This is a genomic window from Flavobacterium proteolyticum, assembly GCF_015223105.1.
GTDB classification, from domain to species: Bacteria; Bacteroidota; Bacteroidia; order Flavobacteriales; family Flavobacteriaceae; genus Flavobacterium; species Flavobacterium proteolyticum.
This window is the reverse complement of sequence record NZ_JADFTZ010000004.1, coordinates 115,343-173,013: the sequence shown is the minus strand read 5'-3', so window position 1 is coordinate 173,013 and position 57,671 is coordinate 115,343. Positions and strand designations below refer to the sequence as shown.

At 30.2% G+C, this 57,671-nt stretch carries 42 protein-coding genes and 1 tRNA gene (2 of these 43 running past the window's edge); 11 read left to right on the top strand and 32 right to left on the bottom strand.

Features of this window, described 5'->3' with window-relative positions; genetic code table 11:
• The 4 genes in view from IM755_RS09825 to ribB are tightly spaced (at most 10 nt apart) and all read left to right on the top strand, a layout consistent with a single transcriptional unit that may run on beyond the window.
• A protein-coding gene (locus IM755_RS09825) for a DNA translocase FtsK (protein ID WP_194096311.1) crosses the window boundary here: on the top strand, positions 1-350 show its 3' end. Its footprint begins 2,167 nt before the window's first position; the window shows 350 of its 2,517 coding nt (coding positions 2,168-2,517); its start codon lies beyond the left edge, outside the window; the stop codon is at positions 348-350.
• Positions 343-1,008 (top strand): LolA family protein, encoded by a 666-nt coding sequence (locus IM755_RS09820; RefSeq protein WP_228063929.1) that lies wholly within the window; start codon positions 343-345, stop codon positions 1,006-1,008. Before IM755_RS09825 ends, IM755_RS09820 begins: the two co-directional genes overlap by 8 nt.
• Positions 1,009-1,018: 10 nt before the next feature.
• Complete coding sequence (locus IM755_RS09815; protein ID WP_194096309.1) at positions 1,019-2,491, top strand: LptF/LptG family permease; 1,473 nt, start codon at positions 1,019-1,021, stop codon at positions 2,489-2,491.
• 4 nt (positions 2,492-2,495) lie between these two features.
• Positions 2,496-3,629, top strand: a complete 1,134-nt coding sequence (gene ribB / locus IM755_RS09810; protein WP_194096308.1) for a 3,4-dihydroxy-2-butanone-4-phosphate synthase — start codon at positions 2,496-2,498, stop codon at positions 3,627-3,629.
• Positions 3,630-4,010: 381 nt separating this feature from the next.
• Here ribB and IM755_RS09805 read toward each other — a convergent pair whose 3' ends face one another.
• The 15 genes from IM755_RS09805 to IM755_RS12810 form a co-directional block, all read right to left on the bottom strand.
• Positions 4,011-4,310 carry a GIY-YIG nuclease family protein gene (locus tag IM755_RS09805; RefSeq protein WP_194096306.1) on the bottom strand — a complete coding sequence of 100 codons (300 nt, stop codon included), beginning with the start codon at positions 4,308-4,310 and terminating at the stop codon, positions 4,011-4,013.
• Positions 4,311-4,757: 447 nt separating this feature from the next.
• Complete coding sequence (locus tag IM755_RS09800) at positions 4,758-5,489, bottom strand: hypothetical protein (RefSeq protein ID WP_194096304.1); 732 nt, start codon at positions 5,487-5,489, stop codon at positions 4,758-4,760.
• A 179-nt stretch (positions 5,490-5,668) separates the two neighbouring features.
• Positions 5,669-6,088 carry a hypothetical protein gene (locus IM755_RS09795; protein ID WP_194096302.1) on the bottom strand — a complete coding sequence of 140 codons (420 nt, stop codon included), beginning with the start codon at positions 6,086-6,088 and terminating at the stop codon, positions 5,669-5,671.
• Between the two features lie 300 nt (positions 6,089-6,388).
• Entirely contained in the window at positions 6,389-9,052 is a 2,664-nt protein-coding gene (locus IM755_RS09790; protein ID WP_194096300.1) for a UvrD-helicase domain-containing protein, read from the bottom strand.
• 84 nt (positions 9,053-9,136) lie between these two features.
• The gene (locus IM755_RS09785; protein WP_194096298.1) at positions 9,137-9,346 is read right to left on the bottom strand and encodes a YqaE/Pmp3 family membrane protein; all 210 of its coding nucleotides are present in this window, start codon (positions 9,344-9,346) and stop codon (positions 9,137-9,139) included.
• 9 nt (positions 9,347-9,355) lie between these two features.
• A complete protein-coding gene (locus IM755_RS09780; protein ID WP_194096296.1) occupies positions 9,356-9,649 on the bottom strand; it encodes a hypothetical protein in 294 nt (97 codons plus the stop codon).
• Between the two features lie 6 nt (positions 9,650-9,655).
• Complete coding sequence (locus tag IM755_RS09775; protein WP_194096294.1) at positions 9,656-10,132, bottom strand: hypothetical protein; 477 nt, start codon at positions 10,130-10,132, stop codon at positions 9,656-9,658.
• Positions 10,132-10,857: an SMODS domain-containing nucleotidyltransferase gene (locus IM755_RS09770; protein ID WP_194096292.1), complete on the bottom strand. Its 726-nt coding sequence runs from the start codon at positions 10,855-10,857 to the stop codon at positions 10,132-10,134. The genes IM755_RS09775 and IM755_RS09770 overlap by 1 nt, the downstream gene beginning before the upstream one ends.
• A gap of 6 nt (positions 10,858-10,863) precedes the next feature.
• Positions 10,864-12,660 carry a DUF262 domain-containing protein gene (locus IM755_RS09765; protein WP_194096290.1) on the bottom strand — a complete coding sequence of 599 codons (1,797 nt, stop codon included), beginning with the start codon at positions 12,658-12,660 and terminating at the stop codon, positions 10,864-10,866.
• Between the two features lie 8 nt (positions 12,661-12,668).
• On the bottom strand, positions 12,669-12,875 hold the full coding sequence (locus IM755_RS09760; RefSeq protein WP_194096288.1) for a hypothetical protein: 207 nt from the start codon (positions 12,873-12,875) through the stop codon (positions 12,669-12,671).
• A gap of 4 nt (positions 12,876-12,879) precedes the next feature.
• The gene (locus IM755_RS09755; RefSeq protein WP_194096286.1) at positions 12,880-14,451 is read right to left on the bottom strand and encodes a hypothetical protein; all 1,572 of its coding nucleotides are present in this window, start codon (positions 14,449-14,451) and stop codon (positions 12,880-12,882) included.
• A gap of 1 nt (position 14,452) precedes the next feature.
• Positions 14,453-15,121, bottom strand: a complete 669-nt coding sequence (locus IM755_RS09750) for a hypothetical protein (protein WP_194096284.1) — start codon at positions 15,119-15,121, stop codon at positions 14,453-14,455.
• A gap of 3 nt (positions 15,122-15,124) precedes the next feature.
• Positions 15,125-16,558, bottom strand: a complete 1,434-nt coding sequence (locus tag IM755_RS09745) for a restriction endonuclease subunit S (protein WP_194096282.1) — start codon at positions 16,556-16,558, stop codon at positions 15,125-15,127.
• A complete protein-coding gene (locus IM755_RS09740) occupies positions 16,545-18,869 on the bottom strand; it encodes a restriction endonuclease subunit M (protein ID WP_194096280.1) in 2,325 nt (774 codons plus the stop codon). Before IM755_RS09740 ends, IM755_RS09745 begins: the two co-directional genes overlap by 14 nt.
• Positions 18,870-19,423: 554 nt before the next feature.
• The gene (locus tag IM755_RS12810) at positions 19,424-19,909 is read right to left on the bottom strand and encodes a hypothetical protein (protein ID WP_228063928.1); all 486 of its coding nucleotides are present in this window, start codon (positions 19,907-19,909) and stop codon (positions 19,424-19,426) included.
• Positions 19,910-21,118: 1,209 nt separating this feature from the next.
• On the opposite strand from IM755_RS12810, the gene IM755_RS09730 reads away from it, so the two are divergent.
• Together IM755_RS09730 and IM755_RS09725 are read left to right on the top strand one after the other, a co-directional pair.
• Positions 21,119-21,313: a hypothetical protein gene (locus IM755_RS09730; protein WP_194096276.1), complete on the top strand. Its 195-nt coding sequence runs from the start codon at positions 21,119-21,121 to the stop codon at positions 21,311-21,313.
• A 341-nt stretch (positions 21,314-21,654) separates the two neighbouring features.
• Positions 21,655-22,911 carry a tyrosine-type recombinase/integrase gene (locus IM755_RS09725; RefSeq protein ID WP_194096274.1) on the top strand — a complete coding sequence of 419 codons (1,257 nt, stop codon included), beginning with the start codon at positions 21,655-21,657 and terminating at the stop codon, positions 22,909-22,911.
• Between the two features lie 20 nt (positions 22,912-22,931).
• Here the strand turns inward: IM755_RS09725 and IM755_RS09720 are convergent, their stop codons facing one another.
• Positions 22,932-26,675, bottom strand: a complete 3,744-nt coding sequence (locus tag IM755_RS09720) for a YobI family P-loop NTPase (RefSeq protein ID WP_194096272.1) — start codon at positions 26,673-26,675, stop codon at positions 22,932-22,934.
• A 237-nt stretch (positions 26,676-26,912) separates the two neighbouring features.
• Complete coding sequence (locus IM755_RS09715) at positions 26,913-27,377, bottom strand: hypothetical protein (RefSeq protein WP_194096270.1); 465 nt, start codon at positions 27,375-27,377, stop codon at positions 26,913-26,915.
• A 359-nt stretch (positions 27,378-27,736) separates the two neighbouring features.
• Between IM755_RS09715 and IM755_RS09710 the strand changes: the two genes are divergently transcribed.
• On the top strand, positions 27,737-28,333 hold the full coding sequence (locus IM755_RS09710; RefSeq protein WP_194096268.1) for a prealbumin-like fold domain-containing protein: 597 nt from the start codon (positions 27,737-27,739) through the stop codon (positions 28,331-28,333).
• A 319-nt stretch (positions 28,334-28,652) separates the two neighbouring features.
• Here IM755_RS09710 and IM755_RS09705 read toward each other — a convergent pair whose 3' ends face one another.
• The 12 genes from IM755_RS09705 to IM755_RS09650 all read right to left on the bottom strand — a co-directional run bounded on the left by IM755_RS09705 (position 28,653) and on the right by IM755_RS09650 (position 49,121).
• Positions 28,653-29,342 carry a hypothetical protein gene (locus tag IM755_RS09705; RefSeq protein ID WP_194096266.1) on the bottom strand — a complete coding sequence of 230 codons (690 nt, stop codon included), beginning with the start codon at positions 29,340-29,342 and terminating at the stop codon, positions 28,653-28,655.
• A gap of 1 nt (position 29,343) precedes the next feature.
• Positions 29,344-41,481 (bottom strand): SpvB/TcaC N-terminal domain-containing protein, encoded by a 12,138-nt coding sequence (locus tag IM755_RS09700; protein ID WP_194096264.1) that lies wholly within the window; start codon positions 41,479-41,481, stop codon positions 29,344-29,346.
• Between the two features lie 96 nt (positions 41,482-41,577).
• A complete protein-coding gene (locus IM755_RS09695) occupies positions 41,578-43,062 on the bottom strand; it encodes a T9SS type A sorting domain-containing protein (RefSeq protein WP_194096262.1) in 1,485 nt (494 codons plus the stop codon).
• 652 nt (positions 43,063-43,714) lie between these two features.
• Positions 43,715-44,263: a hypothetical protein gene (locus tag IM755_RS09690; RefSeq protein ID WP_194096260.1), complete on the bottom strand. Its 549-nt coding sequence runs from the start codon at positions 44,261-44,263 to the stop codon at positions 43,715-43,717.
• A 59-nt stretch (positions 44,264-44,322) separates the two neighbouring features.
• Entirely contained in the window at positions 44,323-44,691 is a 369-nt protein-coding gene (locus IM755_RS09685; protein WP_194096258.1) for a hypothetical protein, read from the bottom strand.
• 2 nt (positions 44,692-44,693) lie between these two features.
• On the bottom strand, positions 44,694-45,134 hold the full coding sequence (locus IM755_RS09680) for a hypothetical protein (RefSeq protein WP_194096255.1): 441 nt from the start codon (positions 45,132-45,134) through the stop codon (positions 44,694-44,696).
• Entirely contained in the window at positions 45,124-45,918 is a 795-nt protein-coding gene (locus tag IM755_RS09675; RefSeq protein WP_194096253.1) for a relaxase/mobilization nuclease domain-containing protein, read from the bottom strand. Before IM755_RS09675 ends, IM755_RS09680 begins: the two co-directional genes overlap by 11 nt.
• 4 nt (positions 45,919-45,922) lie before the next feature.
• Positions 45,923-46,219, bottom strand: a complete 297-nt coding sequence (locus IM755_RS09670) for a plasmid mobilization protein (protein ID WP_194096250.1) — start codon at positions 46,217-46,219, stop codon at positions 45,923-45,925.
• 247 nt (positions 46,220-46,466) lie between these two features.
• Entirely contained in the window at positions 46,467-47,684 is a 1,218-nt protein-coding gene (locus tag IM755_RS09665) for a primase-helicase family protein (protein ID WP_194096248.1), read from the bottom strand.
• A gap of 82 nt (positions 47,685-47,766) precedes the next feature.
• A complete protein-coding gene (locus IM755_RS09660) occupies positions 47,767-48,051 on the bottom strand; it encodes a helix-turn-helix domain-containing protein (RefSeq protein ID WP_194096246.1) in 285 nt (94 codons plus the stop codon).
• Between the two features lie 92 nt (positions 48,052-48,143).
• On the bottom strand, positions 48,144-48,869 hold the full coding sequence (locus IM755_RS09655) for a hypothetical protein (RefSeq protein WP_194096244.1): 726 nt from the start codon (positions 48,867-48,869) through the stop codon (positions 48,144-48,146).
• 167 nt (positions 48,870-49,036) lie between these two features.
• A tRNA-Ser gene (locus IM755_RS09650) sits at positions 49,037-49,121 on the bottom strand.
• 498 nt (positions 49,122-49,619) lie between these two features.
• Between IM755_RS09650 and IM755_RS09645 the strand changes: the two genes are divergently transcribed.
• The gene (locus IM755_RS09645) at positions 49,620-50,186 is read left to right on the top strand and encodes a DUF6642 family protein (protein ID WP_194096242.1); all 567 of its coding nucleotides are present in this window, start codon (positions 49,620-49,622) and stop codon (positions 50,184-50,186) included.
• Here IM755_RS09645 and ytxJ read toward each other — a convergent pair whose 3' ends face one another.
• Together ytxJ and IM755_RS09635 are read right to left on the bottom strand one after the other, a co-directional pair.
• Positions 50,187-50,522 (bottom strand): bacillithiol system redox-active protein YtxJ, encoded by a 336-nt coding sequence (gene ytxJ / locus IM755_RS09640; protein WP_194096240.1) that lies wholly within the window; start codon positions 50,520-50,522, stop codon positions 50,187-50,189.
• Between the two features lie 169 nt (positions 50,523-50,691).
• The gene (locus IM755_RS09635) at positions 50,692-52,254 is read right to left on the bottom strand and encodes a protein adenylyltransferase SelO (protein WP_194096389.1); all 1,563 of its coding nucleotides are present in this window, start codon (positions 52,252-52,254) and stop codon (positions 50,692-50,694) included.
• A 160-nt stretch (positions 52,255-52,414) separates the two neighbouring features.
• Here IM755_RS09635 and IM755_RS09630 point away from each other — a divergent pair, with 160 nt between their 5' ends.
• A complete protein-coding gene (locus IM755_RS09630) occupies positions 52,415-53,434 on the top strand; it encodes a M28 family metallopeptidase (RefSeq protein WP_194096238.1) in 1,020 nt (339 codons plus the stop codon).
• Positions 53,435-53,518: 84 nt separating this feature from the next.
• Here the strand turns inward: IM755_RS09630 and glyA are convergent, their stop codons facing one another.
• On the bottom strand, positions 53,519-54,793 hold the full coding sequence (gene glyA / locus IM755_RS09625; RefSeq protein ID WP_194096236.1) for a serine hydroxymethyltransferase: 1,275 nt from the start codon (positions 54,791-54,793) through the stop codon (positions 53,519-53,521).
• 112 nt (positions 54,794-54,905) lie between these two features.
• On the opposite strand from glyA, the gene fahA reads away from it, so the two are divergent.
• Both fahA and clpB read left to right on the top strand, forming a co-directional pair.
• Positions 54,906-56,192 (top strand): fumarylacetoacetase, encoded by a 1,287-nt coding sequence (gene fahA, locus IM755_RS09620; protein ID WP_194096234.1) that lies wholly within the window; start codon positions 54,906-54,908, stop codon positions 56,190-56,192.
• 281 nt (positions 56,193-56,473) lie between these two features.
• Positions 56,474-57,671, top strand: the 5' end (the start) of a protein-coding gene (gene clpB / locus IM755_RS09615) for an ATP-dependent chaperone ClpB (RefSeq protein WP_194096232.1). The gene runs 1,406 nt beyond the window's last position; 1,198 of the gene's 2,604 nt are visible here — the first part of the coding sequence; the start codon lies at positions 56,474-56,476; its stop codon lies off the right edge, out of view.

Sequence of the window (57,671 nt, the reverse complement as noted above, 5' to 3'; positions counted from 1 at the left end):
TTGATACTCCAGAGGTAGATAAGATTTGTGATTTCATTGGAGCACAAAAAGCATATCCTGAAGCCTATTTACTGCCAGAGTATGTAGGAGAAGAAAGTGGCATAAAACTTGATATAGACATATCCGAAAGAGATTCGCTATTCCGTGAAGCAGCAGAAGTAATCGTAACTGCACAACAAGGAAGCGCTTCTTTAATTCAAAGAAAATTAAAATTAGGTTACAATAGAGCCGGTCGTTTAATCGACCAATTAGAAGCTGCTGGTATTGTAGGACCTTTTGAAGGAAGTAAAGCCCGTTCCGTTTTAATTCCCGATTTAGTTGCTCTGGAACACTTTTTAAATAATGAATAAAATTAACATTAAAATGACACGTTTTTTACAAGTTGCAATCGCACTACTTATAGGTTTTTCATTACAAGCTCAAGATGCTAAAAAAGCAAAAGAGCTTTTAGATGATGTATCGGCGAAAATAAAATCGTACGATAATATTGTGATTGACTTTAAATATACTTTAAACAATCCAAAAGAAAACATCAACCAAGAAAGCAAAGGAAATGTGGCACTTCAAGGAAATTTATACAACTTAAATTTCATGGGAGTAACCAAAATTTTCGACGGAAAAAAAGTATATACTATTGTTCCTGAAGATGAAGAAATTACTATCGCTAACTTTGATGCTAACGACGATAACGCTATTACACCAAACAAAATGTTAACCTTTTTTAATTCAGGTTACAAATACGGATGGGATATTCTTCAAAACGTAAAAGGAAGAAAAATTCAGTACGTAAAATTAACTCCAAATAGCAGCAAAGACCAACGCAAAGAAATCTTGGTAGGGATTGATGTACAAACAAAACACATCTACACCGTAATTGAAGTAGGCAAAAATGGAACAAAAACTACTTTAACTGTTAATTCTTTTAAAACAAATCAGCCATTATCAAAAAATCATTTTACCTTTACAAAATCAAAATATCCTAATTATTACATCAATAAATTAGACTAATTTCGTTCGGGTGAAAATATTAGATAAATACATTATTAAATCTTTCATGATTACATTTACTTCGGTATTTGTAATCTTGTTTTTTATATTCGTTTTACAAGGAATTTGGCTTTTCATTGCCGAACTAGCAGGAAAGGATTTGGACTTTTTTACCATTATCAAATTCTTATCGTTCTACGCTCCTACTATTGTTCCGTTAGTATTACCACTTTCAGTATTGTTAGCATCCATTATGACATTTGGTAGTTTTGCCGAAAATTATGAATTTGCCGCTATGAAATCCTCTGGTATTTCATTACAACGCGCTATGAAAATGCTAACAATTACAATTGGTATTTTAGCGTTAGTATCGTTCTTTTTTGCTAATAATGTAATTCCAGATGCCCAGTATAAATTCATCAATCTTAGAAAAACAATTGTACAGCAAAAACCAGCCATGGCCATTGCTGAAGGACAATTTAATAGCATTGGAACTTCTAATATTAAAGTAGGTAAAAAATCGGGCGATAATGGTGAATTCTTAGAAGACGTCACCATGCATGTTAAGAATAACAACATGGGATTAGGCGCTAATACCATTATCAAAGCCAAAAGAGGAATTTTAACCAGTGAAGACGATTCTAATTACTTACAACTAGAATTATACGATGGTTATTATTACGAAGATATTCATCCTAAAAAATTCGAAGAACGTAAACGATTGCCTTTTGCAAAGAGTAGTTTTAAGAAATACGTCATCAATATCGATTTAACCAAACTTAATCAGGCAGAAATTGACGACGGTAACGTTACCTCTGAAAAAATGCTTACCGTACCTGAGTTAACTTACACTCTAGATTCTTTACAAAAAAGTTACAACAAAGATGTCATGTCTTATGCCGACAATGTTGTAATGCGTAGTGATAATATTTTTAGAAAGAAAATTCAGAATGCTGTAATCAATGTTACCCCTAAGGTTCCTGTTTCAAACGCATCACCAAAAAAAGACTTATTAAGTATTTTTACTCCTTTAGAACGTGATCAAATACTAGATATGGCAAAAAGCAATGCGGCTAGTACCGAGTTCAGCATACAAAGTAATAAATCCGATTTAGAAGAAAAAACCAAAAACATCAACAACCACTGGTTAGCCATTCATGAAAAATTTGTAATTGCATACTCATGTTTGTTAATGTTCTTTATTGGAGCACCCCTAGGAGCCATTATCCGAAAAGGAGGATTAGGGTTACCTATTGTATTTGCTATTTTAATCTTTATTACTTTCCATTTCATAAATACATTTGGTCGTAAATTAGCACAACAAGATACCATTCCCCCTTTCTTAGGTGCTTGGATGGCATCAATACTTATGACACCTTTTGCCATAATTTTAACCTATCGTGCTACTAACGATATTGGGATCATGATCAATTTTGATTGGATAACAGATCCATTTAAAAAACTTTTCAATAAAATAACTCAAAATAACGACGACAACAACTAATACCATGTCAAAGAACATACAACTCAACACAATTGAAGAAGCTATTGAAGACATCCGTCAAGGAAAAGTAATCATAGTAGTAGATGATGAAGACAGAGAAAACGAAGGGGACTTCCTAGCCGCGGCCGAAAAAGTTACGCCAGAAATGATCAATTTCATGGCAACCCACGGTAGAGGACTAATTTGTGCGCCTTTAACCGAATCACGTTGTAAAGAACTAGACCTTCATGCCATGGTGCGTAACAACACCGACCACATGGAAACCGCTTTTACCGTTTCAGTTGACTTAAAAGGAAAAGGAGTTTCAACAGGAATTTCCGCTTCTGATAGAGCTCTTACCATTCAAGCCTTAATTGATTCGGAAACCAAACCTTACGATTTAGCACGTCCTGGACATATTTTCCCGTTAATTGCTAAACAAGGTGGTGTTTTAAGAAGAACAGGTCACACCGAAGCGGCTATTGATTTTGCTCGTTTAGCAGGATTTAAACCCGCAGGTGTTATCGTAGAAATCATGAACGAAGATGGCTCTATGGCACGCTTACCTCAACTAGTAGAAGTAGCAAAGAAGTTCGATTTAAAATTAGTTTCTATTGAAGATTTGGTAGCATACAGAATGCAACACGATAGTCTAATTCAAAAGAAAGAAGATTTTGATATCGAAACACGTTTTGGAACATTTAGAATGCGTGCCTATTTACAAACCACAAACAAACAAGTACACATTGCCATAACCAAAGGAACTTGGAACGCAGGCGAACCCGTTCTAACTCGTATCAATACCACACAAGTAAATAACGATATTTTAGGAACACTAACCAGTGATAACGATAAAAAACTAGACAACGTTTTCCGTAAAATAAACGAAGCAGAAAAAGGTGCAATTGTATTCATCAACCAAGAAGTAAAATCCTTAGAACTATTAGATCGTATTGCCGAACTAAAAGTATTACAATCTCAAGGCGAAATGCGTGCCCCACAAATTAAAATGGACACCAAAGATTTCGGTATCGGAGCCCAAATCCTTCACGACCTAGACATCACCAAAATCGAATTACTATCCAACAGCACCGCTCCCACCAAACGCGTAGGAATGATAGGTTACGGATTAGAAATCACCGATTATGTAAATTATTAATAAACAAAATACGCTCAAGATAACTTGAGCGTATTTTTATATAATGAATGGTGGCTGAGACACTCGTTTAGATACCGTTGCCTGATTGGTTACTGAGCTTGTCGAAGTATCGAAGGCAAAAGGTTAAGAAAACGGTGACTTCGAGAACCTCAGCCCCCATATATCACATTTTCTACAGAACATCTCAATACCGTTGCCTGAGGCACTCGAAGGCAAAAGGTCATGAGGCACTCGAAGGTAAAAGGCTATGAAAACGGTAGCTTCGAGAACCTCAGCCCCCATAACACATTATTCATTAGAACTACTCAAAACCGTTGCCTGAGGCACTCGAAGGCAAAAGGTCAAAAAAATTGGTGGCTGAGGCACTCGAAGCCACCAATTTTATAATATCTCATCTAAATCTCTATAAGCCTTTGCTAATAATGGCAACAAATCATTTTTACCCTCAATTAGAGCTTCTTTCTTTTTCCTACTCCAACCCTGAACTTGTTTTTCTCTATAAAATGCCTCATCAATTCTTGAATATTCTTCATAATATAAAAGAGAAACTGGCAACCGTTTTTTGGTATGATTAGCACCCTCACCATTTTGATGCTGTTCTAACCTTCTCTCTAAGTCAGTTGTACTCCCTGTGTAATAACTACCATCAGCACAAAGTAAAATATACATATATCCTTTCATAATAATTAAATCAATTAAACGGTGGCATCGAGAACCTCAGCCCCCATATATCACAATTTCTACAGAACTACTAAATACCGTTGCCTGAGGCTCTCGATTTTTACACCGTTGCCTGAGGCTCTCGAAGGCAAAAGGCAATGAAAACGGTAGCTTCGAGAACCTCAGCCCCCATATATCACATTTTCTATAGAACTACTCCAACCGTTGCCTGAGGCTCTCGAAGGCAAAAGGTCATGAGGCACTCGAAGGCAAAAGGTAATGAAAACGGTGACTTCGAGAACCTCAGCCCCCATATATCACATTTTCTACAGAACTACTCAATACCGTTGCCTGAGGCACTCGATTTTTACACCGTTGCCTGAGGCTCTCGAAGGCAAAAGGTCATGAGGCACTCGAAGGCAAAAGGTCATGAGGCTCTCGAAGGCAAAAGGTAAAGGCAAAAGCCTCCTAATCCAAATAATACCAAGGAATCCCCAACAACCCCTCCTTATACTCCACTTCCACCTTATCATTAATCTGATACTGATCATATTCTTCGGAAGAAACCGTGATACTCTCCGCGTCATAGTGGTGTCCCCAAGGTTTTACTTTAACATAGTACGTTCTTCTACCTTTACTACTTCTACTGATACGCTTATCAATCACCTCCGTTTTATATTCCTTAGGCTCCGAATAATCAAACGTACAATTCACAGCCACAACAGCGCTGTAACTATAAATAAAAAAACTAAAAACTATCGAACCATAAATCCACCACTTGTCTTTATTCGAATCCGAAATCTGACGATGCGTAACCAACAAAAACAAACAAATCCCCACAAAAGCAATCGTACCTGCAGTAATAACCGCTACATAAGAATCCGTTTCATAATCTAGCAAAGTGCGAACTACAATAGCCCAAGCGGGTAAATCAATAAAATCCGCTACATCATACTCATCTTTCGCATCGCGATCAATTTCTACTAACGAAGCAATACTGGGCTTGTTTAACCCATTCAAAAACATTCCCACAAAAGGAAGTAACAACAACGCTAGTAACAAATAGTCATAAGGTCTAGGATAAAACACAAACCACAAGCATAGACCAATAGAAATATATTCCAACCAATCGAGTTGGTGCAACTTATATACTTTAATGGGTTGATTTTTAGCTTTTTTATTCGTTTTGACAACTTTCATGGCAAGTGGTAAATTTTATTTCTTTTTAAAACAATCTAAAGAACCCTTTGAGAGAGTCTTAGAAAAACGTCAGTTCGAGTGTATTTTGTGGAGTAAAGCGAAACAAAAAATGTATCGAGAACCGTTTTCATTAATGCTTTATTCTCGATACATTTTTTAATTTATAATCTAAAAAGTAATTACTTAACTCGAGTAAAGACTACTGTTTCATTTTTATCAAATGTTTTAGGTCTTACATTATCAAATCCAAATTGCAATTTGAAACTATCATTATTGATTTTTTGAGCAATTCCTAATAAAGATTGGGTTTGTTTTCCTCCAACAATTGTAACAACAATATCAATATGCATCAGTTTCCCCATATCCTGAAACTTATAAGTCATAGTAGCTTTTTTTCCGTTCTCAACAAAGTTTTTACCACCAATCTTCTTACCATTTTCCTCTAAAAAAGCATAGCCATCCTCTTGAAAAATCAGGTAACCAACCGATTTTTTTTCTACTCCTTTCCATCTTCCAACGATATTAAATGCCGCTTCATCAGGAGTTGTAAATGAGGCTAAACTTAAAGTAACAAGTAGTAATAAAATAATTTTTTTCATGATTAAAATGTAAGAATTGAATTTCAAATATAATAGAAAAAAATATAAAATACTACCTATTAAACCAATTCATAAAAACAATTTTCAAGAGATTAAAACGAAATAACATTTCATTTGCTACACACAAAGTTGTTATTCCGCCAACAGTAGGCTTCCGCTTTACGCAGTCAAAGCTGTCATTCCGCAGAATAGAAACGTAATTTCAGCGAAGCTAAATCTCCTAACCTTAGGCACACGCTTTACGAAGTAAAGCTCACATCTTTAAACTTAAAACCTTAAACTTAAAATAATAACTATTTATTATAAATTTATAGTATTTGAACACTTTGGATAATTAGTACAGCCTAAAAAATCTCCATATTTTCCTGTTCTTTTAGTCATAAAACCACTTTGACAACTCGAACATAGCACCGTGTTTTCCAAAATTTCAATATTGTTAAATGTTTGGTCACAACTCGGATAATGCGAGCAACCTAAAAATTGATTATTTTTTATTGGGTTTTGTCTGATTACAAGATGTCCTGTTTTACAATATGGACAATTAGTTTTACTTAGTTTTTCATTATCAGAACTAAGCAAAAAATCGTTATCTGCTACTAATTCTTCTGCAAACAAAGAAACGTCTCTGGGAATAAGTAACACAACATCATTTTTTGTTCTGGTTAAAGCCACATAAAATAATCTTCTTTCTTCAGCAAATCGATAGTCTTCATCATCACTAAGTAATAACGATAACATAGGGTCGTCCGTCATTTTATTAGGAAAACCTAACAAATGATTCTTTAAATTCAACACAATTACATTGTCCGCTTCAAGTCCTTTTGATTTATGAACAGTTATATATTTAATATCAATATGCTCAAATCCTTTTACTTCTAATTTATCAGTTGTTTCATAATATTTTATGCGACTATTTGGAGTAAGCTTAATAAATTCATTAATATCAAAACTATGTCTCCCTAATACTAATATAGGCTTATTATCAACTTTTTCTACAATGTTTTGGATTTCATTAATGAAAATAGTTTCTGCATTGCTTTCCGAGTAATAAACAAATTTTAATGGATTTGAGATTGCTTCTTTTTTAGACCTTGGATTTTTAGGAATCTGCTTCTTGTTTTTTTGTATATATTTTGATGTTATATCGATTAACGATTGAGAATTGCGATAGGTTTGCTCAATAAATAACTTTTCATGAATGCCTACATGTTTTTCAAAATTGCTAAACAAAGAAATATCACTACCTGCAAATCTATATATAGATTGCCAATCATCACCTACACATATTAATCGAGCTCCAGATAAATTTCTAATTTCCTTAATTAAATTAAAGCGCGAGTATGAAATATCCTGATATTCATCAATAATAATATGTTTAAAAGTATAATCAGGACTATTCTTTTTTACAAGTTCAGTAGCCAGATTAATCATATCATTAAAATCAATTTCATTTCTTTCTTTTAGTGTAGTATCATATCTTTTTAAAATAGGCATAGCAAACTTTAAAAAAAGTGCTTGTCTATCTCTCATGAATTTACTACTTGCTTTTTTATCAGTAAACAATGTAGTTATAGCTTCATAATCCAGTTGTCTAGATTTGCACAGATTTATAAAAGTCTCAATGAGTTTAGTGATTTCTTTTCCAAAATGAGCGTCATTATTAGTAACTTTTTTAAAGATATTTTTTACATCTCTTGGCTTGAAAACCACATTTTCATTTTCCAGCATTTCTTTTAGTTTCTCTAACAAGACATTCTGTTTATTATAATAGGAATAGGTTTCTAAAAGTTTAGTTTCATTAGTTTTATGGGTTTCTCTTTTAATACCCATCTCTTTAACATAATTTTCTCCATTAAAATCTGTTAACCATTTGGCTTCATTATTTTCATCTACACCAAAATGCTCCAAATAAATATCATAATCTTTCAAATAAAAATCAGGTCGATAAGTAATATCACCATAAGGATAGGGCTTTTCATAATCATAATCGATACCATTCAGATACAAAAAATTGGCAATTGTAAGTTCTTCTAAACTTTTTACCTTTTCACCTTGTAGCGTATCAAGAGACTTTTTGGCTACTTTGTTTAAAGGTTCTGGCTCGCATTTTGATTTTAATGTTTGAAAATCAATTCCTTTTTCGGTATCAAGTTTTTCTCCTAATGAATCAAAACTTTCATGGCCTTCAGGAATATTCATATAACAGGCAACATACTCAATATAAGCCTTTAATGCTTCAGCTTCCTCTAAAATGTCTTGTTCTAAATAAGAAGTAATAATGTTTCGTATCGTATTTTCATTAGTAACAACAGGGGCTGTTTTGAGATATTTTTTTATAATATCATAACCTAGTTTATGAAATGTAGTTGCTTTGGCTCCTAATTCCATTTTTTGTAAGCGTTCGTTTAATTCATCTACTGTTTTTTTTGTAAACGAGAGCAAAAGTATATTTTCAGGAGCTATTTTTCTCTGTTCTATTAGGTACTTTACCTTCCCTATAATGGTTAAGGTTTTTCCTGAACCAGCACCAGCAATAATTAAGTTAGAGTATTCATCTGTTATGACTGCTGTTTGTTGTTGTTCGTCTAACGCTTTGCCTTCAATATCTTCAAAAAAACTTTTGAGTTTTTCTTTTTGAGTTAGAACATAGCTTTTATTATAGTTGATAATAAAGCTATCAAAACTTTGATAGAGTTCATTAAACCGCTTTACTTTTTCTTCTTTTTTATAAAAGGTTGTCTTGTATTTAAAATAACTGCTAACTGCACTAAATCGTTTTTTAATGGCATCTCTTTCTACCCAAGTAACATAATCATCAAAATTTTCAACTACCTCAAAAAAGGAATCTATATGTGTAAGATTCTCTTTGAAGATTGGTTTTTCGTACTTGTTCTTTTCAACTTTATAAAAATACAATAGTATTGAAAATAACAAAAGAACAGCTATGATGATAAACAAACTCATTTAATACTAAGCTTTGTAATAAAATATTTTATTAGATATTAATAATTTTTATAAATAGTTGGAGTAGGTTGATGTTATTCAGGGTTACTTATCTTTTCTTTTCTTCATTTCTTTTATAATCTTATTAGTTCTTCTATCTGCATACATTCTGTTCAATGCAGTAACAGCCCAAATAAAAGCAGGAATCCAACCAATAATGGTAAGTTGTAATAGCAAACAAATAATTCCAGAACCTACTTTCCCCTGAAGTATCAAACTCAACCATGGAAAGAAAAAAGCTAAAACGTAACGCATATTATATAATTATTTTATGTTTTGAGCTTTTATCAAACCTAATTCTATTTCTATTTCTTGCTGTTTTCTCGTTTTAGAAGCCGTTAAAACAATTCCAATAATAAATAAAATCAAACCCACTACAAAAATAGCCATACCAACAGCCATTTCTCCATCATAATCCTTATGATAATTATTAATATCATTTAAATTCTGATAGAAATCACATTTTCGAGTTGTATCTGTGTAAACAAAACCACCAACACCAAAATTGGTTAACAACAAACCAATAATCAATAATAAAATTCCAAATACTTTTTTCATATTTATTTATTTAACTTTAAACCAATTATCAGTTTCAGGGTCTTTACTTTCAATAGCACTTTTAGCTAACTTTCTTGCGTAACTTGGAATTTCTGGCTTTTCACTTTTATCCAATGAAATTACTTTATTACTTATTTTTTTAATTTCTTCAGTTGTTGTATTTTCTAAAAAATAATACTCTCTTATTTCCTTATGTAGAGCTAAATATTTTTCAGCAATTTCTTTGTGATTTGCTCTGTAATTTTTCCCCTCTCCTTCATTCCACAATAGTAGTGCTATTGTCCCAAAAAGACCAACTGCAGATAACCATTTGTCTACTGTTTCATTTATTCCAATGATACCTATAATATTTAACAAAGTACAAATCCAAATTGTATAAGTTATCAATTGTCGTCTTAAATCACAAGCTTTGAAATGACCTTTTGATGTATAAATAGTTTCTTCACCAAGTTTTCTCAACAATTCTTTTTCTTTAGTCTCCATCAAAAATAGGTTTTTCTGTTTTCAATAAAATTGATCCAATTATAGTTTGAGTTGCTATGAATGTTATTTCTTAAAAGTTGCATTTTTACGGCATCACTTTGATATCCATTATTATTAAAAAAATGTATCATCATTTCAGATAAACTGTTTTGATATAACTGTCTACCAAGATATAAACTACAAACTCTTTTTTCAATTTCGAAATTTTTAATTCCTTTTCTATGGTTAAAATTCCAAAGTTTAAGAATTTTAATTAAGTCAATAAATTTCGAATTTTGTCTTCTTAAGGCTATTATGTTTTGTTCTAATTCACCAAAACTCATTGTTTGCCAACTCAATAAATACTTATCAGGAATGCTTAAGTTACCCCAATTATCTTCTTTGTATGGTGTAATATTAAATGGTATTTTTAGAAAGTCAACCAAAATAGATGGTTTATCTTGTTTTATTATTGTTGTTGGATAACTTCTCATCAAGCCATTTTTTAAAACTGATAAGGCAGATTGTGGATTACCATTACCCACATATTTAAAATAAACATCTACATCACTTACACCCTTAACCATTGTAGCTCTTTTATAGGAACCTCCCAAAAAAGGTTCTCTGAAATCAGGCTGATTATTAACAATGTTTTTTAAATAACTTAAAGTATTAGCTATGTTGCTCAATTCGACTTGTGAATAAGAAACTAAATCAACTTTTTGTTTTATATAGTTGTCAAGCATATTTTTTTAATTTAGTTGCGGAGCTTCTTCTTTAATTATTTCTTCCAAATCAATATCAAATAAATTACTAACTTGATTTAAAAACCACTTTCTACGATATTTAATTGCTTCAATGCTCCATTGCTTATTAAACATATCTTCATTGTATTGACGAACTATTTCCTGAGTAATTTGAAAACTTGTAATTTTTTCATCCTTATCATTATACTTTCCTTTTCCAGTGTATATACTTATTTTAGTTTTAAAAGGATTGTTACTACATTCAATGTTTTTTGCACCACTCAATAAAGTTAAGTTTCCTGCACTATTTATCCATTTAGTTGCTAACTCTTCATTAAAATGATTCCAATCATCAAAAGAATCGTATCTAATAGGTAAAATATGTTCTAAATGTAAGTCTTTACTTAGTGGAATAAATCCATGATTATTATTATCCGTAGCATCATATTCTAAAAGTATTAATAATGGTTTAATCCATGCATTATTAGCAATACGTTCAGAATTTAAATTGCGTTGAACTAAGTCAATTATTTCATCATTTTCAACTTTTTCATCTAATTGACTTTTAATGAATTCTATACTCTGTTTTTCCTTAATCCATTTGATTAAATTAAAAGATGTTTGTTTTATCTGAGATAAAGTTTTGCCTGCAATCCAATATAAATAGTAAAATCTACGTAATTCATATTTCAAACTTTCATAATCAGTATAATTAGTATGAATGGCTGTAAGCAAAATTGTTTTCCAATATACACTCCATCTAATATACCAAAATGAATAATTTAACTTATCTTGTGCTTCCCATATATGAGTATAATAAGACTTAGCAAAATTCTTTACATCATCAATTACAACATTAGGATCTTTGCTCTCAAACTCATTTTGTAACTCATCATAAAGTGATTTTCTTGGATTTTGAGCTAATGAATAATATTCATACATGATGAACAAATCATTAACATTAATATCTTCACAATTACTAATAGTATTTTCCATTTCCCTCCAATCTAAAATAAATTGATTTTCTTTTATTTTTGAGGTGTCTGGATCTGATGAATATTTCGAATATAATTTTTCAAGTAAATAACTTTTGATTAAATCGGCAGCAGTTAAGTCCATTCCTCTATCATTTAAAACTTGGAATAGCTTAATAGCAAACTCTCTATTTTTACAATCAATTCTAATTAACTTGATTTTATTGAAAATGAAATCAATGATTTTTTCAGATTCTTCTCTTCCTATATCATTAAATTTATTTCTAAAAATTACAGCAGTATTGATAAACTTAAATTTTGGTTCTTCATCAATTCGTATTTGATATTTGTAAGGAAAAGATAATGTTGTGGTATCTCCTTTTAAAATATATTTTTCAAAATCGCTGTTGTGTTGTGCATGGGTATAAAGTTTTAATCTTTCAGACTTACCGTGTAGCGAAATAGAGGCTTTAATCTCATCAATACTGACAGCAAAAGGATTATCGTCAAAATTATCTTGATTAATATCTGGAAACAAATCACGTATGACGCAAAACATAATCATTAAAGTAGTCAAACGTTGTTGACCATCTACTACATCTGAATACAAAGACTTCTCATTATCTCTTGGTTTAGCTGTAATAATTGAACCTAAAAAATAATTTTCTTCACCATTATAGTAAGCTTCTGTTATATCATCCCATAATTGTTCTACTTGATCATTTTCCCATTTATAAGGTCTTTGATAAACAGGTATTTTATATAAAGAATCAGCATTTCCAAACAATTCTTTAATTGATAAACTTAAGGGTTTAAATGGTTCTTCCATATCAAATATTATAACAATTTGTAACAAATTACTTTTTCATCGTTTGCAATTAGAGTAAATCCATGATTTAAAACTAATAACCTATTTACTTCCATAGGAGTTGTTGGAACTCTATTATCAAAATAATTAGGGTTTTGTTGTGCATATTCCAATGTTGGTATTTCAGTTATGATACCAAATTGATTTCTGTAAATTACGCGGTGACTTCTATTCATAAAACTAGTTTAATTCGTAATATTCAACGATAGACTTTTTCAACATACCAACTAATTCTAAATCTGATGTAAAACGGAGCTGTTGAAATGGTCTAATATTAAAACCTATATCTGTGTCTTTTGATTTTTTATCTTGTTTTTTTATCAATATAAAATTTTCTTGTTTTAAACCTTTTCCTTGATTTAATCCCATTAAATAGCCTAATTCTTGATAAACATTTATATTTTTTGAAGATAAATCAGCTATTAATAAACCACTTTCTTCAATTAATCTTAATATTTCATCATCAATCTTATAAGAATGCCCAATATTAAAATGATCGATTCTAATTTCCCTTAATTTTATTTCTAAATTATACTCATTGTTTACCTCATTAACAGCTTTAACAATTGCATTATAATGGGGCTTAGTTTCTTCATCAAATTGCATAGAAACAAAAACCTGTTTACTTTTAGTCTCCCTTATCTTTTGATAGATTTTAATTAGCGATTTTGAAGTAAGACCTTCAATTTCATCAATATGATTTTTAAATAACCATTTTATAAAAAGTTCAATATCATTTTCTTTGCTAATATGTAAATATGTTGCTGCTACAACAAATGCAATTCCCTTAGTGTTTTTTAATCTAGGGTGATTTCCAAAAACCTGATTAACATTTTTTAATGCCTCATTTACTAGACTTATGCTACTTTCATTACGTTTTACTTTTTTATTATCAACTAAAAGTTTTACAATGTCTTTAGAAACACTTCTAGGTTTTTCTAAAAAATCTTTCCCTAAGTTTGGATAAACATTCACTAAATCTTTGGGTAGCTTTTTAAAAACCTTTCTGATAGCATAGTATTCCCATCCAAACTTTTCTTTTAGGTATTCATCAGAAAAATTTTTTTCATCATCAAGTATTACTCTTAAATTCTCTTCAGAAGTTAATGGAATTGTTTTAGTGTTAATGTTATGAAAAACAACTCTCTCAAATTTTTCACCTAAATACTCGTGTGTTTTGTTAATTAAACCGTCCTTAAACTCTTCATAAATCAATTCTTCTGATAAGATAATACAAAACGGTATAGTCATTCTGTTTACTTTTTCAGATTTAGCTACTCCACCAGCTTTTAACCTATGATTTCCATCAACTCTGCTAAATGGTTCTTGATTTTTTTTAATTAAATCATTCAATATTGTATCATCAAGATTCAACTCAACAACAATAATATTTTCTACTCCTCTAAGATCAGATGAATTCTTGTATATGACTTTTTTAGTTTTTATTGATGTATTATCTACATTAGATTTAAAAAAACCTTTAGTTTCTAGTTCTTGTAATGGAGAAAAACGATTTGAAGATTTTAATTTTGAATAATCAATTTTGACTTTATAATTAAGGATAACTTCGGGAAAAAACAAATAATCTTCATTGTCTAAAAATGTTGAAATTACCTCTTGTTGCTCGTAAATGGGATTTCTTTGATAAGAGTAATCAGCTTTTGAAATCCGAGCCAATTCTTTTATAGGAGCAAAACCTCTAATGCATAATTGACTACTTAATGACCTATCTAAAATACCTCTAATTATCATTTTACTTTTTTCTGCTTACAGTTATTTTCAATTCACTTTTAAGAGAAGATTGAACTTCTTTTTTTACAATATTATTGTCATCTAAAATGGTCAATTTTTCTTCATTAATGTTGTAGTTCATATTTTGTTCACCATGTAAACATTTCAAAAACTCATCATTGACATATTTTTCAAAACTTACATGTGGGAATTTACTTCTAGATTGAAGATAATCTGAGGTTTTAATTACCTTAAATTCTTTTTCACAAAAAACAATAATCACAGAACCGTTTTGAGTTGTTGAGTTCATTTTTTTAACTTGGGAAAGTGTTGTATTCTCATTAAAAGACTTATCCATTTTAGCTTGAAACAAAAAGGCTTTTTGGAATATTATATCACCATTTTTATTTTTTAATTCAAAAGTGTAAATACCATCAGCCCCTATTGCTGTCTCAGGATTTTGTTTACCACGACCTCGAGTTTTTTTATAATTTATTTTCCAACTTAAATTATCAGAAAATTCAGTTTCATTTTTTATCATTGCACCAAAAAAATGACCACATAATGCATCCTCATCAGATCTTGAACTTTCCCAACTCTCAGTTCGTTTTTCTTCGTAAATATTTGATATATGTTTAGAAATTTCAATCAAAAGTTGTTTTGGTACAAAGTCTTCAATTTTTTTCCCCATAACTTAACCTATTATCATCAATTCAACCTCTCTCTTAGCTTCCTCTAAAACCATTTTAGCCTCATCTTGGAATTGCTTAGCCTGTGCTCTAATATTTTGAATATAAACAGCAATTTCGTCTTGCTTTTCTTTTGGAGGTAAAATTATTTGCATTGTAGAAATTTCTTCAAGATTGATATTTGCTCTTGCAACAGGTCTTTTTAATCTATTTAAATTATATTGACCAATACTAGATTTAATAACTTCTTTGACATAGTTATGATTAATTTCTTCTTTTAGTCTTACTAATGCAATTGCTTGATTAATATTTGCTTCTCTTGTATCATTGTAAATTCCAACTTGTCCAATTGTTGCTCCAACTATTGCAATCATTAAATCATTATATTCAACTTTTGAAGATTTCATTGTTACTTCATGAATTTCTTTTTTTAAATAGAGTAAATCTTCAAAATCAATATCTCCATCAATATCAATATTACCACTTCTTATAAAAGGAACTCCATCTAAAGAATTTGTGTAAGCATCACCACCAGACAGAGGAGTTATTCCACTTGTAATTTTTTTAGATATTTTTTTTAAACTTTTTATTGGATAAATCCCTTTTTTTAAGCAATTAAAAAATTCAATAAAATCTTTCTGATAATAATATCCATCAAACCTACCACCACTAACTTCACTAAAGCTAGTTGTAAAAATTCTACACTGTAAACTCGTATCTTTCTCAGGTAAAGTAATACCCAACTCTTTTAACAAATAGGCATCTATACTGGCTAATAATGCTGTGGCTTGGGCTTCTTTTTGTTGTTTTTGAGTGTATGCTGAATTTATTTTTTCTACAATTTGTTGTTGTATCTCTTTTGGTGGTAAAGGAATTAATAAAGATTTATATTCTTCTGCATTTATATTAGGTTGTCCTGCAGTTCTTTGAATTGCATTTACCCAATTTTTATAAATATTTAGTTGGGTATAAGTAAACAAATAATCAGCTAAAATTTTAGAATCATCTACAATAAATCTAATCATATAACCTGCAAAAAAGCAATCATAATTAACATTTGCTTTTTTATGTAAATAAGCTTTTCCAACAGTGTTACCACTCCGAGCAAAAAGAATATCATTTTCATTTAAAATGAATCGATCTTCAATATTTTCAGCAGTAACTCCAATATTATCTTTTAAAAGACCATACTCATCAATATCAGTAATTCTAATATACCTTGGTTCTTCAGATGAGATTCTTTCTATTCCACTTTCATTTGCACCATATTGAGGAGCCTTTACTAAAAGAGATTTTAGAGGAAATGTTTTAAATTTATAAGATTGTGTCTTTTTAGTGTATAAAACCAAGTCAGGATCAAGCCGTTCAAAAAGTTCAGAGCGTTTGACCAAAAAAACTTTATTCCTATCAACAGTATCAGAAATATTAAATTGTGCCATTGTTTACTGCAGTTATAAAGTTTCTCAATTCTTTTAAAATTCCAGCATCAATAATTTCTTTCTTGGTTGAAAGTTCTTCTTTATCATCATGCAAGTCGTATTTTTTGGTAATTTTTTCATCATACAAATCGTGGCTTAATTCTTCCGTTACTAATTTGTAATTACCTTCAATAACTTCATTCTTGCTCAATAACTTGGCAGAAGATTTGCCTACAGCATCATAACCAATATTTTCAGCTATTGCCATGAAAATAGGATAGTCAGGTAATTGTTTGGCACGCTCTTCTTGATAGCGAGCGGTCATTTCTTCTTGTAGTTCGCTTATTTTATCACTGTAAAATTGGTTAACTTCTGTTTTCCACTCCTTGTACTCTTCGCTGGCTTTTATTTCTTTCACACTGGTTAAACCCGCAGGATGTATAAAACCATCCATTTTATCTAACTTGGTTTTCTTTTCTTTTTCCCATTTGGCAATGGTATTCAAATAATCAAACTCGGTTTTAATATCATTTTGTATGGTTTCTTTCAATGTTTGTAGGTAATCAGTGTGTGCTTTAGAGTGTTTTTTAACGAATAACACCGAGCTTTTTACACCAGCTCCAGTAGCAGAAAAAGCCGTTTGAGGCATACTAATTACAGCTACTAATCGGTACCAATCTTCCATAACATCACGTACGTATTGCAAACTGCTATTAGTCAAAATACCATCAGGTATAACTACCGCTAAATAACCACCTTCACGTAAATAGTTGTAGCATTGCTCTATAAATAAAACTTCGGTGCTTTGGTTATTTCTAAAAGTTTCTTTACTGTTTTTGTAATCTAACCAATCTACCTGTTTTTTACCTAGTAAATAATTACGTAAATAATGTTTTTCATTGTCTTTTACACTACTTCCAAAAGGAGGATTGGTTATGATATAATCAAATCTGTTATATTGAAAACCTTTGTTGTTACTAATTAAATGGGTTTCTTTATCACTTAACAAACCATCTACAGAAATTACATTGGTATGTCCGTCATCATGAATAATCATGTTCATTTTTGCGGTACGTGCAATTTGTTCGTTAATTTCTATACCATACAAATTGTTTTCTGCAAAGCTATGCCAGTAATCATGCCATGCTTTGTGGTCTTCAATATCGGTTTTGTAGTCTGGATATTCTTTATCTGCTTGTCTTCTTACTTTATCAAGGGCATGTAATAAAAAGCCACCACTACCACAAGAAGTGTCTAATACTAAAGAGTTATTGTCAATTGGTAAAGCTTCTACTATAAATTGTACAATAACACGAGGTGTGAAGTACTGTCCAAATTCACCTCTAAAGAAACTTCCCATAAAAGTTTCAAAAGCACGACCTTTACTATCTAAATCGGTAGCTGATAAATTAATTTCTTGTAAATAGTTTACAATGGTTCTAATACGTTCATTACTCAAACGAATGTCATCTTTAAAAACTTCTTTGTCAAAGTTTTTTCCAGCCGCATAAATTGCTTTTATTCTTTTAGCTAGCGCATCATTAGTTTTAGCTTCAGTTGCTTCTTTAATTATCTGAAAATCGTAAATCTCACCTTTTTTTCGGGGCTTTAGTTTACCATCAACAATGTTATATTTTTCATCCCAAATTTTACAGAAAATCAGTTTATCCAATTCATCAAATGCTTCCGATGGATTTAATTGTCCTCCAGCCCAAAGAGCATCATGTGCTTGTTTAAAACGTCTAGTTAATTCCTCTTCTGAAACAGTTTTGATATCTTTAAAAACTTGAACATGTTTTGTGCCTTTGCTATCTGTGTAAGGATGTGTACCACCACCTTTTACAAAATTATAGGGTGCTACTGAGTCTGTACCATAGTGTGGTAAATCTGATAATCCTTCTCTAAAATCTTTTTCTTTATCAAACCTAAATATTGAGCTTAATACTTCAGAATACACCCATACATATTTTACAGTTCCAGAAAGTGCATTAGCATAACTAAATGCTTGATTTACTGCTTGATTAAATTCTTGTTGAGTTACTTCTTGTTTCTTACACTCAACAATAATTTTTGGCTTAACATGTTTTGCATCTTCATAAACAATAATATCAGCTTCACGTTTATCTGCACCCATAGTAACAGTTACAAATTGTTCTATATGCTCCACAGGATAACCATATTCTAAAACCAAACGCAAAAAAGCTTCAACCTGAACTTTTTCTTCAGGATTATTTAAATTCCTTGATTTATTTTGGTATATATATTTTACTGTCTTATTGTCTTCACTAACAGCAATTAATCCTTTGTCAATACCTTCTTGTATTAAACTCATTTTGTAATACTTTTATTAAATTCTTTAATTACCAAACATACCAAAAAAAAAACACCTATACAACCCGTAAAACTACCTGATTTTGAAACCAGGTAAAAATACGTAGGAACTTTCTTAACGAAAGTAAACAAAAAGATTGAGATAAAAATGAGGAAAACCGTACAAGAAGTGTTAAAAAATAAAAATGCGTAAAACTTATAACTTGAACCATAATAAAAAGTGGCTTCGAGAACCTCAGCCACCAATCAAATATTCTCAATAAAACCGTTACCTGAGGCTCTCGAAAATAATGGTCAACAAAACCGTTGCCTGAAACTCTCGAAGGTAATGGTCAAAAAAAACCGTTGCCTGAGGCTCTCGAAGGTAATGGTCAAAAAACCGTTGCCTGAGGCTCTCGAAGGCAATGGTCAAAAAAACGCCCCACCATTTCTGGCAGGGCGTTTCCAATAGGGCAATTATTGAACACTAACAACCCTATTAAATCAACAGCCTCAATAAATACTATTCATTGATTAAGAAACACTGAACACTAAATACTGATTACTGAACACTATTTATTGAACCTCAAGCAAATTAAGCACATTGTAAGCACCATTGTTCAACATATACTGAACTCCATTCACTTCCTGAAAAAATTCAATAAGCAACACATGCATTCCCACACCACTACCAGCAGGAACACCACTTGGCGTTAACACAGGAGAAATCACCCCTTGAACCAACGGAAAAACAGAGGCAGGACTTAAAGTCAAATCCGATTCTCCAGTTTCAAAATTCAAGTTCAAATAACCCACCTGCAAACTAAAATGAGTAGCACCTTCAGCAGCACGCAATTGCTCCATAGGATTAAACGAAGAAAGGGTAACCGTTCCTGTTCCGGTATCAACACTATAACTAGTATTCAATACACTGCCTAAAGTAGCTCTAGCATTAAAGTCAAACCCCTTTAAAAGCAACTTAGCCGATGCATCAGATAAGCCACTAGCCACATTACGCTCACCCCTAGCACTAACGGAGTCCAAATTCTTAATTTGTCCCATAACCTTCACAAGCCTACTCGTCAGTTTACTGTCTTTCGCTCGAAACACCAGCGTCCCCAAAGAATTGCGCAACAACTTACCCGAAGTAGCAATACTGCCAAACTCCATTCCGTTTTCACGAGTTCTCACAAACGCAGGATCGTTCATAATTCTGTTTTTGCTAACACCACCTTTGGTGCGCACAAAGTGCCCGTCTGCACTTTTGTAGAAGGTCAAGTTATCTAACGTACCTTCAAACTTTACCAAGCCATTTAATCTAGCCATAATAATAAAAATTAAAAATTTATAATGGCTCAAAACTAAAACATATACCAATACCCGTTATTCAACATTTCCTTTATTGACAAGCCCTAAGAACTTTTTCCTACATTTACCAAATACGTCCAGAAAAGCAAAAAATGGCACTTATTTCCGAAAAAGACACTTTCTGTAATAATAAAAACACAACCCCACTTTCGTCACTTCGAGTGTTTTGTAGTTGTAAAGCCCAAGATTTACAACTACAAAATGTATCGAGAACAATAAAAAAGCGTAATCCCACCCCCGTCACTTCGAGTGTTTTGTAGTTGTAAAGCCAAAGATTTACAACTACAAAATGTATCGAGAACAATAAAAAAGCGTAATCCCACCCCCGTCACTTCGAGTATTTTGTAGTTGTAAAGTCAAAGATTTACAATTACAAAATGTATCGAGAACTAAAGAAATCCATAATTCCACCTCCGTCACTTCGAGTGTTTTGTAGCTGTAAAGCCCAAGATTTACAACTACAAAATGTATCGAGAACTATAGAAACGGTATTCATTAATACAAGCAATACAATCACCCAACAAGTTTACTACATAGATACTCCATAGATGAAGTATGGATACAGTATAGATAGTGTATGGATAGTGTATGCAAAAAATATAAAATCAAAGAAAACATCATCTACTAACCCAAAAAGACCAAAAATCAAAAAACGGACTTTTCAACAATTCTAAAAAACTGTCGAATTACCTCAGGAACATATATAACTATTTTTAATTTAAATCTACGGTTAAACAAACAAATACAAAGCTTTAAAAGTCAGGCTAGTACCAAACAAAGCAAACGAAAATACAGCCGCTAGTTGTTGATAATTTATTTTTGCATTCAATCAGTTAATTATTATTTTTGAAAATATGTAAAATCAAATCACGATACAAAAACTCAAAGCACAAAATGAAAAACATGCCATACAGAATCTGTATCACGACAAAAGATATAGCATTAATCAAAGGATGTACCCAAAGAAACGCACGTCTCATAATGGATGACATTAAGTCGTATTTCGACAAAGAGGAAAAACATCACATGATTACTTTCAAAGAATTCGCCGATTACACGCGGATTCCCATGGAAGAGCTAGAACCTTTTAGAAAATAAAAAAACGTTGCCAAATCAAATGGCAACGTTTTTTTTATAATCATTACGCAATAAAAGCTGTCAATCAACACAAAACAAATCTATTGTGCCTAAGTGTTTTATTAAAAAAAGGCATAAAAAAAACCGATTCATTTCTGAATCGGTTTTACCCTGCGGAGAAAGAGGTTATCGAACTTAATATTTCAAAGAATACTTAAATGATTTAAAATAAAGCATTTAAAGTAAAAAATATTGAAATTTACAGCAAATCATATAACAAATATTATATTATTACATACCTTTACTGTCAACTATTTTGTCAACTAAGTTTTAAATTAGATTAAAAAATTAATTATTTTTTTATGAGAAGTACATTTAACTTGAAAGAACCTAAAAAAAATGAGGAAACATTAATATTATTTTCATCCTATTTTAAAGATGAGGGCAAAAAATTTGTTTATTCTACTGGTGAAATGATTTCTCCCCTGGAATGGGATTTTGTAAACAGACAACCTAACAAATTGACAGGTAGGAATTCTATTGCTGAAAAGCACAGAAGCATTAAAAAGCAAATTGATAGATATCCTAATTTCTTTACTGAAATTATAAATCGCTATAAAAACTCTAATGATGAAATAACGATTGATAACATCAGAGCTGAATTTGATAAAAAATTCAAAAAAACAAAATCAAAATCGAATGATTTTTTCGGTGTTTATGACATTTTTTTAGAAATGAAAAAAAATGACAGAACCGAAGACTCTAATTCAGCATCTACAATTAAAAGATATGAATACAACAAAACGCTTTTAGAAATGTATCAAACCTATTCAAAAAGTACGTTGCATTTAAATAGAATAGACAAACCATTTTATAATTCTTATATCACGTTTTGTATCAATGTAAAAAAGCATTCAAACAATACGTTGAGTAGAAATTTAGGATTATTAAAAACATTCCTTAATTGGGCTTTTGAAAACAATTACACATACAAAACTGATTTTAAAAGCTTTAAGAATATCAAAAAGCAAATAACCAATGAAGTTGCGCTTACAATAGAACAAGTAATTGAAATTTTTGAATATGATTTTAGTAAAAATCCTCGTTTAGAAAAAGTAAGAGACTTATTCGTTTTTGGGTGTTTCACTGGTATGAGATATAGTAATTATTCAAAAGTAAAAAAAAGAGACGTTTATCGAGGATTTATAAACGTTATTGATATCAAAGACAATAGTAAATCTCTATCTATTCCTCTTAATGATTATTCAAGCTACATACTTGAAAAATACGATTATAAACTACCTGAAATTACTAATCAAAAATTTAATGAATATATCAAAGAAGTTATACAAATTGTAGGACTAACTGATGAAGTAAAAAAAACTATTAAAATTGGTCAAGAAATTGTTGAATCAACATCACCATTTTATGAAAGAGTTTCAAGTCATACCGCAAGAAGAAGCTTTATCACAATTATGAAAAATAAAAAAATCCCAGATAAAGTCATCATGGGATTCACAGGTCATAAAAGTCTTGAAGTATTTAATCAATATTACAAACCAAATGTTGATGAAAAAATTGACTTCATGCAATCTGTATTTAGAATGAATAAATCTTAATTTAACATCGTAATTAAAATTTAATTCTTTTTATGATTTATTCTATAAAAAACAACTAAATCTGAAAAAGAAGATATATAACCTTTTTTCTCTAATATTTTTAGTAAATTATGATTTAACGTGTTCTTTTCAATTTTTGCTTTAATTTTTTTGTTTGTAATTTGACTGTAATTACCCCCAAGACTCAACAGAAATGATTCAATAAATGAGAGATTATATTTCCCGTAATTTTTATTAAAAATCAAGATACGCTCATTAACGGAAATTAAACTATTGTTCAGAATTGAATTTAAAATTGTATCATTTACTACAAACAAATTATCATTTGAAAGTAAAAAACTTAACTGCTTTAAAATACTATTTTGGATTATAATTTCATCAGAACATTGTTCTAATATTGTTAGTTTTTCTGAATTTGTTATAATTTTAGATTTTAAAATCAATTCAATATCATGACTATCAAAAGCTAGTTGGTCTAAAATTTGAAAATATTCTTTTTTCCTTGTCTCAAATAAATAAATATTTAATCCTTTAAAAGTTTCTTTTAATTCAATAAAGCTCTTTGATGTAGGACTTATACAGGTATTTTCTATCAAAAATTTAATTTTATTTTCAGATAATTTTTCAAAAGCAAGATTATCATACCACCAAGGACTCGATTTAGTAATTAAACTGTAACTCTCATCATTAATTTCATTAACTTGAATGAGTTTTCTCCAAAATTTTCCATAGATGTTAACACTGTTAACTTCTTTTGGAATCCTTTCCATTGATAATTCTTTAGCATTCTCAATTTCATTTATAAATTCAATTATTGAATCAGAAATTTCTTGATCCAAATTTTCTTCATTATCAGTTTCCTCATTTTCGATATATCTATTATTATACTCATATAATAAATTATCCCATCTGGGAACTATTTTATTATTTACCAATAATAGAGTATAAATATCTGAATCGTCTATTTTTTGCATTACTGAAATTTTTGTCTCTACTTTTTCAATGATTTTTGTTTTTAGTTCAATATCTAATTTTTCATCATTTAACAGATCAATTAATGCTTCTTCGTTTTCTTTAACATTATTCTCTAATTTTAAATATACCTCATTGACATATAGATTAATTTCTGAATTAATATAGTCAATTAAAGGTTGACAATTTGAACTCATAATCTCATAATAATTTGATGTTTCAAAATCATCTAGATTTATATTTTGTCCAAATGATTTAAGAATTAGAATAATGTTTTTACTATTTATTTTATAATGTCCATTTTGATAAATAAATTCATTCAATTTATATAAATTATCATTATTAAACTCTAAGCTATCAAATTTAACATCTAACTTAGTAATCAAGTCTTGAAGCTTATTTTTTAAGGTTATATCATAATCCTTACCATCTCCTTTTAGAATTATTTTGATAAAGTCAATGTTAGTTTCAAATGCTTCTTTTATTTTTTCTTTATCTTGATTAGCTAATATTGAATCAACTGTACAATTATCAATTATTAATCTTAAATAGATTAATTGTTTTTCATAACTGTAGTTAGAATAACAATATTCCCAAAACCTTATCCAATTATCAGATAATTTAGCAATAAAAACAGAAAGAGGTCTCTCTTCATTTTTAATATATTCATCTATAAACTGCATTGATTTTTCTTTTTCATTACTTAATAATCTAATAATGGAATCATATTTATCGTTATGTTTATCATAGTTATTTCCAAGGTAATCTAATAAATCAAAATTTAATATTACTTCTCTTTCAAAATAGATTTTATTAATTCTTTCGACTAAATTTTCAATTTTATCGCTTAATTTATAATTAAAATCTGTTGAATAGCCACCTTTAATATTTCTTTCAAAATTATAATCTTCCTTTGTTATCGATACTTCATGAAATAATGAAATATAATCATTATAATTTTCATTGATGTAGCCGTTTAAAATAAAATTCCTTAACAATCCATTATTTGAAAAGTCGTTTAAGAATTGATCAATATCTATTTCACAAAATACTCTTTTTAATTCCCAATTTTCAATTTCAGATTTATTTGATTGCAATTCTTCAATTTCACTCTTTAATAAATTAATCTTATTATTATTTTTAAATCTTATTAATTCAGATCTTTTTAAATATGAATTATTAGGATTAACTTCATTTTCGATTTTATTAAAATTAAAAGAAAAGTTATTATTAGATTTAACATACATATTATAAGAACGGTGAAAAGAAAATTGTTCAAAAGCTAAATTACCATTAATTATAGCTTTAAACCCCTCTTCACTTATAAGTTCAATTAATACATCCTTATTAATCACTGCCTCAGATGGAAGCTTAGCCAAAACTTTATTAACATAAATCCCTCTTAATTCTTCAACATCAGATATTGTATGTTTTTCAATTTCGGCTATTTTAGAATTTTTAAGCAATATTTCAGTATCTATCTTTTCAATAAATTCTTTAATATATTTTTTTTTATTATTAACTAATTCATATAAATTACCCTCTCTCTTGTTAAGTTTATTAAAATCTTTAGGGTCTATGTTTTTATAAGTTATCATTGCAAATAACTCATCATTTTTCTTTATAAATTCTGGTTTTAATGTTTTTCTATAAATTACAAATTCATGAAAAATATTTGTTAACAAACGCATGTCTATATCATCTATAAAAATTGTTACATCTGAAATAAACTCTTTTGTAAAAATATTTTCATCTAAACCAGCGTTGCTAATTAATGTTTTTAATTGGTCATCCGCATTAGATGAATTAATAAAAGGAATAACCGGTATAATGTATTCAAAGAATTTTACTCTCTCTTTTTTATCATCAAATAAATCGTCTCCAACCGCATAAACAAAATTAATTTCTCTGTTTATGAGTTTTGAATTATTTAAAAGAATATTTATTTCTCTAAGTTTTGTAAAGATATCAGTACTATCAAATCTATCTAAATCTTCTATTATTATAACATTATATTTTGTTCGTTCAAAGAAGTACAATATTTCTTCTAAATGTTCATTAAATACGGACTTATTTGCATTATCTCCTAACTCTAATTCTCCTTTAATGTTTACTTTATTAATTTTTGAGTTACTGAATAATTTGATAATCAACTTTGAAAATAAACCTAATCCACTAAATACTATTGTAAATATTAATAGTGCAAAAAAATCGAAACTATACTTGCTATCCCAGCTATTCGGATTAATTTTATCTAAATAATCGTATTTCAATAATAAAACTGAACTTGAAACCCACAGAATAAAACCGATTGAAATACACCATATCTTCCAATCAGGAATATTGATAATTCTTTTGAAACGAGATTCAGGAATTTCATCTGGTTTAACGTGATAAAATATTTGTTGTAAAATACTAACCTCTAATAATCTTTCTAATTCTTCTTTTTGCAACTTCTTATCAGCTGCAGTTAGTGTATCATCTGCATTTTTCTTATTGAAAGAAGCCAAAGAAATATTTAAGAACTCATACTGTGGGTTTAATTTTTTAAATGTAGCTAGAATTGTACTTTTTCCGGAACCATATCCACCTGTTAAAGCAATGTTATTAATCCCTTTTGAATCTATAGTTTCATTAAGCTTATCTAAATAAGGTTGAACCTTATCTAAATCTTCTTTTTTAGTTAAAATTTTTGGAGCAAGTGAAGATATAGGAGATTCACTTTTTCCATCTTTAATTAATTTTATTTTATCCCAAGAAAAAATATGGTTTCTAATTTTAACTTTAATCACTTTATTTGTCTTTACAATTGTTAATTCCCAAACATAACTAAAATAAAACACCCATACAACCCGTAAAAATACCTGATTTTCAAACCAGGTATTTTTACGGGGGTACCTTTGGGAGCTAAAGTAAATAGAGGGATTAATTAAACTTTACGGATTTCCGTAAATTGAAACTTAAAATTCACTTCAGCAGATTTTATTAAATTTTGATATATTGAAAATTAAACTTTAGGGAATAAAAAATCACTTGATTTTATTTAATTGGATTAATCTTCTAATATGCTTGAATGTCATAAATGGTAAGACAAAAAATCCAATGAAAATCGCAGCAAATAACTTAATCAATAAATATCCAAAATAAAAAATAGATAAATTAAAATACATCTTTGGAAAACCTTTATCTAATATTTTCCAACCTGGCACAATACCTGAATATCCATAAAACATGGCTAAATAAAATAAGAATCCAACATTTTTTGGTTGTTTATGTATTGAAAATTTACTAATCATAAACATAACTAGTAAACCAAAACCATAAGCAAAGAGCAAATCTTTAATAATTTGACTCTTCTCATTTTGTATTCTAATAGTGTTGCAAACAGTACATATAGGAAAAGAAAACTTTTTAGAACAACTTACACAAAGTCCTTTTCTACAATCATGACATTGCGCTACTGAAACTTCTTCATTGTGGTGGTAACAATTCATATCTCTGCGGTATTAAATAGGTTAAAAAAGCACGTGGGCTAATTCCCCAAGCTAGTCACAGAGGTCCGACCAAGAACCCACACTACATAGCAAAAAGGAACGCCCACGCTTACCGCAGACGTTTCCACTCTTACTTCCTGTAGTGTTAAAAAATTTGGTCGATTTCTGTAACAGGAAATTTTAAGCGAAACGCAATATTTTTATTTGTTTATTATATCATTTCATACTAACAAAACTACATTTTTTTATCTAATAAAAAATGATTTTTTTAAGTTAATTAAACAATTCTTAATTGCTTTTATTTATATTTGTTTGATAGTAAAAATTTTAATAATTAATCAAACACAACAAACATTAAAATGAAACACTTAAAATTTATTTTACCTCTTTTTCTTATTTTATTTGCATGCAGTCCGGATTCAGATGATACTGCGGAAGACACCCGACTAGAATTGACTGTATTAGATGAAAGCAGTACAGCTCTAGAAAATATTGAAGTCAAACTATACACCTCTCAAGAAGATTATGACAACGATACAAACATAATTGCAACATCAACGACAAATGCAAACGGAAAAGTAACATTTGAAAATTTACAACCTTTAACTTATTATTGGAAAACAACAGCTGATTGCTATTTAGAAAATGCAATTTATAATACAGTTGATCCAATTGTAGGTAATACGTTAAATTTATTTTCAACAAACTTAACAAGTAATTTTAGAGGTGATTTAATTTTTAAAAATAATACTTTATACAACTGTAATGTTACCTATACTGGACCAATTAGTGACTCTCAAATTGTTGTTCCTGGCTTAATCATATATTTAGAAGGCTGGGATACTGGAGTTTATAATTTTGAAATAACACCAACCGAAGGTCCTAATCAAGGACAAACAACTTATCAAACGCTAACCTTAAATTGTGGCAGCCAAGCGTTATTAGAAATAAACTAATACACAATACTCATTAAAACACAAACCCAGCAATTGCTGGGTTTTCATTTTTATACAATATCGTTTACATAATTAAACCTACTATTTAAATAGTAAAAATATCTCTTTATATATCATTGTTTATAATACAAAAATTAAGCATAGCTAACTAATAACAAAAACCACACTATTACAATGTAGTTTTTGTTTATTTACTTTGTAGGCATGGAAAGCATTTCCGCACAATCGTTACATTGAATATATTCAGAGCCGTCAGGGGTGGCTCATAAAATAATACTTTAAAATTTTAATCCAAAAAACATAATTTTTAATTTAAACATTATATAGTGAGTTCTGAACTCTTTAATAGCATTATTTTTTTGTCCTGCTTGTTTGCTTCTATTTGCTTTATAAAATCTTCTCGTTTACCCTCTTTTTCACGTAATCTTTGCAACCACAAATCAAATTTACCATACCACATTTCAAACATTTGCATATTCCAATTTTTACTCGCCTGTTGAATTTGATTTAAAACATTTTGAATCTGTAATTGATTTCCAGAGTAAAGCGCTAAATAAAATTTTAGCTCAAATAATTTAGCTTGTTGTGCAGAATTTGATTTAACTAAAATATCATTAAAACGACCATCTACTAATTCAAGTAAGGATTTTATCGAAACATTTTCGGTTAATAAAATTGGCGCTTGTATTTTTAGACACTCAATAACTTCATTAAAATTTACACTCTGTTTTAAATAAGGTATAGAAAACTGCAAACCTTTCTTATTGTTTATTTCAAAAAGAATTGTTGGGTTATCTAAACAATTTTTCAAACCACTTTTCCATAATGGATATAATACAAAATGTGGTCTGTATTCTTCTAATTTTGGTAGCTTTACTAATTCTACACCAATGATGAAACAACCAACTACTCTGTAAAGCTTATTTTGAGCAAATGCTGAAAGTTGAGGAATGGAACTTAACCATTCCTCAGTAGCTCTTTTTTTTATCTCTTTCATATTTTCTGACATATTAAGGTCTAATTACTTGTATTGGTAATCCAAAATTATTTGAATATTTGCTAAACTGAGCAGGACTCATAACAGCACTACCAAATTTAAAATCATAAATAACTCCATTAGTTCTATCAAGAACATCAAGAAAACCTCGATTTCCAACACCATTGTTAAAATAAACGTTGGTTGATAAACCTCGATTTCCATATATACTTTGATAACGATTTAAGAGTGCATTAGCGTATTGATGTTTTGCAGTACCTGCAGCTCCACCCGTACCTCCAATAGCTCTTTCTGCTAATGTTGCAGATTTCTGAACCAACTGCGGATTTGTAAGCCCAGTCTTAGCGGCTTCTTTTCCACCTCTCAAACTCCATAAGTACTTACCACCACTAATAGCATACTTCAAAGCTAATTCTCCAGCTAAGAACATAATTCCATTATCTACTGCACCCATACCGACTGCCTTCTCCTGATAATGATTTAAATAACCTCCAGCCATTAACTTGAAATCACCACCGTTTGCTAATTGCATGTTCCACTCAACACTACCATTAACACTCTTTCCAGAACTTGTTGTTACATTAAAAGTCCCATCATTATTTAATGTCAGATTACTATTCCCATTTTTTCCATAAACAACTCTCTCAGAATTTATTTTAGTAAATCCATCTGGAACTCTATCTGTACTATATAAATAAGTTAAATTTTTGCCTTCTTGTTTCCTATACCAACTACCAGTAGTTTCTCCACCGCCCTCTTCAGGACACATCCCTGTAGGATCAGTCAAATTAATTGGATTCTGCATTGTATAATTATATGGATTCCAATTATGGAACTTCTCCGCTAGCGGGTCAACACTTAACCAAATACTAAACCTTGGGTTGTAATACCTCGCTCCGTAATAATAATACCCTGTTTCTTCGTCTAACTCTTTACCATTAAATTTGTACCTATTGGTATAATCTCCAGAGTAACTATGCTGTTCTATCATGGTTTCTCCGAATGGTAAATTTAAGAAAAATTGATAAGGATTACCAGCACTATCTGATAAAAATGTTCCTGTACCTAAATGGTCGCTATGGTAATAGTATATTTCTTCTAGTGGTGCAGGTGCTACTATTAACTCTTTATTTTCAGAAGTATCTTCAGTTTCCGTATCAGCTACCTTATATTCTTTGTAATTTACTTTTACTTTATTACTTCCTTCACTTTGCTGATTGATGTAATAATTAAAATCAGCAATTTGCAAGTTTTTAATAGCATTATAATCTACCTCTTGGCTTTGCGTTTCAGGTGTTCCTGACTTTTGAATGTTTTGATTTTGAGTTGGTGCAATTGGTAAATTGTTTTGCTCAAAAAGACTAATGTCCTCAGCACCCATTCTAGACACGATACGTTCTGAACCATTGAAATAATGATTACTATAACGTTGGTCAGCATCAACCACCATATATGGACTTACATATGTTGTGTATAGTCCCATAGTTGTTGTTGTAGATGTAATTTGTCCGTTCACAAACACTTTTTCAACTTTAGAACTTGCTTTTAATGTTCGCTCCCCAGCTGCATCGTAAATGTAATGTTGTAAACTTTGGTTATTATCATTTACAACACGTAAACGGTTTACTTCATCCCAATACATTCTTCTAAAACCATCTGGATTAGAACCAGAAAGCATATTACCATTATTATCGTATTTCAACTGTTCCACTACTCCATTTTCAACATTGGTGATTTTAACGGCACGATGCGTCCCCGCCTGATAATCGTATTTATTAGTATATGAATTCTCATAAACTGGTAAATAGCCTTGCGTTGTATGGACTTGTTTTTTCTGTATGATACCATGTGTATCGTTATACATCATTTCTAACGAATAGGATTTTCTGTTGTCTTCATATGCCCTGTTTGGAATATAACCTGTAAAATCGCCATTCGCAGTACTTAATCTGTTTAAATTATCATAAGTAAAAGTACTATTGTAAACTCCACCTAAATAGTTAATAGTGTTATAAGTAGCATTATTACTAACATTTGTAAGATTTCCTACTTTGTCATAGGTGTAACTATTATTAAACATATTTTGACCATTAGCGGCTTTTACGTTTAATGTTTGTAATCTTCTTAGCTCAGGAGAATAATCATAGAAAGTTTCCGTATTATTACCATATTTCATGTATTTCTTTTGTTCGAAATAATCATAGTCAATACGTTTTATATAATCGGTTTCTACTCCGTTTATCGAAGATTTCATTTGCTTTAAGTTCCCACCACGATTGTAAAGATAACTTACAATTTCACCATCAGGGTAAACTAAATTTTGAATTCTATTAAAACTATCATATTCAAAATTAGTAGTAAAGTTACGTGTTGGTAAGTTTGGAGCTACAATTGTTCTGTTAACTTCAATTGTTTCACCCATGTTACCATATTTATATTCTTGAGTTCCTGTAGCATCGCTAACAAAAATTAACCTACCAGTTTCATTTCCGCTATTACCGTATTGATACATTACATTTGAAATGTTTGCACCTGTTGGCATTGGTGGGAATAATACTTCTTTTAACCTGTTATGATCATACAAATAACTAATTTGATTTGAGGTTCCAATTAAATTTTGTGTTTGAATTGCAACTAAATTAACATTATCATATTTGTAATTTGTTTTCCCACTATCAGGATGTTTAACTGAAAGTTTTCTACCAAACATATCATACTCATACTCTGTAGTCAAATTTTCAGCATCTGTGTAAGACATTAACTCTCCTATAGCATTATAATTGAATTTTGTCCAAATACTACCTGTTGTGCCACCAACATTTTTAGTACTTACGGTTCTACCGTTGGCATCTACAAAGGTTTCCGTAATTAAATGTTGTGTACCGTTTTGGTCAACGTCAGTTTTGGTTTTATGAGAATTGATACCATTAATATCTGTACCAATACTAAACTGAACGGTAGATTCGTTTCCTTCTTCATCGATAGTTTTAATTGCTCTATCCAATTCGTCATATTCAACTTTTGAACTTTCAGTTACAGCATATTCATTAATTAAGAATTGAGTTGCAGGAGTTTTGTCTTCCCACCATGGTTGGAACGATTCGATAGTTCTTGCATAAGTATCAAACTTGGTTTTACCTGAAACTGTTAAAGCTTCAACTAAAGTTGGACTTGAACTAGAGCCTGTATTCAATTCAATATCTTTTTTAACTTGAATAGGTCTTCCTAAACCATCTACAAAAGTATAAGTCTCAATATCGTTCGTTGGATTTTGACTATCAAAATGCTTAGTAAGTGCAACAGGCATAAAATTAGTTGCCGAAGCATTTGCACTTGAAGGTAAAGAACTTAAATACGGGAAATACTCAAACATAATCGTATAATCACGACCTGCTACTATTTCTTTTGGTCCAATAACTTTTGTAGTTCGTCCGAAATTATCGTACTTATAAATGGTTTTATTTCCAGCAATATCTATTACTTCAAGTGGTTTGTCTAAACTTGTATCATAAGTTGTTGAAGACTCATAACCAAAAGCAACATCCTTAACTTTAATTAAATATTTATGAAAGTCATTATCATAAGTATAATCATAACTAGAAAACTCATTTATTGAATTGTTTGGATATTTAATATTTACTAAATTACCATACATATCATACTTCATTTCGGTATCCGCCCAAGAACTATTATTTCTAGCGCTTACCTTAATAATATTTCCAATACCATCAATTTCTGTTTTACGCTCTCTTTTAACAATACCTGTACTAGGAATAATTACCGCAATTGATTTTGGTATAGAGATAATATTTTGTGCATTTAAAGTATCGTGATAACCTATTTTAGATAAATAATCATCATTTGTATTTGATAAGTCACCCTTATTCAGATATTCTACTACTCTTCCTTTGCTATCATAGGTAAATTCGACTTCAGTTGCTAAAGTAGAAGATGGATTTAACTCATAAACTTCAGAACGTGTTTTTGCAAGCAATACACAGGCAGAACGTCTTCCTTCATGACCTCCAACATCGTATGTATGAGGAAGTACAGTTGAGAAATCAATTTCATCGTTCGTATTGTTTAATTTATACAAGTTATAAGTATTAACTGTTCTATTGAACTTTTTAGTCTCATCGTCACCTTTAAGAATATAACTTTCAAGTTGTAATCCATTTAAGAAATAACTTGTATTGTTATATTTAGAAACACTTGTTCTATATACTTCTTCAGTACCTTGATCATTAGTTTTGTAATCAATTACCTTAACTTGTTCGTAACCATAAAACTCTCTTTCTCTTCGGTCATATCTACCATTTTCATAAACAAAATGTTTATTGTAAACATCTTCACCATCATTTACTTTATCATAATTATCATTAACAGAAACAGAAGACATTACCCATTTTGGATTTGGGTTATTGTAATCCACTTTTTGAACTTTATAATCGATTGTAAATTTACCACCTAATGGATTTGTTACTGTTTTAAGTTTATCTGTTCTTCTAATTTTTGAATAATAAACCTTAATAGTATTTGGACTAATTTGCTCTAATAAATCACCATAACCATCACCATCATAATCTACAATAGACTTAGTAGTTTTATTAGTCGTTGTAGAAATAGGAGATGTTTGAAAATTAAGAGCTGGAATTTTAAAAGTAATAAACCATAATCTCCAAACAAATGCAAATGTAAAACCAACATTTAATGCCGCACCAACAGATGCTGATTCTCGTTTTAAGTCATAGCTCGATGTCCAAACTGTATTATCTGCAAATTTATTCCCGAGATTTAATTTCACTCCTAAATTATCATCAGCCTCAATCATATCTAAAAGACCATCTCCATTAATGTCAATTAAGGTGTTTGTTGTTTTATTCCAACTCGTTGTCAATGAAATACCCGCCTCAGCACTACCATTCCATTTATTAACCCCTATACCTCCAGAAATAGCATTTGATTTACTTTTAAATAATGGCAAATTACCCCAGTTGTTTATTGCTGTATTTGGTGTTGTAGGTCCAAAATTTAATGTAACATTAGTTGTGCTTCCAGAAGTAATCAATAAATCTGATAATCCATCTCCATTTATATCAGTCCAAAATCTGCTCGTTTCACTATTACCTTTTGTAAAATTACCAGATATCCCTGCTCCTGCATTACCTTTAAATCCATCAAATCTTTCAAATCCAAATTTCTTACCTGATTTATCTCCACCATCATCACTGTTTTTCCCAAAACTACCAGAAGCTCCAAATCCTTTACTATCACTTGATGATTGATTAACAGGCTCTTCTACTTTATTCAATGGCGAAAATAATCCTCCTGTTTTGTTCGTAAATTGAATTTTATTAGTTGAAACAATATCCGGATATCTATCTCCATTATAATCTACATAATCTGTTAAAGCATTGTTGAATCCATTATTAGAAATACTCGCATTAACACCTACTCCAAAAGCAGAAGCTCCTCCTGAAAAATTGTTATTACTTTTTCCTTTAGCATATTTACTTATTGCAAAAGCCCCAGTTTGTAAAACAGCTTGCTCAACACTTTCAAAGCCTTCTTCTAAATCAGCCATAGATTGAGATAAACTAGCTGCACGATATGAGAACTCAGCCGCATAATTCTCTTTATGAAACCCAATCCATCTATCTGTTACATTTCCGTCAATTAAATCTCTTTGAGGGTTTGCAGATAAAAAAGCTAAGTTGTTGATATAATTCATGTGAGAAGCCTCAAAATTTGCTAAATCAATATCTGACATATTATCATTTAGTGCAGCTAAATCATTATTTAATTGATTAGCTTCAGATTGGCTTAATGTTGGTGTTTGTAAAGCTTCTTCTTTTATCAAATAAGTATTTGCAATACCAGTTGATAAAGCTCCTGTTACATTTGCAGGATTATACATAAATTGTCCCCAACTTCTATAGAAGTTACCAAATCTAGAATCTGTTTTTTGATACAATGTAACTTCAGATTTTGACACATTTATATTGGTTGAACCAGATGTAATTATAGCTAATGGAGTTGAAGCAAGTGCAAGTTTTTTCAAAAGAGATTGAGAACTACCATCATTATTACTATCATCTACAGTAAACATAATTTCAATATTTGAAGTAACGTTTGCTCCTAAATTAATAAATGGAGGTATTACATTTGAGACAATTCCATTTGTTACAGTAATTGTCTTTGAGCCTATAAATTGATTTCCGCTTTTAACAACAAAATTAATTTTACCATTATCTCCTGTTGCAAAAATACTATTAGTAAGATTTGGTCTAATTCTTTTTGTTCCAGGTTGATTAAGAATAAGACTAATATCTTTTTTTACATAAGTTGGCCCACATGGGAATATTCTATATAAATCGTAATCTGCTACAGGATACAATTTAATAACCGAAGTTAAGTTCCCTTCAGTTGGCGCACCATCTCCTGGATTTATAGGTGTGACTGTAGTGCACTCCATCTCTGGTTTCCAAATACTATTCTTCCAATCTACATTTGAAGTTGAAATAACTTTAAAATAGAAATGTGTTTGCTGTAAATTAGCATCATAACCAGAAGATTGAGAAATTGCGATATTATTCAAGTCAATTGGTGAAGCTATTGGAGTAATTGTTGAAATAACATTAGGTGGACAAACTTTTGTGTATATTACTTGAGTTGAAATAATATTTGGTGAAACATCATTATTTGATGGATTTGCACCTATTGTTTCTTTAATAATCTGATACGTTACTTTATCTGATGGATTAATTGTAAAAGGCTCCCATGTAATTTTTGCATTACCCGAATTGCCAGGGAAAGTAGTTGGAAGCTTATTTGTTAAAACAAAGCTATCCGAATACGAACTTGAGAATGGAGTTGTATTATTTGCATCAAAAATTGTTGCATAACCTGGATTCGTATATTCTACTTTTGGATCCCAATTTATAGGCGAATTTCCGTTAAGTACAGAATGTACTCTAAAATAAATTCTATCTCCCTTTTTAACTGATAATGTTTGTCCTGAACAATTATTAATTAGTGTATTAGTAACTGAATAATTTGATGCGTTTAACTGTGTGCCATATAACAAACATAATTCGTTGGGTGTTTCGTTACAATTGGTTTGGTTAACAGTTCTTGAAGAATCTGTATTTAATAATGCATTTTGATTTAATAACTCTAATTCTTTGTTATTTATCCAATCTATTGCTTTTTGTCTATTTTCTATTCTGTCTCTATTAATACTTGCAATATTTGCTTGTTGCATTTCTACTAAAAAATTAGAAATGTCTATTCCAGATAATTCAAATAATTTATTTTTTAGTCCATTTCCATTAACTCTATTATTTTGTTCATTATACCATTCGTAACTATTTCCATCAATGGTTAATAAATAATTACCCGAAATATTATTATATATTCCATTATTAGTAAAATCAAATGCAAAATTTTGCTTTAGATTCTCATAAGGTAAATCAATCTCATTACCCTCAGATACCCACTTATTTATAGCGTATTCTGTTTCTTCTCTTGTTGGCTCTATTTGGATATTTCCAAGAGAATTATTAGCAATTGGAGATGGATTAACAATTGGGAGATTATTACAATTTGTTTGAGAAAATGTATAAGTATAATTTTGAGATGGATTTGAAACTGGAACTAAGGAAATATTATTAAAAGCATAAGTACCATTCATTGTAATTGAAACGGTATAATTATTACTTGCTGCAGGAGCAGTTATGTTATATGCAGTTCCATATTGCGCTTCAAAAGCAGATTGGAAAGCATTGAAATTGTTATAAAGATTGAATGTTCCTAAAAGATTTCCGTTTAAATAAACCTGAGTATCAATACCAACATTAATATTTCCATTTAAAACACTTGATAATGAAGGCCTTGTGTAAGAATAAAAGTTTGGCCCATTTAACCAATTTAACCTACCTGGGTCAATATCATTTTTATAAATATCAAATAAACATGTCCCTGTTACATTATCTGTTGAATAAAAATTAAAATTGTATCTCGACCCATTCATAAAAACATACAAAAATCCATTTGTACCAGTTCCACCTCTTAAAAAATTATACGATAAATTTTCAAATGATATTAAAGATGAATTTATGCTTAATGAATTGACTAAATTTGAAAATAGGTTTTCGATTAATGAAACATCACTGAATGATTTATTTGAAGTATCTTGACATGAAACTGGGTGATTCATATTTAAGTTTAAATACCCTGGACAAATATTTGGAAGAACATTTGTACATTGGTTTATGTAACCTATATTATTGTTACCATGAGTTAAGTGAAAAAAATTCGGAGAATTTGAATTTAGTGTTACTCCATTTAGTGTAATTGACTTTAATCTAGTAGAAATTCCATCACATATTCCTAGCACTTGAGGATTTAATGGATTTGGAGTTCCGTTTTGACTTAATAATCCATTAAAAAAAGAATATTTTTTTAATTGTTTTATTATGTAAGGAGCTGCAAAATTTATATTATAACATTGAGATATATTTTTTTCCATTTCAACCGAAATGATTGCCTCTTTACTTGTATCTAATAAACTAATATTATTATCAATTTTGATATTACCATCTCTTGGTGCTTCCCATACTTTTACAACATCAAATGCAGGAAAAGTAATTTCATCTTCAAAATATTCATCTGGAACTTCAATTCCTATTGGAGCAGCAGTAATAACTAAATTTTCTGTTCCTTGGCTATCAGGGATAAAGCTTGGATTTCCATTCCCGTCAATTCTGTTAAAATAAACCACACCATCACGTACAATATCCATCAAACCATCACCATTTCCATCTGTAAAAAATATATCTGTTTCTGATTTACTTTTTGATTTATCATGACCCACAAATCCTCCAGCTCTTCTAAAACCAAAAGTCACTTGAAAATTACGACTATTATTTCTACCAAAAGCTCTGTAGAAGTTATTCATTCCAACGATTGGTTTACGAGCTTCGAACGAATGCGTAACTACTGGTTCGTTATTTACATCATATGTTCTTGTAACAATATGTTTTTTGTAATATAAGTTTCCACCTTCTTTACTCACAATATCATCTAATCCGTCTCCATTTATATCAATAAGTGAAGTCATTCCAAAACTTTTGTCATTCCCCCAACTCCATTGAACACCAAAAGTTGTCATTTTGGTAAATCTATTACCACCAACACCTATTCCAATGTAAAAGCCACCACTTATAGCTTGAGATTTGGAACTACCTAATATTGAAGCTGAACTATCGAACGAAGGAGAATATCCCGGTACTAGAAATTCATCATTAATAATTAAATCATCACATGGATCTTCAAGTGTTAATCCATCTGAAATTGAAAACGAATTATTTTGTTTTAAATCAGAAAAGAATTGTTTGTAAACTTGTGAATTATTTTTACCAGTAACACAATCGAAGAAATTTGCTTTAAAACAAACATCTTTACCAGTATAAATTTCAAAGTTTATATAGGTTAATGCCGTATTAGAAATAGTTAAAATATTGTTTGTTGGATTATAATTTGTTGTTGGATGCTGAATTTGCATAGCTGAAACAATTTCATCAACACTATAAAAAGGTCCACCCAAAAGAACAACACCGTTAACTTTTACATTTACTCCAGCTACCAAACATTCGTTTAAAAGAAAACTTGATGAAATAGTTAATTGATAACACTTTAAAACTGGTTTTGGACATCCATTATTATCCACTGGTCCTGGTTTATCTGGGCATAAGTCATCTTCATTACAAACACCATCATTATCACTATCTAAACAAGGTTCATTGCCATCATTACATATAACTTCTATTTCGCCATCAGTGTAATAAATATCTTGATTATCAACTGTAATATCATTGTAATAATCGAAAGTATGCTTATAGAAAAATTGGTTACCATTATATTCTGAAATTGATTTTAATTGTCCCTTTCCGAATTTACCATACCCCATTTCAAATGTGTATTTTCTAATAACATTTGAGGTTGAAGGGTTTATATTTCTTACTCTAATCTCGCTTAAAAAATTTGGTTCAACTTGCTTTACTCCCAATCTTGCACTAATAGAAGCATCTTGACGAATAAATGTAGTAGGAGTACGAATAAACTGAACATCGTATTTATAATCAGTGTCATTATAACCTGAGTAACTAATATTACTAATTTGAAAAACATTTCCTCCATTTAAATTAGTATTAATACCTGTTCCACTAGAATAAATGCTATTAGTATATGTATATTTCATTGTGTTCCCATGTATATCCTCAACTAGATATAATCCCCAATGAACAATATTACCATTTGAATTCTTTATTACAGCATTAGTAACAACGTTATTTTTACCACCATACCAATAAACCGTACCGTCAGTACCTGTTACTTTCCAGTAATAATCATTTACACTACCTCCTTTTCTTTCAATTTTAGCAAAACTTCCTTGTTTTCTTGGTGTAAAAACTAAATCGGCAGTTCTATCAATATCTCCAGTACTAAATGTCCCCGAAGGTGCCCCATCAACATCAAAATGACGATTTGGCATCCAGTCTTTACCATTTTGTTTTGGATACATTAACTGTTCTCCATTTAATGTATAAATTTCAGATTCTTTAGTTGGATTAAATGTTGGTGTACCCCATTTTGTATCAATTGTAATAGCAGGAATATTTAAACTCCATCCTTGACCTAACCAACCATTACCACCTTCACTATTATATTGAATAGCCAATTGTGGCTGTAAACCATTTCTACCCGCTGGAATTTTTATTGGAAAACTAACATTTGCATCTCCTTTTTGAGAAACTTCTGGAGGACTTATAATAGTCATTTCAGAAGAAGGATCTGCTGCTTTTATGTCACTCATCATCGTAGGAGTGAAAGAACTTGTTTGAGGACTTTCAGGAGCCTGAATAATTCCGTTTACATAATCTCCTTCTTTATCAGAAATTGCTACAATTATATTTTTATCTTGAATTAGTGTGTCTTTAGATACTGGAATCCATTTTTTATAATCCCTATCAAAATGAAAAGTTTGAATATCTTTCTCCGTATAGCCATTTGGTATTAACTGAGCATCATATTCCGTAAATAATTTAAAAGCTGTAGAATCTTTTATTTTTATATTATTTACACGATAAGCTGTTTTATTCCTAGTAACATTTATAAAACTAGATTCAAATTCAGGAATATCAATACTTCTTAATTCCTCTAAATTATATTTAGTTTCTTCATATAAAGCATAGTTTTTTGTAGTCTCAGAATTATTTACATCACCTATAAAATTAGACTTTAAATCTAATGGCTCTAATTCGTAATTTCTATCTGAATGAATAAATTGTTCCTTGTCAATATCTAATTTATCAATAAGTACATCATTCTTAAATAACTGTAATGATAAATTCTTATATGTATAGTCTTTAATTACATCTTCAAATTGGTTTTCATACAGTTTAACCTGTTTTCCGTTAAGTAATAATTTATATTCTGAAGAATTACTATTTACATTTTTAATGAATCCATTTAAATAAATATTTTTTGTCTCATTTTTAAAACTAAAACATTTTTTCAATTCAATCAAATTATTGGAATTTGATTTTTCTTTAATTACTATTTTTAAGTTCTTAATTTTATAATTGTATACCGCATTTTTTGGCACAGTAAAGTAAACTGTATTAATACCATCATTTAACCAAGTTCCATTAATTTTTTCTTCAACATTCTGCCAATTCTTTGAAAATTTAACCACGTAACCACCAGTTACTTTATTAAAATTTACACTTTTAGCTGGTAATGTAGCTTTATCTATTCCATAAATATCATAAGTTAAATAAACTTCCTTGTTTATCAAATCACTCGCATTGATATTTAGTTTAAATATGTTATCATAAACATAGTCAAACTCTCCTGCTTTACTGATACCAATATTACCTTCAACTAAATCTGAATCATAAACAATCTCATATTTATTTAAGTTAGTTTTAGACTCTTTTGAATCTACAACTTCACTTTTTGGTTGACTTAAATTATTATTTTCAGGCAAATTAGTATCAATACTACTTGAAAAAAAAGTATTAGAATTTGTTAATTTAATATCAATATATTTCAACATCAATTCTGTAGAATATCCAGAGGTTGACAAACACAATAATAAAAAATAGGCGAAAAATTTATTTGTCTTATTATTTTTAAAGAAATAGTACATATGCGGAATGGTATATATTTTTAATAGTTATTTTTAGTAGACAATTACTTTGAAAACTTTGGTTAAGTTCTCTGATTTAAGATGGACAAAATAAACACCTGATGTCTCGATTTTGAACTTAAATGAATTCTCATTTATATTATCTCTTTTCATCAGCTTAATTAATTTTCCATTTATATCGTTAATTTTAATTTCAACAGATTTATTGAAATCATTTGGAAGTTGTAAAGTAATTTCTTCACTTACTTTAGAAGGATTTGGAAATAGAGAAATCAAATTGGAAGTATTAGAGTTTACTTTAAAATCAAATTTATCTTCACAAATACCATTTGTTATGATTAAAGAATAATTTCCTTCTTCATTTAATTTTATAGTTTTTTCTAATCCCAATACCTCATTATCTTTATACCATTTAAACTCAAGATTTTTTTCAGAATCAAGTATCTCAGGTGTAATTATTACAAAACCATTTTCGGTTAATTCCCAATTTTCAGATAATTTAACTTGAAATTTTTTATCCTTTTTGATTTCAACTTCTGATTTCTTCTCGTTACCAAATTTATCTTTAACCGTTATATTGTATTTACCTTCAGGTAAATCGTCAATTACCAATTTAGAATTTTCGGAATTATACTTTCTACTTAACAAATTATTACTAACCGTTAAATTGACAGGATAAGTTCCTTCAATAAAATCCAAGCTTAATTTTGTATTCTCATCACAATTGATTGATTTTCGAACAAGCATATTCATATCTGGAGCTTTAATGAATATAAATCTTGAATCATTAAGTAAATTTATATTTTCAAAAACGATGTCATTACTTGCATTTAACACTCCTTCATAATATTGTCCACTAGACAATTCAATAGTTCCTTGTGAATTATAATGTGACACATATAAATAAATCTTTTCATTTACTAATAAAGTATCAATAGCACTATTCCAAAGTTCTTGGTTTATTTTTATTTTGAATAATCTATTATCAATTGAGTCAAGATGTTTTTTAAAATGCCAAACTTTGTAATTATTAATAGTTAACTCATTATGATTTACAATTAATTTACTTTTACTATTGTGCCCCCATAGAACATAATTTTTAGCATTAAAAATGGTGTCAGTATAAATTTCTATTCCTTTTAAATTATAATTATAACTTTTGTTTTTATTGTAAAAATTATCACTATCATTACCCATTCCAGTAACATCTTTAGAAAAATCAGCTAAAGTTGCAGGATTCCATAAAGTATCGTTACTTACGCTTCTATAATATTGATTCTCTTCTAGTGAAATACCGTACTTTAAAGACAAATAAGTTTCCACTTTTTCTTTCATAAACAAACTAACTACTTTAGGAATAAAAATTATTTCTAAAATATCGTCTTCATTACTTTGATTGTTTAATAAATCAATAAATAGTTTTCCTTTTTTTGAAAAAGAAGCATCATTATGCAAATAGCTAACAATCTTTGCGCTTTTATTACTATCTAAAGTAGTGATTGTATCATTTTGCTTCAAAACACATTTATTAGTAACTTTTATAACTTTACTGCCATACTTTAAAGAAACAATATCCTTATTTATACTATTATTAGTTTTAAAAGCAATAAAAAAGGAAAATTGATTACTGTATAACCTGTAATCACTATTTAATTGACTCAAAGAGCAATTATAGTTGTAATCTGAACAATTATTACTAATTGTATCATTCTTTAACCATAAAGTGGCATTATTTTTAATATAATCAGATTGACTATATAAATTTATACTTACTAAAAAAATAAGTACCTTGAAAAAGTGCTTGTACATATTGGTTTTATTTATCTCCTCAAAAATAGCTATTTATGTTAATTTCAATATAATTTCTTATTAAATTTTTATTAAATAAAAAATGTTATACGTTTTAACTATTTAAAACTGATAAATATATATACTAAAAACAATTAAAATAATTATTAAGATATAAGTGGCGCAAATAAAGTAATATGTGATTGAATTAATGTCAATTAAAAAAAATATTTGAACTTCGTAAAATAATCTAAAACCCTTTTTGCGACCTTCGGGAGCAAAAACGAGATTGCCTTTGTGTTCGCAAATTCGGAGAAATTTGTGGACACAAAGGCACATCTCGATAAGTTTTACCGCTAAAGGATTTTAAGGTTTTTTAGTTCTAATCAAATACAATGTCACTTTTGAAGTCGTAAACAATCTTTTCTTTTAATTTAATTTTAAATTCATCATACATTTTATCATAGGCTTCTTGAGATAAATCTTCTAGCTCTGCTATTTTCTTTTCATCAACTTCATTTTCAATTAGACTCTCTAAATAAGCTTCAAATTCATCAATTGAATACATATTAAATCTATGTTCAAAGTTTTCTAATGTAGTTGTATAGTAGGAAGAAATAGTTTGATGTAAGAATTCTAATTCCTTTTTTGTAAAATCTTCTTCATTTGCTTCACAATCTTCATTTTCCTCTTCCTCAGAATCATTATAATTCAAATAGGACTCAAATTCATCTATAATATCAGAAACAAATTCAGCAGCATAAAATCCAATTCCTGAATTTGTATTCCAATTGGGGAATTTCTCATTCAAGTAGCGTATTATTTCATTTAAAATTGGAGTATCAGAGTAATTCTCCATAACATTGTAATAATCTTCATGCTTTTCTCTGTTGGCTACATACTCATCCCAATAAAATCTAAAATTTTCCATAATAATGCTTTTAAAATACAACTCTAAATTTAACAAATAATTTCATACTAAATATGAAATTATTCTAAATTATTTACCCAAATTTCTAAATCATGCATTGCCGCTGGATTGTCAAGAAAAAATTGTTTGTATTTATTAGTACAGTCATTATAACCTTTATCATAGCTTATTTTTTGAAACTTAACAGATGTTGCATTTAATTGATTTACTTGGCTATAGTGCCAACTCATCAAAATATAAAGAATGGCTAATAATAGAGTTGTGTAAAGTATTGATAATAGGTAAACAAATTGAACTTTGACATATTTTGAATAAAAATATAATTCAGTATGACTATTTTCAATTTCAAAATTGATGTTATCTAGACTTTGACTTAGTATCTTACTAATCACCTCTAGTTCCCTTTTCAACTTTAATAAATCAGCCATGTTTATTTACTATTTAATGTTGTTCTCAGTTCAATTAACGTTGATAAATTTGAGTTTGACTGATATAATAGATAACTTATGTAAATTGAATAAAAACTTAAGAATATTATCAACCATACTTTTATATCTTGGTACCAACTTAATTCATCTGGCGGTTTAATTTGTGATATTTCCAATCGGTGCTTTTTTAGCGATTCAATATGATTGTAAACTAATTTAATCATTTCGTTTTTGTTCAGATTAGATTGATTTTGAAATTTATCTAATTCAACTTTTAGAGAATCAATATTCAATTTAGGATTGTGATTTTTCAAACTATCCATTTTTGAATTTAATGTATCTGCAACAGCAAATAAATCTTTAGTTGATTTTCTGTTTTTCTCCATTTCTTCTAGTAAGATTGAGACCATATCAATCAAACCAGGCTGTTTTTTACCTGCCATGTCTAAACTTTATTTTTGGCTTTTGATTAGTTTCTATTATAGGTTTTCCGACTATATCTTTTAAGTTAATTTTTCTATTAACTTCAGAGGCTTTGAAGCTTTCTTTTGTGGCTACATTTACAAATCGATAACCTTGAATTAATCCTTGTTTATTTATTGAAGGTTGCACTTCAACTCCCATTATCTTCATTACTTGAAAGTATTCTTCTAGAGAATTATATTGTCTTTCAATAGCTTTTAAATGCTTATTGTAAATTTCGTCTTTTGTAGATTTTGGAATTGTAAAACCTTCATTTTGATTAGCTTTAATTTTATTAATCATGATTTGTTTAGCCGAAATTAGATTTCGTCGCGAAGCAATACGATGAGCTGCCCATTGTGCCTTCTTACCAATAAAGTGATCATTAACCATTTTTCCTGTTTCCATATTCAAACGCCCGCAATAGATGTGTATATGCTTGTGAGTTTTTTCTGTATGAACAAATGCCAGTATCTGGTGGTTATCAGCATTAATACCAAGCTCTTTCATAAATTCGACTATCATCGTCTTAAGTTCTGAATTAGATAATTTATGAGCATCATCAATTGAAGGAGACAGAACCAAACTTAACGTTTTATTTTTTGCTCTGTGGTTTAAATCTTGAATTATACTCATTTCTTCAATTATTTCTTTTGGATTTAAGCCACAGAGATTGTTTCTAAACAACTCGTAACCTTTCCTATCATTCATAATGTAATTCAATAAAGAACCACCACCAGAACATGCTTTAGCCATACCAATCATATATCTATTTTAGCTTCATTAAGTGTTCTCTAATAATTCTTGAGGTTTCTAATGTTTCTTTTTTTAATCCTTCTACATCTCCCAGCTTAAATAGATTACTAATTCTTGTAAAATTTGTAGAAAAGTTGGCCAGTGTTTTGTATACTTCAATTTCTTCAGGACTCAATTTTGATGTCAATTTATAGCCTAAGACAAGTCTTCGCAATAATTCTGAAACAGCCATTCCGGAATCTTTTGCTTTCTTTTTAATTATGGCTTGCTCTAATTTTGATACACGAAATTTTATTATATGTTGTTTCATAAATATTCTCTTTATTCCCTTAAGTTAAAATCGAGACTGAAAAACAAAAGGGAAAAAATTAGTAAAAAAATGATGATTTGATGAAAAAGAAGCTAAAACCTTTAAAAATAAGCCTTCTACAAGTCATCAATATATCATCAAATCATCAAATCATATTGTAGAATTCTTCAATTCTGTCATCATATTTATTTTTGATGATTAAATGATGACAAAGTGATGAAATCCTTAAAGGGAATAAACAAAACATTTAACTATCATTTGTCATCATTTCATCATAATTTTTAGTCAAAAAATTTCTTGTGATAGAATAATACCTTCCTTTACTTGAATTCAGGTAAAAATCTAAATCATTTGTTATTGTGACTTTTTGATATTGATTTGAATTTGATTGCTGTTCGAGTTTCCATATTTCACGAATAATTTTCTTCACATCACTTGCAATATATTTTATTCTAAACTTATTAAGTAAATTTTGTAAATCAGTAAATGAAAAATCAACTTTTTCCAAATTTAGATTGTCCATCGTATTTAATAAAATACTTGCTAATTCAACCTCAAGTTTATTTGAATTATATCTAATTAACTTCTCTAAAGCTTTTGTTCTAATCTGTTGGGGAGTAAACCACATTCTTGACTGATTATCAGTTGAAAGTTTACGATTAGAAAGAAAACATAAAAAAGCTGGAATTTCATTTATTAATTTATTTAAAAAATCAACATCTTCTTTTTCATATTTTTCAATTTTTAAAACCCAAAAACGAATTTCCAAAGGGTCAATTTTTATGAATGAAGTTTCATTGTTTGAACACAAAATAAATTTTCCGAAGAACGGTGTCTCTTTTTTATCTTTTCCCTTAGACTCAGTCTTAAAGGAATTTGTAGTTGATAAATATTTAATTCTTTCGCTTAATTCATCAGTTTTAAATAAAACTTCATCTACAGCAACAACTATTTTATCAGAGGACCAATCACTATTAAACTGAGAGCTAAAATCATTATTAGTTAAAAATGTCATATTGTATTCAAATACATTTTTTAACCATTTTAGAAAAGTTGATTTTCCTGTACTTCTGAGATTTGAAACTAAACATAAAATTGGCAAAATCTGAGTAGGTTTTAAATATAAAAGTTGTAAATAATCTAATCCTAACTCTTTTTGATCTCTAAAAATATACTCAATAAAATATAATGTATTAGTAATATCCCCCTCTTTAGGAATGTGAGAAATCTTATGATAAGTATTGTAATAATCACCTATTCTTTTCTTGAATAAATTTGGATTATGTTCTGGCATACAGATAAAACCATCATATTTTTCAATCTCTGAAAGTATATTCTTTCCATGATCCTGTCTTATTAATTCAGGCGACCATTGTACTAAAACTTCTATCGACTCTTTTGACAATGAAGGATATAAGGAACGTTTATAATAGCTGGTTCCAACCCTTAAATATAAATTTTTCATATACAATAATTTATTAATTTGTATATTTGCGTTATATACAAAACAAGATTAAACGTAAAAAGACAAGTGCAGAATGGTAGTTCTATACTTGTCTTTTATATTTTAAGGATTTTACATGATTATTAGAATCAAATATCTGGTCATGTTTGATTCTTTTACGTGCGCCAACATTGAAAGCTTCAATTGTACCTTGCTTAATGTGTTTGTTTACTGTTTGGACGTCACATCTAAATAATTTAGCAGCCTCTTTTACTGTGTAAATTTTTAGAGAATAATCTTCTTTTGGCGCAGTAAGAATCTGTTTTACCAAACCTTTCAATTCATTTAACTCTGAATGAATTGCTTCAAATGGATTTGCATGAGTCATAATATTGCATTTTTTAAATTTAATGCAATGTTAATATTTGTAACACTTTATTAAAATTGATAAAGTAAACTAAACCAAAAAAATATAGCTACTTATTCCTTTTTCCTATAATTTTCAGTAAAGTGAGTATTAATATTATCAAATAACACATAAAACTCTCTTTGAGTCCTTGAGAAATTAGTTTCTGTATTAATATTTTTAAGTTCAGTGCCTCTAATATGACTTACATATTGAGGTTTAATTTCTACTTTAAAAATTAAATTAAAATTTTCAATTAACCATTTATCACTTTTCAATGGAAGCACACTTTCTTTTATAAAAAGTAATAGAACAACAAACTCTTTTTTGCTAGAAATATTCAAATCTTTAACAACTTCTTTTAGCCAAAACTTAAATTTATCATCAAATTGAGTATTATCGTTCAATATATTAATATGATTACTTTCTTCTATTTTAATATTTTCAATATCAACTACATTTCCATATCGTTCAGTTATCAACAATTCTTCGTCTCTATTTACTTTCAAATTCAAAATATTATTATGAAAATAAATTAACTTTGAATTAATGTAAATGCCAAAAATGAGAACTATAAAAAGCAAAAAATAATAAAAACCATTTGATTCATTTGACAAAAGCAACATTATTACTTGACTAAAAGGTAATATTAATAATGAGCTAAAAAAAATTAAAGCAAATCTTTTACGATTTAAGTTATGTAATCTATTAATTTTAAAATTTAGCTTATTAGATATATAAGGCACTAAATTATCAACATAGAATGAGATATCCTCAAATTTAAAATTTGTTTTTTTCATAAAGTTGCTAGATTCAAGATTAAATTAAAAACTATTTATTCTCTAAATTAGTAAAAAACTAAATAAAAAAAAGAAAAAATCTGAATACTAAAAGTAATAGTACTGTCAACTAGAGTGTCAACCAAAAAAGAAAAACCCTGAAAACACTAGATTCTCAGGGTTTTGAGCGGAGAAAGAGGGATTCGAACCCCCGGACCTGTTACAGTCAACAGTTTTCAAGACTGCCGCATTCGACCACTCTGCCATTTCTCCAATAAGTCGTGCACTACTTCCGTATTGCGAGTGCAAATATAGAACGATTTTTTATTTCTGCAAACGTTTTCAAAAGAAAAAAGTAAAAAAAATACACTTTCCTCCTCACCCATTTCCCAACCATTTGAATGTCAGTAAATAAATAAAACTAAATTTTTAATAAAAAATCAAGAACAAGTGTAAGAACAAAGTCTAAGTTATCGTTTATACCGTTTGTTTACATTATCATCCTAGTAAAAAAGATGCTTAGCAGCATGACAAACTCTACGTGTAGTCTAATGTTAACTATGCCAAGTGCAACGCCTCTTAACACAACCCACTTAAAAAAACCATGCAACTCCCTTTCATTACTCTAATAAGAACTACTCCAACCGTTGCCTGAGGCACTCGAAGGCAAAAGGTAATAAAAAAAACCGCCACCATCAGCGCTCCGCCTTGGCGGACCCATTTCATCCGCGTTCCAAAATCCCTATCTTTGCTTATCTAAATTAAAACCACATGCCCAACTTTAATAGTGATTTTAAAATATACTGTTTAGAAGCTGTTCCAAACCTACAGCAAAACTACAATAGCACTATTTTACCCTCATTGGAAAAATTAGCACTACAATACGGAATCACAAACGTTTACCAAACTTGCGACAGCATTGAAAGTTTTGAAAGTAATATAAATACCTTACTATACGAAGACCGCAACTTTCACGAATACGAAATAATCTATTTGGTTGTTGAAGGGCAGGGCAATCAAATTAAGATAGACAATTACAACTACTCTTTAGAAGAAATTGCCGAAATCTTTGAAGGAAAATTAAAAGGTAAACAATTGCACTTTGCTAATACCATGCAGTTGAATTTAGATGCAGAAACCGCTCAGTACTTCATTGATGTAACAGGTACAACAGCTGTTTCAGGCTATCGTTACCCAGCACCAATACTAAGTACCATTTTAGACAACTTATTTTTCTCTTTATGCTACGATGACGACAACGTAATCCGAATTACCGAAGCCTTATATAAAAAACAATATGCCTTAGCAAAAACGATGGGGTTTACTTTGTATTACTAATTACAAATACTTCGCAATCTCTTCCGCTTGAATACTGTGATGCGAAACACGATACACTACTTCTCCATCTTTCAACACAATAATCTGTGGCGATTGGTGAATCACATTTAATTCATCCGCAATAAAATTAGAAACACTTCTATACGAAAGCAAATCCAAATAATTGAATTCGGCTTTAGCAATTAGTAAATCATTTCCGTTAACCAAGCGCTCTTTAGCATAAGCACTAATACCACAAGTCACACTATCCTTAAAGATAATTTGCGGTTTTTCATTTGATTTTTCAACAATATCTTTTACTTGTTGTTCAGTAGTAATGGGATTCCAGTTTTTCATATTTTATATTTTTTTTTAAACACATAGACACATAAGTCTATTTTTATGTTGATTTTAGGCGTTTCACTTTTCATAGTAAACATAAACTATCCGTATTGTTTGTCATGCTGTCAAGCATCTCTTGAATGTTGAATTTCGATTAACGAATGTTGAATGTTGAACTATTTACCTAAGAACTACAAGACAACATCGAACACCCTACTTTATTCCGCGCCCAATCAGGTCGCTTTGCAAACCATTTCTCATTTTCTGGTTGCTCATCGTAAGGATGTTTCAGTAACTCATGAAGTTCGTTTATCAAAGAATAATCTTCCTTCTCTGCGGCTTCAATAGCCAATTGTGCCATGTAATTGCGTAACACATATTTCGGATTCACTAGATTCATTTTAGCTTTTCTATCAGCATCCGAAAGCGATTCATCATTTAACTTTTGCAAATAACGTTCCATCCAATTCATCCAACTCGTTTTCAATGTAGCTACCAAAGCATCAGGTTGGTAAAACGCATATTCTATTTTCGATAAAGCAATCTCAATAGTATCTGATTTTAATACGTTGGCTAAATTACGATAGAAAATCGTCATATCGGTTTCAGAAGCCGTTAATAGCGTTGTCAATTCATCCTGAAAATCGGTATCATATTCTGATGCTAAACCCAATTTCTCTTGCATCATAACAGGAAACTTCGCATCAAAACGATGACTATAACTATTCAAAATAGCCTCCATTGCTGGAACATCTTCAATCAAAGGATACAATGCATTTCCTAACTGAATCAAATTCCACAACGCAATATCAGGTTGGTTTCTAAAACGGTAACGTTTTCCCTCTGCATCGGTAGTATTCGGAGTCCAATCGGGATTATAATCTTCTAACCATCCATACGGACCGTAATCAATCGTAAGTCCTAAAATCGACATATTATCGGTATTCATTACCCCGTGAACAAAACCTACACGTTGCCATTCCACAATCATATCCACCGTTCGATTCACTACTTCTTGATAAAAAGCCAAATACTTTTCTTTTCCTGTTGCTTTAATTTCGGGATAGAAATAGTTAATCGTATAATCTGCTAAAGCTAGTAAATTCACAATATCTTTTCGAGCTGCTAACAATTCGAAATTCCCAAAACGAATAAACGAAGGAGCTACTCTGCATACCACCGCTCCATCTTCATAAGCAGGATTTCCGTTGTATAAAATATCGCGCAATACCTTATCACCAGTACTTACCAAAGATAACGAACGCGTTGTAGGCACACCCAAATGAAACATCGCCTCACTACACAAATGCTCTCGAATAGAAGAACGCAGCACCGCCAAACCATCAGCATTTCTAGAATACGGCGTTTCCCCTGCTCCTTTTAATTGTAATGCCCAACGTTGATTATTATGTAATACCTCAAACAAATTAATCGCCCTTCCATCACCTAATTGTCCTGCCCAATTCCCAAATTGGTGTCCCGCATACGCCATAGCATACGGTTGGGTTTCAGGATACACTTTACTTCCTGAAACTAGCTCTAAAAATTCGGTAGATGAAACATCTTCATTGGATAAACCAATAAATTCAGCCACCTCAGCTGTAACATGAAGTAATTTAGGATGACTTGGAACTCGAGGCGTTACATAGGAAAAAGCAGCACCAAATACTTGTCTTCGTGTATTGGAAGTATCACTATCAGCCGGAAGTTGTTTATTAAACGTATCGTTTAGGTTTAGTCTCATTATAAAATTGTTGTGCCATGCAAAGTTACTCAATGTAAATTTGTAATAATCGGTACTAATCTTCAAATTTTGTTAAATTTACTCTCAAAGTGTAATAAAAAAATCATTTTTACTACTAACTAATTATATTTGTTTTAGAATTAAAAACCAACAAACACCTTTTATGAAAAAAATATTGTTTTCAAGTGCTGTTTTATCTTTGATTTTGATGAGTTGTTCATCAACAAAGGTAGCCACAAAAGCAGATGCAGGCACTTACATTAACACCATTACGGCTCCTGAACTAAGCAAACACCTATACATTGTAGCAGGTGATGAAATGCAAGGTAGAAACACAGGAGAAGAAGGACAAAAGAAAGCAGGAAAATACTTAATTGATGAGTATAAAAAGATGGGAATCAGTTTTCCTCCTGGAGCAACTGATTTTTATCAAAAAGTACCTTCTGAATTCATGAAAAGAGGATTCGCTCCTAAATTAAATGATTCAGAAAACATTTGGGCCTTCATTAAAGGTTCTGAAAAACCAGATGAAGTTTTAGTTATTTCAGCTCATTACGACCACGTAGGAATGAAAAATGGTGAAATCTATAACGGTGCCGATGATGATGGTTCAGGAACGGTAGCATTATTAGAAATTGCACAAGCTTTTAAAGAAGCAGAGAAAAAAGGTCATGGTCCAAAACGTTCTATCTTATTCCTACACGTTACTGGTGAAGAACATGGTTTACATGGTTCAAGATATTATTCAGAAAATCCATTATTCCCATTAGCTAATACCATTGCAGATATTAATATTGATATGGTGGGAAGAAGAGATACACTTCACCCTGGTACAAACAATTATATTTATGTAATTGGTTCAGACAGATTAAGTAGTGAACTTCATACTATTAACGAAGAAGCGAATGCGAAATACACCAAATTAGAGTTAGATTACAAATACAACGATAGAAAAGATCCAGAAAGAATTTACTACCGTTCTGACCACTATAACTTTGCAAAAAAAGGAATCCCAGCGATTTTCTTCTTCAACGGAATCCACGCGGATTACCACTTACCAAGTGATACACCTGACAAAATCGAATACGATGCCTTAGCAAAACGTGCACAATTAGCCTTTGCTTTAGCTTGGGAATTAGCGAATCGTCCTGAAAGAATTAAAGTAGACAGAGACGGAAAATAATTACGAATAAGAAAATTACGAATTACGATATCAAAAAAAATCCGAGCATTGCTCGGATTTTTTTATTTATTTTTAATTGAAAGATTAAAATACAAACATTGCTCTTTCACTCATTAAATCATTAACTTCTTCAGCCACTTGTTCTAAAATAGCTTCATCTGTATGATTCATTAATACTTTATCGATTAAAGCTACAACTGTTTCCATATCTTCTTCTACCAAACCACGAGTTGTGATTGCTGGAGTTCCCACACGAATACCAGAAGTAACAAATGGTGATTTATCATCAAATGGCACCATATTTTTATTTACTGTAATTTCAGCTTTAACCAATGCATTTTCTGCATCTTTACCTGAAATTCCTTTGTTTCTTAAATCGATTAACATCATGTGGTTATCAGTACCACCCGAAATTAATTTGTAACCTCTTTTATTGAACGCTTCTGCCATAGCTTGTGCATTTTTCTTTACTTGCATAGCATAACGGAAAAACTCATCTGTTAAACATTCTCCAAACGCCACCGCTTTAGCTGCAATAATATGCATTAAAGGTCCTCCTTGATTTCCAGGAAAAACCGACATATCTAAAACGTGCGACATCATTCTGATTTCTCCTTTTGGAGTGGTTAATCCCCATGGGTTTTCGAAATCTTTCCCCATCATAATCATTCCTCCTCTTGGACCACGTAAAGTCTTGTGAGTAGTTGTAGTTACAATATGACAATGTGGAATTGGATCATTCAATAAACCTTTAGCAATTAATCCTGCTGGGTGTGAAATATCAGCTAGCAATAAAGCACCAACGCTATCTGCAATTTCTCTGAAACGTTTAAAATCCATATCACGAGAATAAGCCGAAGCTCCTGCGATAATCATTTTTGGTTTTTCTCTTAAAGCAATTTCTTGGATTTTATCATAGTTCAAAACACCTGTTTCCTCTTCTACTCCATAAAATACTGGACGGTATAATTTTCCTGAGAAATTCACAGGAGAACCATGCGTTAAGTGACCTCCGTGAGATAAGTCAAATCCTAAAATAGTATCACCTGGTTTTAAACATGCTGCAAAAACTGCTGTATTGGCTTGAGAACCAGAATGAGGTTGTACATTTACATACTCAGCACCAAACAAAGCTTTTGCTCTGTCAATTGCAATTTGTTCTACAATATCTACTACTTCACATCCTCCGTAATATCTTTTACCAGGATATCCTTCAGCATATTTGTTGGTTAAACATGAACCTGCCGCTTCCATTACTTGGTCGCTAACAAAGTTTTCAGAAGCAATTAATTCAATTCCGTGAATTTGTCTGTCTTGTTCATCAAGAATTAGGTCAAAAATTTGTTCGTCGCGTTGCATTGCAATAAATATTCGTTAAAATTAGGTCAAAATTACGAAAAAGGTTTGTTACATTGCTAGATAATTTTATATTTGATTCATAATTTTTCAACAACAAACTAACAATACAAATATGCCAAATATAGCAAACGACCCAAATAGAAAATCGTGGATTCCAGTTCCTGAAAATAGCGACTTCCCGATTCAAAACATTCCTTTTGGTGTTTTCATTACAAAAGAAGATGTAATCACTATTGGAACAAGAATTGGAAATTGTGCCATCGACATGGGGGCGCTACAACAATTAGGATATTTTGAAGGTATTGAACTTACAGACGATATGTTCATGCAAGACACTCTAAACGATTTTATTTCTGACGGAAAAAAAACATGGCGTTTGGTAAGAAATCGCTTAGCTGAACTTTTCGATGAGAACAATCCAACTTTAAGAGACAATAAAAATCATAGAGAAGTTGTAATCTTTAAAGTTGAAGATATTGAAATGCTTTTACCGGTTCAAATTGGAGATTACACCGATTTCTACAGTTCAAAAGAGCACGCTACAAACGTAGGAAAAATGTTCCGTGATCCAGAAAATGCGTTGTTACCAAACTGGTTACACATTCCTGTAGGTTATCACGGTAGAAGTTCTACGATTGTGCCATCTGGGATTCCTGTTCACAGACCTTATGGACAAACGTTACCAAACGGAGAAACAACTCCTGTTTTCGGACCTTCAAGATTAGTGGATTTTGAATTAGAAACTGCTTTCATTACTACAGATGCGAATTTAATGGGAGAACCAATTCCAGTCGAAGAAGCAGAAGAACATATCTTCGGAATGGTTTTGTTTAACGATTGGAGTGCGCGTGATATCCAAAAATGGGAATATGTGCCACTTGGACCATTCTTAGCGAAAAACTTTGCTTCATCAATTTCACCTTGGATAGTAACCATGGATGCTTTAGAACCATTTAGAACAAAAGGTCCTGAGCAATCACCAGAACCATTACCTTATTTACAACAAAAAGGAGAAAAAGCATTTGATATCAATTTAGAAGTTTTAATTAAACCAGAAAATTCTGAAGAGACTGTGGTTTCTCGTTCGAACTTTAAGTATATGTATTGGTCAATGGCACAACAATTGGCTCATCATACCATTAATGGCTGTAGAGTAAATTCAGGGGACATGATGGGAAGTGGAACGATTTCAGGTGCAACAGAGGATTCTTTCGGTTCGATGTTAGAATTAACTTGGGGCGGTCAAAAACCATTAAAAATGAAAGATGGTTCAGAACGTAAATTCATCAATGACAATGATACAGTTATTATCAGAGGATATTGTCAAAAAGGAAATATTAGAATTGGTTTTGGAGAAGTTTCAAGTAAATTATTACCTGCTATTGATTTGAAATTCTAAAAATCATTACATGCAAAAATATAAACTCCGAAAGTCAATTTTCGGAGTTTTTTTTTGCTCAAAACTTTCCCAATTTCATTCATCGGTAATTCAAGACATTTTATCAAAAAAAATGAATTCTTGTCGCACTTTAAGACATTATGTCGTAAATTTATGTGGTTTTTAGAGTTAAATCAGTCATTTTGTCTTGATTTAAGCATTGGAATACCAATTGCAGTACTCCTTTCAAAATCATTAAATTGAAAATAAAAACGAATCCCCAACTCGACAACAACTAAAAAATGAACTTAAAAAATTTAACTATTAAATCGCAAGAAGCATTGCAACAAGCTCAGCAACTTGCACAAGAATTCGGACACCAACAATTAGAAAATGAGCACATTTTCAAAGGTATATTGGAAGTCGACGAAAATGTAACTCCATTCATTCTAAAAAAATTGAATGTAAATGTGGAGTTATTTAAAAAAGTATTGGAAAGTACGTTACAAAGTTTCCCTAAAGTTTCGGGAGGTGAAATTATGCTTTCGCGTGAAGCTGCAACCGCTTTAAATGAAGCGAATATCATTGCTAAAAAAATGAACGACGAATACGTTTCCATCGAACATTTAATCTTGGCCATTTTCAAATCGAAAAGTAAAATAGCTCAAATTCTAAAAGACCAAGGTGTAACTGAAAAAGGATTAGAAACCGCCATAGCTGAAATTCGTAAAGGCGAACGCGTAACGTCTGCAACGGCAGAAGAAACCTATAATTCTTTGAATAAATACGCTAAAAACCTCAACGAATTAGCACGTACAGGTAAACTAGACCCGGTGATTGGTCGTGATGAAGAAATCCGTAGAGTTTTACAAATTCTTACACGTAGAACCAAAAACAATCCCATGTTAATTGGAGAACCTGGGGTGGGTAAAACAGCTATTGCAGAAGGTTTAGCACATAGAATTGTTGATGGTGATGTTCCTGAAAATCTGAAAGACAAAATCGTTTATTCTTTAGACATGGGAGCACTAATCGCAGGAGCCAAATATAAAGGTGAATTTGAAGAACGATTAAAATCAGTAGTAAAAGAAGTAACTTCTGCTGAAGGTGATATTGTACTTTTCATTGATGAGATTCACACCTTAGTGGGTGCTGGTGGTGGCGAAGGTGCAATGGATGCTGCTAACATTTTAAAACCCGCTTTAGCACGTGGTGAATTACGTGCCATTGGAGCGACGACTCTAGATGAATATCAAAAATATTTCGAAAAAGATAAAGCGCTTGAAAGACGTTTTCAAAAAGTAAATATAGACGAACCTGATACGGAAAGTGCTGTTTCAATTCTTCGAGGTATCAAAGAAAAATACGAAACACATCACAAAGTACGTATCAAAGATGAGGCTATTATTGCTGCAGTTGAATTATCACAACGTTATATTACGAATCGTTTCTTACCAGATAAAGCGATTGACTTAATGGATGAGGCGGCTTCTAAATTAC

What these genes read in the sequence shown, in the direction of transcription:
- IM755_RS09820 (WP_228063929.1), top strand. Translation starts at nt 343, where the DNA reads ATGAATAAAATTAACATTAAAATGACACGTTTTTTACAAGTTGCAATC.
- ribB (WP_194096308.1), top strand. Translation starts at nt 2,496, where the DNA reads ATGTCAAAGAACATACAACTCAACACAATTGAAGAAGCTATTGAAGAC.
- IM755_RS09805 (WP_194096306.1), bottom strand. Translation starts at nt 4,310, where the DNA reads ATGAAAGGATATATGTATATTTTACTTTGTGCTGATGGTAGTTATTAC.
- IM755_RS09800 (WP_194096304.1), bottom strand. Translation starts at nt 5,489, where the DNA reads ATGAAAGTTGTCAAAACGAATAAAAAAGCTAAAAATCAACCCATTAAA.
- IM755_RS09795 (WP_194096302.1), bottom strand. Translation starts at nt 6,088, where the DNA reads ATGAAAAAAATTATTTTATTACTACTTGTTACTTTAAGTTTAGCCTCA.
- IM755_RS09790 (WP_194096300.1), bottom strand. Translation starts at nt 9,052, where the DNA reads ATGAGTTTGTTTATCATCATAGCTGTTCTTTTGTTATTTTCAATACTA.
- IM755_RS09785 (WP_194096298.1), bottom strand. Translation starts at nt 9,346, where the DNA reads ATGCGTTACGTTTTAGCTTTTTTCTTTCCATGGTTGAGTTTGATACTT.
- IM755_RS09780 (WP_194096296.1), bottom strand. Translation starts at nt 9,649, where the DNA reads ATGAAAAAAGTATTTGGAATTTTATTATTGATTATTGGTTTGTTGTTA.
- IM755_RS09775 (WP_194096294.1), bottom strand. Translation starts at nt 10,132, where the DNA reads ATGGAGACTAAAGAAAAAGAATTGTTGAGAAAACTTGGTGAAGAAACT.
- IM755_RS09770 (WP_194096292.1), bottom strand. Translation starts at nt 10,857, where the DNA reads ATGCTTGACAACTATATAAAACAAAAAGTTGATTTAGTTTCTTATTCA.
- IM755_RS09765 (WP_194096290.1), bottom strand. Translation starts at nt 12,660, where the DNA reads ATGGAAGAACCATTTAAACCCTTAAGTTTATCAATTAAAGAATTGTTT.
- IM755_RS09760 (WP_194096288.1), bottom strand. Translation starts at nt 12,875, where the DNA reads ATGAATAGAAGTCACCGCGTAATTTACAGAAATCAATTTGGTATCATA.
- IM755_RS09755 (WP_194096286.1), bottom strand. Translation starts at nt 14,451, where the DNA reads ATGATAATTAGAGGTATTTTAGATAGGTCATTAAGTAGTCAATTATGC.
- IM755_RS09750 (WP_194096284.1), bottom strand. Translation starts at nt 15,121, where the DNA reads ATGGGGAAAAAAATTGAAGACTTTGTACCAAAACAACTTTTGATTGAA.
- IM755_RS09745 (WP_194096282.1), bottom strand. Translation starts at nt 16,558, where the DNA reads ATGGCACAATTTAATATTTCTGATACTGTTGATAGGAATAAAGTTTTT.
- IM755_RS09740 (WP_194096280.1), bottom strand. Translation starts at nt 18,869, where the DNA reads ATGAGTTTAATACAAGAAGGTATTGACAAAGGATTAATTGCTGTTAGT.
- IM755_RS12810 (WP_228063928.1), bottom strand. Translation starts at nt 19,909, where the DNA reads ATGGGACAAATTAAGAATTTGGACTCCGTTAGTGCTAGGGGTGAGCGT.
- IM755_RS09730 (WP_194096276.1), top strand. Translation starts at nt 21,119, where the DNA reads ATGCCATACAGAATCTGTATCACGACAAAAGATATAGCATTAATCAAA.
- IM755_RS09725 (WP_194096274.1), top strand. Translation starts at nt 21,655, where the DNA reads ATGAGAAGTACATTTAACTTGAAAGAACCTAAAAAAAATGAGGAAACA.
- IM755_RS09715 (WP_194096270.1), bottom strand. Translation starts at nt 27,377, where the DNA reads ATGAATTGTTACCACCACAATGAAGAAGTTTCAGTAGCGCAATGTCAT.
- IM755_RS09710 (WP_194096268.1), top strand. Translation starts at nt 27,737, where the DNA reads ATGAAACACTTAAAATTTATTTTACCTCTTTTTCTTATTTTATTTGCA.
- IM755_RS09705 (WP_194096266.1), bottom strand. Translation starts at nt 29,342, where the DNA reads ATGTCAGAAAATATGAAAGAGATAAAAAAAAGAGCTACTGAGGAATGG.
- IM755_RS09690 (WP_194096260.1), bottom strand. Translation starts at nt 44,263, where the DNA reads ATGGAAAATTTTAGATTTTATTGGGATGAGTATGTAGCCAACAGAGAA.
- IM755_RS09685 (WP_194096258.1), bottom strand. Translation starts at nt 44,691, where the DNA reads ATGGCTGATTTATTAAAGTTGAAAAGGGAACTAGAGGTGATTAGTAAG.
- IM755_RS09680 (WP_194096255.1), bottom strand. Translation starts at nt 45,134, where the DNA reads ATGGCAGGTAAAAAACAGCCTGGTTTGATTGATATGGTCTCAATCTTA.
- IM755_RS09675 (WP_194096253.1), bottom strand. Translation starts at nt 45,918, where the DNA reads ATGATTGGTATGGCTAAAGCATGTTCTGGTGGTGGTTCTTTATTGAAT.
- IM755_RS09670 (WP_194096250.1), bottom strand. Translation starts at nt 46,219, where the DNA reads ATGAAACAACATATAATAAAATTTCGTGTATCAAAATTAGAGCAAGCC.
- IM755_RS09665 (WP_194096248.1), bottom strand. Translation starts at nt 47,684, where the DNA reads ATGAAAAATTTATATTTAAGGGTTGGAACCAGCTATTATAAACGTTCC.
- IM755_RS09660 (WP_194096246.1), bottom strand. Translation starts at nt 48,051, where the DNA reads ATGACTCATGCAAATCCATTTGAAGCAATTCATTCAGAGTTAAATGAA.
- IM755_RS09655 (WP_194096244.1), bottom strand. Translation starts at nt 48,869, where the DNA reads ATGAAAAAAACAAATTTTAAATTTGAGGATATCTCATTCTATGTTGAT.
- IM755_RS09645 (WP_194096242.1), top strand. Translation starts at nt 49,620, where the DNA reads ATGCCCAACTTTAATAGTGATTTTAAAATATACTGTTTAGAAGCTGTT.
- ytxJ (WP_194096240.1), bottom strand. Translation starts at nt 50,522, where the DNA reads ATGAAAAACTGGAATCCCATTACTACTGAACAACAAGTAAAAGATATT.
- IM755_RS09630 (WP_194096238.1), top strand. Translation starts at nt 52,415, where the DNA reads ATGAAAAAAATATTGTTTTCAAGTGCTGTTTTATCTTTGATTTTGATG.
- glyA (WP_194096236.1), bottom strand. Translation starts at nt 54,793, where the DNA reads ATGCAACGCGACGAACAAATTTTTGACCTAATTCTTGATGAACAAGAC.
- fahA (WP_194096234.1), top strand. Translation starts at nt 54,906, where the DNA reads ATGCCAAATATAGCAAACGACCCAAATAGAAAATCGTGGATTCCAGTT.